The 57671-nt window shown below is 69.6% G+C and carries 50 protein-coding genes and 1 pseudogene (1 of these 51 running past the window's edge); 39 read left to right on the top strand and 12 right to left on the bottom strand.

Going from position 1 to position 57671, the window contains the following annotated elements; genetic code table 11:
- Together J7E96_RS15655 and J7E96_RS15650 are read left to right on the top strand one after the other, a co-directional pair.
- Positions 1-1112, top strand: the 3' portion of a protein-coding gene (locus tag J7E96_RS15655) for a TetR/AcrR family transcriptional regulator (RefSeq protein WP_215131838.1). The gene continues 52 nt to the left of window position 1, outside the view; the window shows 1112 of its 1164 coding nt (coding positions 53-1164); its start codon lies beyond the left edge, outside the window; the stop codon is at positions 1110-1112.
- A 160-nt stretch (positions 1113-1272) separates the two neighbouring features.
- On the top strand, positions 1273-2247 hold the full coding sequence (locus tag J7E96_RS15650; RefSeq protein WP_215131836.1) for a zinc-binding dehydrogenase: 975 nt from the start codon (positions 1273-1275) through the stop codon (positions 2245-2247).
- A gap of 28 nt (positions 2248-2275) precedes the next feature.
- Here J7E96_RS15650 and J7E96_RS15645 read toward each other — a convergent pair whose 3' ends face one another.
- The gene (locus J7E96_RS15645) at positions 2276-3631 is read right to left on the bottom strand and encodes a phosphoribosyltransferase family protein (RefSeq protein ID WP_215131834.1); all 1356 of its coding nucleotides are present in this window, start codon (positions 3629-3631) and stop codon (positions 2276-2278) included.
- Positions 3632-3922: 291 nt separating this feature from the next.
- Here J7E96_RS15645 and J7E96_RS15640 point away from each other — a divergent pair, with 291 nt between their 5' ends.
- Both J7E96_RS15640 and J7E96_RS15635 read left to right on the top strand, forming a co-directional pair.
- Positions 3923-4444, top strand: a complete 522-nt coding sequence (locus tag J7E96_RS15640) for an ATP-binding protein (RefSeq protein ID WP_215131832.1) — start codon at positions 3923-3925, stop codon at positions 4442-4444.
- Between the two features lie 157 nt (positions 4445-4601).
- On the top strand, positions 4602-5567 hold the full coding sequence (locus J7E96_RS15635) for a pirin family protein (protein ID WP_215131830.1): 966 nt from the start codon (positions 4602-4604) through the stop codon (positions 5565-5567).
- Between the two features lie 333 nt (positions 5568-5900).
- On the opposite strand, the gene J7E96_RS15630 is transcribed toward J7E96_RS15635, so the two are convergent.
- A complete protein-coding gene (locus J7E96_RS15630; protein ID WP_215131828.1) occupies positions 5901-7088 on the bottom strand; it encodes a CdaR family transcriptional regulator in 1188 nt (395 codons plus the stop codon).
- Between the two features lie 87 nt (positions 7089-7175).
- Positions 7176-7358 carry a hypothetical protein gene (locus J7E96_RS15625; protein ID WP_215131826.1) on the bottom strand — a complete coding sequence of 61 codons (183 nt, stop codon included), beginning with the start codon at positions 7356-7358 and terminating at the stop codon, positions 7176-7178.
- A gap of 239 nt (positions 7359-7597) precedes the next feature.
- On the opposite strand from J7E96_RS15625, the gene J7E96_RS15620 reads away from it, so the two are divergent.
- The 9 genes and pseudogenes from J7E96_RS15620 to J7E96_RS37390 form a co-directional block, all read left to right on the top strand.
- A complete protein-coding gene (locus tag J7E96_RS15620; RefSeq protein WP_215131824.1) occupies positions 7598-8551 on the top strand; it encodes a DUF3068 domain-containing protein in 954 nt (317 codons plus the stop codon).
- A gap of 299 nt (positions 8552-8850) precedes the next feature.
- A complete protein-coding gene (locus J7E96_RS15615; protein WP_215131822.1) occupies positions 8851-10056 on the top strand; it encodes a glycosyltransferase family 4 protein in 1206 nt (401 codons plus the stop codon).
- 78 nt (positions 10057-10134) lie between these two features.
- Complete coding sequence (locus J7E96_RS15610; RefSeq protein WP_215131820.1) at positions 10135-10812, top strand: bifunctional 2-polyprenyl-6-hydroxyphenol methylase/3-demethylubiquinol 3-O-methyltransferase UbiG; 678 nt, start codon at positions 10135-10137, stop codon at positions 10810-10812.
- Positions 10813-10834: 22 nt separating this feature from the next.
- Complete coding sequence (locus J7E96_RS15605) at positions 10835-15145, top strand: alpha-(1->3)-arabinofuranosyltransferase family protein (RefSeq protein ID WP_215131818.1); 4311 nt, start codon at positions 10835-10837, stop codon at positions 15143-15145.
- Positions 15142-16782, top strand: a complete 1641-nt coding sequence (locus J7E96_RS15600) for a condensation protein (protein ID WP_215131816.1) — start codon at positions 15142-15144, stop codon at positions 16780-16782. Before J7E96_RS15605 ends, J7E96_RS15600 begins: the two co-directional genes overlap by 4 nt.
- Before the next feature lie 26 nt (positions 16783-16808).
- Positions 16809-17570, top strand: a complete 762-nt coding sequence (locus J7E96_RS15595) for a bifunctional 2-polyprenyl-6-hydroxyphenol methylase/3-demethylubiquinol 3-O-methyltransferase UbiG (RefSeq protein ID WP_251069967.1) — start codon at positions 16809-16811, stop codon at positions 17568-17570.
- Between the two features lie 3 nt (positions 17571-17573).
- The gene (locus tag J7E96_RS15590) at positions 17574-18479 is read left to right on the top strand and encodes a DMT family transporter (protein WP_215131812.1); all 906 of its coding nucleotides are present in this window, start codon (positions 17574-17576) and stop codon (positions 18477-18479) included.
- The gene (locus tag J7E96_RS15585; RefSeq protein ID WP_215131810.1) at positions 18476-18691 is read left to right on the top strand and encodes a Trm112 family protein; all 216 of its coding nucleotides are present in this window, start codon (positions 18476-18478) and stop codon (positions 18689-18691) included. The genes J7E96_RS15590 and J7E96_RS15585 overlap by 4 nt, the downstream gene beginning before the upstream one ends.
- Before the next feature lie 308 nt (positions 18692-18999).
- Positions 19000-19167 (top strand): annotated as a pseudogene (locus J7E96_RS37390) (pirin family protein); the annotation flags it as partial.
- Positions 19168-19213: 46 nt separating this feature from the next.
- On the opposite strand, the gene J7E96_RS15580 reads toward J7E96_RS37390, so the two are convergent.
- From J7E96_RS15580 to J7E96_RS15570, 3 genes are all read right to left on the bottom strand, one after another.
- Entirely contained in the window at positions 19214-20818 is a 1605-nt protein-coding gene (locus tag J7E96_RS15580; protein WP_251069955.1) for a carboxylesterase/lipase family protein, read from the bottom strand.
- An 18-nt stretch (positions 20819-20836) separates the two neighbouring features.
- Positions 20837-21742: a 5'/3'-nucleotidase SurE gene (surE, locus tag J7E96_RS15575; protein WP_215131806.1), complete on the bottom strand. Its 906-nt coding sequence runs from the start codon at positions 21740-21742 to the stop codon at positions 20837-20839.
- A gap of 122 nt (positions 21743-21864) precedes the next feature.
- Positions 21865-23109, bottom strand: a complete 1245-nt coding sequence (locus J7E96_RS15570) for an MFS transporter (protein ID WP_215131804.1) — start codon at positions 23107-23109, stop codon at positions 21865-21867.
- Positions 23110-23597: 488 nt separating this feature from the next.
- Between J7E96_RS15570 and J7E96_RS38210 the strand changes: the two genes are divergently transcribed.
- The 4 genes from J7E96_RS38210 to J7E96_RS15550 all read left to right on the top strand — a co-directional run bounded on the left by J7E96_RS38210 (position 23598) and on the right by J7E96_RS15550 (position 29224).
- Positions 23598-24362 (top strand): phosphatase PAP2 family protein, encoded by a 765-nt coding sequence (locus tag J7E96_RS38210; protein WP_215131802.1) that lies wholly within the window; start codon positions 23598-23600, stop codon positions 24360-24362.
- Positions 24363-24464: 102 nt separating this feature from the next.
- Positions 24465-26009 carry a carboxylesterase/lipase family protein gene (locus tag J7E96_RS15560; RefSeq protein WP_215131800.1) on the top strand — a complete coding sequence of 515 codons (1545 nt, stop codon included), beginning with the start codon at positions 24465-24467 and terminating at the stop codon, positions 26007-26009.
- A 162-nt stretch (positions 26010-26171) separates the two neighbouring features.
- On the top strand, positions 26172-28037 hold the full coding sequence (locus J7E96_RS15555; protein WP_308295977.1) for a glycoside hydrolase family 3 N-terminal domain-containing protein: 1866 nt from the start codon (positions 26172-26174) through the stop codon (positions 28035-28037).
- A gap of 179 nt (positions 28038-28216) precedes the next feature.
- Entirely contained in the window at positions 28217-29224 is a 1008-nt protein-coding gene (locus J7E96_RS15550) for a LacI family DNA-binding transcriptional regulator (protein WP_215131798.1), read from the top strand.
- Here J7E96_RS15550 and J7E96_RS15545 read toward each other — a convergent pair.
- Positions 29221-29910, bottom strand: coding sequence for a phosphatase PAP2 family protein (locus J7E96_RS15545; RefSeq protein ID WP_215131796.1), 690 nt, complete (start codon positions 29908-29910; stop codon positions 29221-29223). The genes J7E96_RS15550 and J7E96_RS15545 overlap by 4 nt on opposite strands.
- A gap of 125 nt (positions 29911-30035) precedes the next feature.
- Positions 30036-30902, bottom strand: coding sequence for an alpha/beta hydrolase (locus tag J7E96_RS15540; RefSeq protein ID WP_308295976.1), 867 nt, complete (start codon positions 30900-30902; stop codon positions 30036-30038).
- A 294-nt stretch (positions 30903-31196) separates the two neighbouring features.
- On the opposite strand from J7E96_RS15540, the gene J7E96_RS15535 reads away from it, so the two are divergent.
- The 10 genes from J7E96_RS15535 (at position 31197) to J7E96_RS15490 (ending at position 43575) form a co-directional block, all read left to right on the top strand.
- Positions 31197-31637, top strand: a complete 441-nt coding sequence (locus tag J7E96_RS15535; protein WP_215131792.1) for an ATP-binding protein — start codon at positions 31197-31199, stop codon at positions 31635-31637.
- Between the two features lie 119 nt (positions 31638-31756).
- A complete protein-coding gene (locus J7E96_RS15530) occupies positions 31757-33838 on the top strand; it encodes a benzoate-CoA ligase family protein (RefSeq protein ID WP_215131790.1) in 2082 nt (693 codons plus the stop codon).
- A 92-nt stretch (positions 33839-33930) separates the two neighbouring features.
- A complete protein-coding gene (locus J7E96_RS15525) occupies positions 33931-36327 on the top strand; it encodes a bifunctional salicylyl-CoA 5-hydroxylase/oxidoreductase (RefSeq protein ID WP_215131788.1) in 2397 nt (798 codons plus the stop codon).
- Positions 36328-36339: 12 nt separating this feature from the next.
- Positions 36340-37386, top strand: coding sequence for a carbon-nitrogen hydrolase family protein (locus J7E96_RS15520; RefSeq protein ID WP_215131786.1), 1047 nt, complete (start codon positions 36340-36342; stop codon positions 37384-37386).
- Entirely contained in the window at positions 37383-38495 is a 1113-nt protein-coding gene (locus tag J7E96_RS15515) for a cupin domain-containing protein (protein WP_215131784.1), read from the top strand. The genes J7E96_RS15520 and J7E96_RS15515 overlap by 4 nt, the downstream gene beginning before the upstream one ends.
- Before the next feature lie 192 nt (positions 38496-38687).
- Positions 38688-39593, top strand: a complete 906-nt coding sequence (locus J7E96_RS15510; protein WP_215131782.1) for a fumarylacetoacetate hydrolase family protein — start codon at positions 38688-38690, stop codon at positions 39591-39593.
- 115 nt (positions 39594-39708) lie between these two features.
- Complete coding sequence (locus tag J7E96_RS15505) at positions 39709-40449, top strand: Asp/Glu racemase (RefSeq protein ID WP_215131928.1); 741 nt, start codon at positions 39709-39711, stop codon at positions 40447-40449.
- Positions 40450-40497: 48 nt separating this feature from the next.
- Positions 40498-41310 (top strand): PaaX family transcriptional regulator C-terminal domain-containing protein, encoded by an 813-nt coding sequence (locus J7E96_RS15500; protein ID WP_215131780.1) that lies wholly within the window; start codon positions 40498-40500, stop codon positions 41308-41310.
- Between the two features lie 193 nt (positions 41311-41503).
- Positions 41504-42358: an IclR family transcriptional regulator gene (locus tag J7E96_RS15495; RefSeq protein ID WP_308295975.1), complete on the top strand. Its 855-nt coding sequence runs from the start codon at positions 41504-41506 to the stop codon at positions 42356-42358.
- Between the two features lie 53 nt (positions 42359-42411).
- The gene (locus J7E96_RS15490; RefSeq protein ID WP_215131778.1) at positions 42412-43575 is read left to right on the top strand and encodes a hypothetical protein; all 1164 of its coding nucleotides are present in this window, start codon (positions 42412-42414) and stop codon (positions 43573-43575) included.
- A gap of 155 nt (positions 43576-43730) precedes the next feature.
- Here the strand turns inward: J7E96_RS15490 and J7E96_RS15485 are convergent, their stop codons facing one another.
- Positions 43731-44468, bottom strand: coding sequence for a TioE family transcriptional regulator (locus tag J7E96_RS15485; RefSeq protein ID WP_215131776.1), 738 nt, complete (start codon positions 44466-44468; stop codon positions 43731-43733).
- 68 nt (positions 44469-44536) lie between these two features.
- Here J7E96_RS15485 and J7E96_RS15480 point away from each other — a divergent pair, with 68 nt between their 5' ends.
- The gene (locus J7E96_RS15480; protein WP_215131774.1) at positions 44537-45742 is read left to right on the top strand and encodes an erythromycin esterase family protein; all 1206 of its coding nucleotides are present in this window, start codon (positions 44537-44539) and stop codon (positions 45740-45742) included.
- A gap of 92 nt (positions 45743-45834) precedes the next feature.
- On the opposite strand, the gene J7E96_RS15475 is transcribed toward J7E96_RS15480, so the two are convergent.
- The gene (locus tag J7E96_RS15475; protein ID WP_215131772.1) at positions 45835-46701 is read right to left on the bottom strand and encodes a class I SAM-dependent methyltransferase; all 867 of its coding nucleotides are present in this window, start codon (positions 46699-46701) and stop codon (positions 45835-45837) included.
- Between the two features lie 197 nt (positions 46702-46898).
- On the opposite strand from J7E96_RS15475, the gene htpX reads away from it, so the two are divergent.
- Both htpX and J7E96_RS15465 read left to right on the top strand, forming a co-directional pair.
- Positions 46899-47822: a zinc metalloprotease HtpX gene (htpX, locus tag J7E96_RS15470; protein WP_215131770.1), complete on the top strand. Its 924-nt coding sequence runs from the start codon at positions 46899-46901 to the stop codon at positions 47820-47822.
- 32 nt (positions 47823-47854) lie between these two features.
- A complete protein-coding gene (locus J7E96_RS15465) occupies positions 47855-48454 on the top strand; it encodes a hypothetical protein (RefSeq protein WP_215131769.1) in 600 nt (199 codons plus the stop codon).
- A gap of 54 nt (positions 48455-48508) precedes the next feature.
- On the opposite strand, the gene J7E96_RS15460 is transcribed toward J7E96_RS15465, so the two are convergent.
- Positions 48509-48994 carry an Lrp/AsnC family transcriptional regulator gene (locus J7E96_RS15460; RefSeq protein WP_215131767.1) on the bottom strand — a complete coding sequence of 162 codons (486 nt, stop codon included), beginning with the start codon at positions 48992-48994 and terminating at the stop codon, positions 48509-48511.
- 156 nt (positions 48995-49150) lie between these two features.
- On the opposite strand from J7E96_RS15460, the gene J7E96_RS15455 reads away from it, so the two are divergent.
- From J7E96_RS15455 to J7E96_RS15435, 5 genes are all read left to right on the top strand, one after another.
- On the top strand, positions 49151-50119 hold the full coding sequence (locus J7E96_RS15455) for a DMT family transporter (RefSeq protein ID WP_251069953.1): 969 nt from the start codon (positions 49151-49153) through the stop codon (positions 50117-50119).
- Positions 50112-51323, top strand: coding sequence for an amino acid aminotransferase (locus tag J7E96_RS15450; RefSeq protein WP_215131764.1), 1212 nt, complete (start codon positions 50112-50114; stop codon positions 51321-51323). Before J7E96_RS15455 ends, J7E96_RS15450 begins: the two co-directional genes overlap by 8 nt.
- Before the next feature lie 181 nt (positions 51324-51504).
- A complete protein-coding gene (locus J7E96_RS15445) occupies positions 51505-52065 on the top strand; it encodes an FABP family protein (RefSeq protein WP_215131762.1) in 561 nt (186 codons plus the stop codon).
- A 48-nt stretch (positions 52066-52113) separates the two neighbouring features.
- Positions 52114-52689 (top strand): hypothetical protein, encoded by a 576-nt coding sequence (locus tag J7E96_RS15440; protein WP_308295974.1) that lies wholly within the window; start codon positions 52114-52116, stop codon positions 52687-52689.
- A 65-nt stretch (positions 52690-52754) separates the two neighbouring features.
- Positions 52755-53696 (top strand): NAD-dependent epimerase/dehydratase family protein, encoded by a 942-nt coding sequence (locus J7E96_RS15435; protein ID WP_215131760.1) that lies wholly within the window; start codon positions 52755-52757, stop codon positions 53694-53696.
- Between the two features lie 117 nt (positions 53697-53813).
- Here the strand turns inward: J7E96_RS15435 and J7E96_RS15430 are convergent, their stop codons facing one another.
- On the bottom strand, positions 53814-54227 hold the full coding sequence (locus tag J7E96_RS15430; protein WP_215131758.1) for a DUF4190 domain-containing protein: 414 nt from the start codon (positions 54225-54227) through the stop codon (positions 53814-53816).
- A gap of 354 nt (positions 54228-54581) precedes the next feature.
- Here J7E96_RS15430 and J7E96_RS15425 point away from each other — a divergent pair, with 354 nt between their 5' ends.
- The 4 genes from J7E96_RS15425 (at position 54582) to J7E96_RS15410 (ending at position 57655) form a co-directional block, all read left to right on the top strand.
- The gene (locus J7E96_RS15425; RefSeq protein WP_215131756.1) at positions 54582-54785 is read left to right on the top strand and encodes a cold-shock protein; all 204 of its coding nucleotides are present in this window, start codon (positions 54582-54584) and stop codon (positions 54783-54785) included.
- 182 nt (positions 54786-54967) lie between these two features.
- Positions 54968-56158 (top strand): PP2C family protein-serine/threonine phosphatase, encoded by a 1191-nt coding sequence (locus J7E96_RS15420; RefSeq protein ID WP_215131754.1) that lies wholly within the window; start codon positions 54968-54970, stop codon positions 56156-56158.
- Positions 56159-56357: 199 nt separating this feature from the next.
- Positions 56358-57248, top strand: coding sequence for an STAS domain-containing protein (locus tag J7E96_RS15415; protein WP_215131752.1), 891 nt, complete (start codon positions 56358-56360; stop codon positions 57246-57248).
- Positions 57245-57655: an STAS domain-containing protein gene (locus tag J7E96_RS15410; protein ID WP_215131750.1), complete on the top strand. Its 411-nt coding sequence runs from the start codon at positions 57245-57247 to the stop codon at positions 57653-57655. Before J7E96_RS15415 ends, J7E96_RS15410 begins: the two co-directional genes overlap by 4 nt.
- Positions 57656-57671 lie beyond the last annotated feature (16 nt).

The raw sequence follows: 57671 nt of genomic DNA, 5'->3' as shown, positions 1-57671 counted from the left end.
TCGACGCGGCCAGGAGCGAGTTCACCGAGCGTGGTTTCCCGGGAGCCAAAGTGGACGCCATCGCCGAGCGCGCCGGGCTGACCCGTGGGGCCGTGTACTCCAACTTCCCCGGCAAGCGGGCGCTGTACTTCGCCGTACTGGCCGACCTCGCGGAGCGCGTACCCGAGCCTCCGCACCCCGAACCCGGCCACCCCGAACTTGGCTACACCGCACCCGAGGCACTCGGCGCACTCGCCCGCGCCTGGATCGCCGGGCTGCCACTCGTCGGCGCCGACACCGGCGATCGGTACGGGGACGGCGAGGCCCGGCTGGGCAGGCACCTGATGTCCGAGGTCCTCTCCGAGGAGCGGATGCGGCGGCCGTTCGCGCAGCTGATGAAGCTGGACGCGATCCTGCTCGGTCTGGCCCTGGAGGAACTGCGGCCCTCCGGCGCGCCACCGGCCCGCCTGGTACGCACGGCGGAGGCAGTCCTCACGACGCTCCACGGGGCGAGTCAGATGGCCGACGCCGCGCCGGGCTTCATCGAGCCCTTCAACGTCGTCAGCGCCTGCGAGCGGCTGGCGGGCCTCGATCTCCAGGACGCGTGGCCCCCGCCGCACCTCCCCTACATCCCCCAGGCACGCCCCGCCGACGAGCCGTGGTCCCCGCCGCCCGCGATGGACGCCGTACGCGGCGAGCCGGCGCGTACGGCGCGGGACGGCGTGGTCGCGATCCTCGGGCTGCACCGGCTGGAAGCCGCGGAGGAAGCGGTACGGGCCGCACCGCCCGGGGCCACGGTCACCGCCGTCCTGGTCACCGGCGAACCGGCCGAGCTGCTGCCGCTGGCAAGGCTGACCGTCGCCGGCCTCTGCGGCTGCCTGCGCCAGGCGTTCCCCCCGTCGGCGTGGCCGCGACTGCAGGTGGTGTACGACGCGTCGGGCGCCCTCGCGCAGGCGGCGGGCGTCTCGGCGGTCAGCGACGGCACCGAGGCGGCCGTCCGTATCCAAGGGGGCCGGATCGTCGCCCGCGCGGACGGCCGCGGCGCCTGCCACGCGGCCGCCACGGCGGTCGCGACCGGCGGAGCCACGCGGGCACACAACGCTCGCGCGGACGACGGGAGCCGCTATTCATGACGGAGTGGAAGGCCCTTCGCGGGCGTCACGCCAGGAAGTGGTCGCGAGCCGCCGGGAAGAACCGGCTGAACAGTCCTTGACCCCAAGCGCGGTTGATGTTCAAGAGTGATCCCTGAACCCGGCAGCCTGCGCGCCGGCGAACGGATCAGGAGCGTATGACATGCACGCGATACGGCTGCACGCTTTCGGCCCCGCCCAGAACCTGAGCTACGAGGAGGTCCCCAGCCCCGTTCCCGACGAGGGGCAGGTGCGGATCGATGTGCGGGTGAGTGGAGTTCACCTGATCGAGACCACTCTGCGCCGCGGCCTCCCCGTCGGCCCCCATGAGCCGCCGGCCCTCCCTGTCACTCCCGGCGCCGAGGTCGCCGGTGTCGTGGGGGCAGTCGGCCCGGGCGTGAGCGGGGACTGGCTCGGCCGCCGGGTCGTGGCTCAACTGGAGCTGGGCAGCGGGTACGCAGAGCAGGCCGTCGCCACCGTCGACTCACTGCACCGGATTCCCGACCACCTGGACGACGGCACCGCCGTAGCGATGATCACGACGGGCTCCACGGCCGTGGGCGTACTCGCGGTCGCGCAACTGACCTCACACGACGTGGTGTTGGTCATGGCGGCGGCCGGCGGTCTCGGCAGCCTCTTCGTGCAGGCGGCACGTCACGCCGGCGCCCTCGTAGTGGCCGTGGCCGGCGGACCCGCGAAGGTGGATCGGGTCCGTACGCTCGGCGCCGATGCCGCCGTGGACTACCGCGAAGCCGACTGGCCCGCACACGTCCGCAAGGCGCTGGACGGCCGGGACATGAGCGTGGTTTTCGACGGAGTGGGTGGGCGGCTCGGCCGCGCGGCGCTGGAACTGCTGGGCCCCGGCGGACGGTTCCTGCTGCACGGCTGGGCGGCGGGGGAGCCGACCGAGATCACGACGCGCGATCTGGTCGAGCGTCAGCTCACGGCGACCTGGGCGATCGGGCAGAATATGATCCCCGCCGGCGGCCCGAGCGAACTGGCGGCTCGCGCACTGGACGAGGCGGCGGCAGGCCGTCTCGTCCCGTTGATCACTCGTTTCCCGCTCCAGCGGGCCGCTGACGCGCACGCCGCCCTGGAAGCCCGCGAGACCGAGGGCAAAGTGGTCCTGACGGTATGACACCCATGCTATGACGCCGTATGAGCGGCTACTCGGGCCGCGACGCTCCGGGCGTCAGGTGCGCGGTGAACCAGTCCCGGGCGAGGTCGGCGACCTTCTCCAATGCCCCTGGTTCCTCGAAGAGGTGCGTGGCGCCCGGTACGACTTCGAGGCGGTTCTCGCAGCGCAGCTCCGCCTGGGCCTGCCGGTTGAGGTCGAGCACCAGGGTGTCGCGGCCGCCGACGATGAGCAGCGTGGGTGCTCGTACGTCGCCGAGTCGCGGCCGGGCGAGGTCGGGCCGGCCGCCGCGCGAGACGACGGCGCCGACGTCCGTTCCCCCGCCCTCTTCCCCGCCCGTCCTGGCGGAAGCACCGGCGGACGCGGCGGCCCGCAGCGCTGCCGCGGCTCCCGTGCTCGCCCCGAAGTAACCGATCGGGACGGACGTGCGGCGGCGCAGCCAGCGGGTGGCGTCCCCGAGTCTCCCGGCCAGGGTTTCGATGTCGAAGACGTTCGCCCGGTGGGCTTCCTCCGCGGGCGTGAGCAGGTCGAAGAGCAGCGTGCCCAGACCCGCACGGTTCAGGGCCGCGGCCACCGACCGGTTGCGCGGGCTGCGGCGGCTGCTGCCGGAGCCGTGGGCGAACATCACGACCGCCGTGGCGCCCTTGGGCATGGTGAGATCCCCGGCGAGCCGGACACCGCCGGCGTCCACCTCGACGGCCTCCTCGACGCCTTCCGCGTCGTTCTCCTCGGCCTCCCGCGCGGCGGGTTCCCGCGCAGCCATCTGCCCCAGCAGTGCGATGACTTCCTCGTCGGAGGTCTGCGCGAAGTCGTCGTACCACTCGCCGACCGCGCGGAACATTTGCGGAACGGACAGGCACACGACCTCGTCCACCTCGCTGCTCAGCCGGGCGACCGCGTCCGGCGCTGCCACCGGAACGGCAAGCACCACGCGAGCCGCACCCTGCGCCCGTACGACCTGGCACGCGGCCGCCGCCGTGGCCCCGGTCGCGATGCCGTCGTCGACCACGACGACGGTCCGCCCCTCAAGCGCCAGCCGCGGCCGGTCACCGCGGAACCGCCGCGCCCGCCGTTCCAGCTCCGCCTTCTCGGTACGCTCGACCGCCGCGACGTCGTCGGGCCCGACCCCTGTACGGCGGACGATGTCGTCGCTGATGACGCGTGCCCCGCCCTCGCCGATGGCGCCGAACCCCAGCTCACGGTGGTACGGGACGCCTAGTTTGCGTACGACGATCACATCGAGGGGAGCGCCGAGCGCCCGCGCCACTTCGAAGGCGACCGGGACACCGCCCCTGGGCAGGCCGAGCACGACGGGCTTTTCGCCCTCCAGGTGCCGCAGAGCCAGCGCAAGCCGCCGCCCCGCGTCGGCGCGATCGGTGAACAGCACAGTGGTTCACCCCCAAACCAGGGGAGACAGAAACCACGTCCGCACCCTCTTCGAAACAACCCCATTTGGCACTGTTTGGCAAGTTGGCGGACGTACGCCGGCCGGCGTAGTCGTGTACGGCGGCCGGGTGCGGCCGTGACACCTCGGTCTTGAGCCGCAGCGGTTGCGGTTGTCGCTTCCCGGAGCCAGGATGTCCTTGACCCAATGGTGACTATCGCTCACTCTTCGTGTTCGGGGGTCGTTGCTGCAACGAGGTGAAGCATGTGAGCCTCGCGGTAAGGAGCCACGGCCATGACACTTCCCAGCGGCCGGTATTACGCGGTCGAACTGCACGTATCGGCGGAGCGCGTCTCGCAGATCCGGCGCATCGTTGCCGCTCACCTGCGGCACTGGAATCTCGAGCTGCACATCCAGCCTGTGTGCAGGGGTGTCGAGGAACTGCTGACCAATGTCCACCGGCATGTCGGCGACGACAACTGGTGCGTGGTCGAACTGCGCTGGACCGGAAGGCACCTGACGGCTTCGGTGGCCGACAACGGCCCCCCGATGCCACGCCTGGCCTCCGCCGGTGGAGGCGGCCTCGCCGTTGTTGCCCGGCTGTGCGACAGCTGGGGAACCTGCGGCACCGCTGACGGCAAGGTCGTGTGGTTCACGCGACGCGTGGAGGACGCGCGCAACAGTCCGCTGATGCCGCGCCCGCCCGTTCCGGGCGTGGGCGACGCCAAGGGCCGACCGGCCCCGGCTCCGGCACCCGTCGCAGCTCCGTCCCCCGCCCCTGCCCCTCTCCCGGCCCCGGTCCCCGTACCCGCGTAGCCGGAGCCGGAGCAGGACCCGGAGTCGGGGAAGCGCGAGACCGGGCTGCGCTCCACGCCGGAGCGCAGCCCGGCCTCCGCCCGTCGTGCCACCCCGCTCAAGGTCATCGGCGCGGGGTACTGACGCCCCGCCCGCGCACAGGACTAGGTTGTGCGCCATGAGCAATCTCGAGCGCCAGGCCGTGCCCTCCGTCTGCGGCGGCCGAGGCTTCGTCGTAGCGGAGCCGGTACGTGAACTCCTGACCGCCCGCAAGGTCCAGCTCGGCGAGTCCACCCAGGTACGCAGGCTGCTGCCGAACCTGGGCCGCCGCATGATCGGCGCATGGTGTTTCGTCGACCACTACGGCCCGGACGGCATCGCCGACGAGCCCGGCATGCAGGTCCCGCCGCACCCCCACTTCGGGCTGCAGACGGTCAGCTGGCTGCACGACGGTGAAGTCCTGCACCGCGACAGCCTGGGCAGCCTCCAGACGATCCGGCCGCGCGAACTGGGCCTGATGACCTCCGGCCGGGCGATCAGCCACTCCGAGGAAAGCCCGGAACCGCACGGGCGCTTGCTGCACGGTGCTCAGCTGTGGGTCGCGCTGCCAGAGGGCCACCGCGACATCGAGCCGCACTTCCAGCACCACGCGGACCTCCCGGCCGTCACGGCGCCCGGCCTCACCGCCACCGTCATCCTCGGCTCACTCGACGGCGCCGCGTCGCCAGGTGCGACGTACACGCCGATTGTCGGCGCCGACCTGGCGCTCGCACGAGGCACCGAGACCCGGCTCCCGCTGGACCCCGACTTCGAGTACGCCGTCCTCTCCATGTCCGGCGAGGCGCACGTCGACGGCGTGCCCGTACTCCCCGGCTCGATGCTCTACCTGGGCTGCGGCCGCACCGAACTGCCCCTGCGCGCCGAGTCCGACGCCGGCTTGATGCTCCTCGGCGGCGAGCCCTTCGAGGAGGAGCTGGTCATGTGGTGGAACTTCGTGGGCCGCTCCCAGGAGGAAATCGAGGTGGCCCGCAAGGACTGGATGGAGGGCACCCGCTTCGGCGAGGTCCACGGCTACGCCGGCGCCCGCCTCCCCGCCCCCGAACTCCCGCCGGTGCCCCTGAAACCGCGCGGACGAGTACGTTGACCTAGGGTTATGGGAATTGGTCTCTTGGTCGCGAGGCGGAGGTTTCGTGCCCCGTGGCCTGTCATGCCGGGGGGCACTCGGGGTCTCGGAGTGATCGCCTGAGACGCAGGGCGGGAGTCGCAGGTGTTGGCACCCGTGACCAGGTCTCATCAGACTCTTGCTGACCCTTTGCTGACCTTACTGACGAGTAATCAGGTTGTGGGTTTCGTCGGGGGGGCGGATGTGGGCTCGAGTACTTGAGGGGGCGGCGCGCCGCCTGCAACTCAAGCGCAACGGCCGCGACGCGGAGTTCTTCGGCGGGCCGGGCCCGACAGCCCGTCAGGGTAACCCCGGTCAGTCAGGCGGCGGGACGAGATCACCGCGCAGCCGCCGGGCGCGCAGCACCAGCTCCATTTCGAAGCGGCGGTCCGGGTCGTCCATGTCCTCGCCCCACAACTCACGGAGCTGTCTCAGCCGGTAGCGCACGGTCTGCGGGTGGACTCCGAGCCGGTCGGCCACCTCCGGCGCGCCACCCCGCGTTTCCAGCCAGGCCAGCAGGGTCTCGGCGAGACGGTGGGCGTGCGCGGGGCCGCCGGTCTCGCCCAGGTGGGCCAGCCGCCGCCGCGCCAGATCGTCGATCAACTCCCCTGAGGGCAGCAGCACCAGGGCTTCGACGTGCTCGCCGCAGTGCAGGAGCCGCCCTTGCGGCAGCAAGCCCTGCTCGATCATCCCGACGGCGGCCTCGGCCCAGCGCAGCGACGTTGCGGCCTCCGCCAGGGGAACCGACGGGCCGATCGCGCCGGACCAATTGGCCGTCGCCCGGTGCAGCAACTCCGCGCGCCCGGGGGCGTCCGGGTCCGGCACCACCATGCGCGGCTGCTCGCCCTCCATATCGAGCAGCACCTCGTCGCCCACGGCGGGGGCGACGGCCTCCTGGGCGGGGCGGAGCAGCACGGCCACCGCCACCCTTTCGGGCAGTTTCCAGCCGACGCCGGCCGCGCGGTCGGCGAGGAGGGCGGACGGATCCGTGCGGTGCTCGGCGAGCAGGAGCTCGACGAGTTGTCGTTGCAGGCGCAGCCGCTCCCCGGCCTGGCGGGCGACAGCCTCGGCGTAGCCGCGTACCGACTGAGCCACCATGACGTCGAGGTACTCGAACGCGGACTCGGCGAGTTCGTACATTGCTGCGGGCGGGATGTCGACCTGCTGGCCGATCTCCGCCATACGCCGCCAGGAAAGGCGCACGCCCAGCCGGTAGATCCCCTGCAAGGAGTCCAGGCTGCGCCCCTGCGTGACTTCGCCGCGCCCGAAGTCCTGGAACATTTCGGGAAGGACGCGCGGCCGGTCCGATCCCGTGGTCATCTGCTCCACGAAGAGCTCCAGCGCGTTCCGGATCGCAACCAGGGCCTTCGGTTCTCCGGACTCGTCGGCGATGAACGCCAGACCCGGATATTCCCGTCGGATCGCGGCGAGGATGTCCTGTGCAAGCTCGGGGACCTGTTCCAGGGCGCGGTCGGCGAAACGCTGGATCCGTTCTCGTGGCACGTCGTGCCACGCTGACGACGCTTCCACAGCACCGCTCCTGGATGTCCGTCCGCATGCCGCTCGATCAGCCGGCCTGGTCTTTACAACCTAGCCCGCGCTGGGGCTCGGCGTGCTGGACGTCCCGTTGGCGGGAGGGTCGGGGAACGTGACGAGCGGCACATTCTGCTGCTCGGGTGTGGCGTTGAGAGCGGCGACGATTCCGAAGGCGGCGCCTGTGGCCAGGACGGCGGAGGCAACGCAGGTCAGGAAGGCGGCGAGAAGTCTGGGCATGAGAGTGATCGGCCTCTCTGTCGATGAGGTTGTCACCCAGCGCGCCGGCCCGGTCCGGCGCGGTCAGTATGCGAGTCGCATTGACAGGTGGTCAAGCGCCGCCTAATTTCGCCGGTCACAGCGCTGTTACTCCCGGGTACGCCACTCCTCGGCCCGGACAGGCTGGAAACCGTGCGTGCGACCCCTTCCCGCACAGTCCACGAATGCCCCGCACATTCCGCCCGCATTGGAGTACCCGTATGCGCCATTCAACGTCGCGTTTGTCCCTGATTCTGCTGGGTCTTGGTGTCTTTCTGCTGGTACTCACCCAGCTGCTCGTCTGGTACGTGGAGCCGCGTGCCAAGCGCACACCGACCGACGTGAACTCCACGACGGTCTTCAGCGGTGAGGGCAGCTATTTCGACACCGGATCCGTCTCCACGGTCGAGGGCCAGACCATAACGATCACCCGCCGGGTGCTGGGCGACGTCGCCGGCAGCGAGCGCAGCGGAAACGCGATCTGGGACGTGTCGACACAGATCGACACCCCGAAGACGCTGCCGCTGGCAGACCCGCGGAGATCCCTCCAGTGGACCACGGAACGCTGGGTCACCGACCGCCGGACCAACCTGCCGGTGCGCTGCTGCGAGGAGAAGCCCAGGTTCGAGGGCGAGGCCTACCTGAAGTTCCCGTTCGACGTCGAGAAGCGCGAGTACACCTGGTGGGACAGCACCCTGGGTGCCGCCGTGCCGCTGAAGTTCAAGGGCACCACCACGATCCGCGGCCACCGCGGCTACCTCTTCGCCGGCACCGTAGCGGCCACTGCCACCGGCACCCGTCAGGTGCCCGGCGCGCTGGTGGGCCGCCGACAGGGCCAGGTGCTCGCCGAGGAGTGGTACTCCAACGCGGGGATCGAGCTGACGGTGGACCAGCGCACGGGCCGGATCATGAACGCGGTGATCGCGCCGACCAAGACGCTGCGGGCCCCGGGCTCGAAGAAGGACGCGGTCACCCTGCTGTCCAGTAAGCGGCTTGAGTTCACCGACGCGACCCGGCGCGAGCAGGTGACGCTGGCCTCCGACGACGGCAGTCGGCTGAAGCTGCTCGGCGAGACCGTGCCGGTGGTGGGCGGGATCGCAGGCGGCCTGCTTGCGGCCGCCGGCGTCGTGATGCTGATCCGTGGCCGCCGTCAGACGGAACACTCAGATAAGTGATAAAAGCTGGCCGCCGATCAGACCAAACTTGTCACCCGCGTGCGTAGTGGAACGAATCACTCGAACGAACACTTGGGTTACCCCGCAGTAGAAACAAATCATTCCGGTTTGAGCCGACTCCCACTCCCAGGAGTCCGCCACCGGCCCGGTACTCGCTCACCCATCGAGCGCACCCGGTCGGCACCGTCGCCGCAATAACGGCAGTACCCGCACTCCGCACCAGCCCAGCGCTTCACCCCCGGAAGCCCGGCAATCCCTCACCCGCCTCTCCCCGCAGCCCGCCGAGTCGGAGCACCTCTATGCCCCAGCACGCGTCCGCTCTGGCCTCCGGCCAGGAGGACTCCCCCGCTCAAGCGCGCCCCGGCGGCCGAGTCACCGACTCGCTCGCCTTCGACCCCCACATCGCACCCGTCGCGGAACCTCTGCCGCGCCGGATCACCTTCCTCGCCCGACGCGACCTGGGCAACCAGGCCGCCGGCGGCTCGGAACTGCTCATCGACCGGATAGCCGGCGGTCTGACCGCCGACGGCCACGAGGTCACGCTCGTGTGTGGCGGCCCGGCCGCCGAACGCGACTACCGAGTGGTCTCCGCAGGCGGCGACGCGGGACACTTCCTGCGCGCCAGGAAGACCTTCGCCCGTGAGGTCGGCGAGTGCGACCTGCTGGTCGAGGTGTGCAACGGCATGCCGTACCTGGCGCCGCTGTGGCACCGCGGACCGACGTTGTGCCTGGTCAACCATGTGCACACCGACCTTTGGCAGATGCGTTATCCGGGCCCGGCGGCCCGGCTCGGCCGCAGGCTGGAGCACTGGGCGCTGGCAGGCACTCACCGCGACAACCTGATGGTGGCCGTCTCCGAGTCGACCGCCTCCGAGCTGCGCGGCATCGGCGTGGCCGCGGACCGCATCCGGATCGTCAACAACGGCGTCGAAGACCCCGGCCCGCTGCTGCCCGAAGCGAAGGAACCGCTGTTCCTGGCCGTCGGCCGGCTGGTCGAGTACAAGCGCATCGATCTGCTCCTGCGGCTGTGGGAGCGGGTCCGTCCGGTCACCGGCGGTCGGCTCGTCATCGTCGGTGACGGCCCCGAACGCGAGCGGCTGGAAGCCATGGCCGGCCCCGGTGTGACATTCGCCGGCCGGGTGTCGGAGGACGAGAAGCACCGGCTGATGTGCGAGGCGTGGCTGCTCTTGCACCCCTCCCTCGTCGAGGGCTGGGGGCTGGTCGTCACCGAGGCAGCCGCCCGGGCCACCCCCGCGGTCGGTTTCGACATACCGGGCCTGTGCGACTCCATCGAGGACGGGAAGACCGGGGTACTGGCCCGGGGCGAGAGTTCCTTCGCCGCCGCGTGGTGCGCGCTGTCCCTCAGTGCCCACCGGCGCGCAGCCATGGGACGTGCCGCCGCGCGTCGCGCCAAGCGCTTCCGCTGGAGATCCACGGTCCGTCAGTTCCAGGCTGTCGCCGCAGAAGCCGCTGCGCTCGCCTCCGCCCCGGGACGCGGGAGGTGAGCGGCCATTCCTGAGGTCACCGAAAGCGCGTACAAGGATCCGTCGCTGCGGCGATCGGCCACCCTCTTCCGGGCGTTCATGCGCGAACAGAGCGACCCCGAGCGGTGCTACACCCTGCTCGCCCGTGACTCGGTCGCGCAAGTGGCACGTCACATCGACCTGCCCGGCAAGATCGTCGTCGACATCGGCGGCGGCAGCGGCCACTTCACCGAGGAGTTCCGCCGCCGCGGCGCGCGGAGCTACCTGTTCGAACCCGACCTGCGGGAGCTGAGCGCCCGCGGCACGGTGACCGAGGACGCGGTGCTCGCCGACGGATACCTGCTGCCGCTCGTCGACGGCGCGGCGGACGTGTGCTTCTCGTCCAATGTGCTGGAGCACGTGGCGGACCCGCAGACCTTCATCAGCGAGATGGTGCGGGTCACCAGCCCCGGCGGACTGATCTATCTGTCGTTCACCAACTGGCTCTCCCCCTGGGGAGGTCACGAGACAGCGCCGTGGCACTACCTCGGGGCCGGCCGGGCCCGCGATCGCTACGAACGGCGCACCGGTCGCGAGGCCAAGCACACCCTCGGCGAAAACCTGTTTCCCGTCCACATCGGTCCCACCCTGCGGCACGTCCGCGGCCGTGACGACGTGCAGGTCGTCACGGCGCGGTCCCGTTACTGGCCATTCTTCGCGAGCACGATCACCCGGGTGCCGGGACTCCGCGAGATCGCCACCTGGAATCTGCTGCTGATTCTCAGGCGAAGCCCATGAGCAAGCGAAGCGAGGAACGGTCATGACCACTACGGTCCAGGCGCCCACCCGGGCGCCGCAGCCCGGCCCGACGCCGTCCGAGGCGTCCCGGGCGCCGCGGGGACGACGCCTGCTGTTCGGCTTCTGGGCCGTCGTGCTGGTGTGCTTCCTCGCGGTGTCACCGGGGAAGATGACGTTCGAGACCAAGCTCGGTGTCGCCCTCGACCCCTGGCGCTTCCTCGGCGACCTCGGTTCGCTGTGGAACGGCAACATGGGCCTCGGCGGCATAGCCAACCAGTACATCGGCTACGCCTTCCCCGCGCTCCCCTACTACGCGCTCACGGACCTGCTCCAGGTGCCGGTGTGGCTGGCCGAGCGGCTCTGGCTGTCGATCATCGTGACAGCCGCCTTCTGGGGTGCGCTCAGGCTCGCCGAACGGCTGCGCGTGGGCACGCCCGCGACCCGGTTGCTCGGTGCGGTGGTGTACGCGCTGTGGCCCACCTTCACCATCGTCATCGGCTCGACCTCCGCCGCGGCGCTGCCCGGTGCCCTGCTGCCCTGGGTGCTGCTGCCGCTGACCTCCGCGGCGCTGAGCCCCCGTACGGCCGCCGCGCGTTCGGCCATGCTGATCCCCTTCATGGGGGGTGTGAACGCCGCCTCGACGCTGGCCTCGCTGCTCCCCGTGGGTCTGTACCTGCTCAGCCGCCCGGCCGGCCGGCGCCGGCGCGCCCTGCTGGGCTGGTGGATACCGGGCGTCGTGCTGGCCACCGTGTGGTGGGTGGTGCCGCTGCTCCTGTTCGCCATCCACGGCGAGAACTTCATGCCGTACGTCGAGCAGGCCGACACCACCACCGCCACCATGTCCGCGACCGAGCTGCTGCGCGGCGCCGGCAACTGGGTGGCGTATCTCCACTTCGGTGAGGCGTGGTTGCCCGCCGGCTGGACCGTCGCGGCCTCCGCCATCACCGTCCTCGGTTCGGCGTTCGCCGCGGCCCTGGGACTGGCGGGCCTGGCCCGCCGGGACCTCCCGGAGCGCCGCTGGCTGCTGCTGACCGTCATGGGCGTCGTCCTGATCACGCTGGCGGGGTACGGCGGCGCCTTCGGCGGTCCGTTCCACGGTGTCGTGCAGGACTGGCTGAACGGGTCGCTGAAGCCCTTCCGCAACATCTACAAGTTCCAGCCGGGACTGGCCCTCGCGCTCGCCCTCGGACTGGCCCACCTGACGGCTGTGCTCTCCGTGAGCAGAAGTCCTCGCGCACTTCCCGGTCGCCGCTGGGCGCCCGCGGTGGCGGCAGTGCTGGTACTGCCCGGCCTGGCCCTGCCGTACCTCAACGGCTCGATCCTGCAGCCCGGCGCCTTCACCAAGCTGCCCACCCACTGGGAGAAGGCAGCCGGCTGGCTCAAGGACAACGCCCCGAACAGCCGGGCCATGGTCGTACCGGCGACGGCGCACGGCATCTACACCTGGGGTTCCCCCATCGACCAGCCGTTTGACGTGCTGGCCGAAACGCCCTGGGCACAGCGTGACTTCGTCCCCTTCGGTACACCCGGCTCACGCCGTGCGACGGACGCCGTCGAGCAGGCGCTGCTGTCCGGCACCGAGGTCCCGGGCCTTCAGGCGTACCTGGCACGGGCCGGCATGCACGAAGTGGTCGTGCGTAACGACCTCGACCCCGACCAGATCGGATATGTACCGCCGCAGACGGTGAAACGGACCCTGGAATCCTCCGGCTACAGGAAGGTCGCCGGGTTCGGCCCGCTCGTGACCGGCGGGCGCATCGCCGCCGACACCCCGCTCCAGGTGCAGGGGCTGTATCCGCGGCTCCAGTCCGTGGAGATCTATCAGCCCCAGGACCGCGACAGGCGTCCCGGCAGGGTCGGTGTGTCGGCCGCGGCCGACACGGCCGTGGTCAGTGGCGGACCCGAGGCGCTGCTCCAGCTGTCGGCCGATCCCTCGATGGCCGACCGGCCGGCCGTGCTGGCCGGGGACAGTTTGCCCAAGGGCGTCACCGCACCGGTGAAGGCCGTCGCGGACGGGCTGCGCCGAGCCGACACCCGGTTCGGACTGGTCAACAACAACACCTCGTACACGTACACCCCGGATGAGCGCAATCACTCCGGCAGCCTCCAGAACCCGGGCGAGAAGCCCAGGCAGATCCTGCCGTCGGAGGGCACCGGTCACCAGACGACGGCCCACCTGCGCGGTGCGACGTCCGTGACGGCCTCCAGCAGCGGTAACTGGCTGTTCCACCTGCCGCAGTACGACCCGGTGAACGCCTTCGACGGCAACCCGGACACCGCGTGGGCCGAGGGGAGCCCGGGCAAGCCGGCCGGTCAGTGGCTCAAGGTGGACTTCTCCGGGCCGACCGACGTCCCGGCCTCCATCCAGCTGACGCCCCTGCCGGGCGACAGCATGCGCGCCGCGCCCACGCGGGTGCGGATCGAGACCGACCGCGGTTCGGCCGACAGCCCGCTCCAGACGAACGGCCTGCCGCAGACCGTCGAGGCGCCCGCCGGCGAGGCCTCCTGGATGAAGATCACCGTCCTTGCCGCGCAGCAGGCGCGGCCGGGCCTGACCGGGGCCGGCTTCTCCGAGGTGTCGATCCCGGACGTGCAGGTGACGCGCATGCTGGCGCTGCCCGCCGACGCGAAGCGCACCGACGCGGCGGCGACCGTGTACTCCCTGCACCGCGGCACCGACGCGGGCGGCTTGTCGCCCGTATCGGCCGAGGTGGGACTGCACCGGCAGTTCAGCACCCGGGAAGCGGGCGAGTACAAGGTGTCGGCGCGAGCCGTCGCCGTGCCCGGAGGCCCGTTGGACGAACTGCTGGACCGTTCGGCCCCGGGTTCGAAGAACCGGCTGACGGCCTCCGCGGACTCCACCAGCCGCAACGGCATGTCGCTCAGCGCCCGCAACCTGGTCGACGGTGATCTGACGACCGCCTGGATCGCGGGCGACCGGCCGGTCGTCCACCTGAGCTGGCCCAAGAAGGAGAAGGTCGACGAGATCGTCCTGGCGCCGGCGGGCGGGGTGTCCACCCGGCCCGAGCAGGTGCTGATCAGCTCGCCGCACGGCGCCGCGACAGCTGATGTGGACGAGAACGGGCGGGTGCGCTTCCCGGAGATCGAGACGAACCGGCTCGACATCACCGTCAGCAGGGTCGCCCCGCTCACCGTCCACAATCCGGTGGCGGACGCGCAGTTGCAGCTGCCGGTCGGGCTCAGTGAGGTCCACGTACCCGCGCTGGCCGACCTGCGGGTGCCGCCTCCGAAGCCGTCCGCGCGCTTCTCGCTGCCGTGCGGTGAGGGCCCGGACCTTGCCGTCGGCGGTGTCCTGCACAAGACGAAGGCATCCGGAGCGGTACGGGACCTCACCGAGCGGCGTCCCGTCACCGTCGCACTCTGCGCAGGAGACGAAAAGGACGGCACCCTGAACCTTCCGGCCGGAAAACACGAGGTGGAGGCGGGTGATGCGGGTCCGCTGGCGATCACCGACGTCACGCTGACCCGGGGCACCCCGCAGAAGATCGCGGGAGCGGCGGAACGCGAGGCCGTCGTCACCCAGTGGACCGACGACAGGCGGACCGTGTCGGTGTCGGCCGGCTCCGGCGAGGCCACGTACCTGCAGACCTACGAGAACGCCAACGACGGCTGGAAGGCCACCCTGGACGGTACGGAGCTGGAGTCGGTGCGGCTCGACGGCTGGCAGCAGGCCTGGGTGGTCCCGGCCGGGGCGTCCGGCACCGTGAACCTGGAGTTCGAGCCCTCCGGGCCGTACCGGGCCGCCCTGATCGGCGGTGTGCTCGCGCTCGCCGCGCTGGCCGCACTGGCCTTCGTGGGCCGCAGGCGCAACGCCGGCGCCGCCGACGAGGAGCTGCCTGAACCGGCGGCACCCAGGATGCTGCTCGGGACGCTGGCGCTGACCGCCGTCGTCGCGGTGGCGGCGGGTCCGCTGGCCCTGGTGGTGCCCGTACTCGCCGTGGCGGCCCGGTTCCGGCCGGCCGTCCTGGTGCCGACCGCCGCGGTGGCGATGGCCGCAGCGGGCATCGTCGCGGCCGCCGGCGCCGGGGAGCCGGCCGCCGACGGACAAGGCGCGTTCAGCGCCTTCGCCCAGGTACTGGCACTGGTGGCCCTGTCCGCCGCCTTGGTGACGGCGGTAAGCCCGGCGACCGCCGGTCGGAAAAGCGACGGCGGCGGCGACGCGCCGGAAAGCGACGGCGACGGCGGCGCACCGGAAAGAGACGGCGGCGCGCCCGTAACCGGACCGGTGGTCACGGCCCGGCAGGGAAGCACGAGCGCCGGGGACCGGACTGAGCCGCTCCCTCGGCATCCAGGACGCGGTGACCCGTCATGACCTCGTCGTGGACCGCCGCCGGGAGGGGGGCCTCAACCTCTCCCGGCGGGGTCCGGATTCCCTTTCCGGCCACCGATGAGGTGTCGCGGCACTGCGTCAGTGACGACGAGCCGGAGACCGTACACATCGAAGTCCATCTGCCCGGACGGCTGGACCCGGCACGGTTGCGGACCGCGTTCCGGCGGGCATTGCTGATGCACCCCCGGGTGCTGATGCGGGAAGTGCCCGGCCGCCGGCACCGGCAGTCCTTCGTCTGGGAGCTGACCGGCGAACCGGACAGTGACCCGGTGAGCTTCGCGCGGCCGGGACCCGACGCGTTGGGCCGCGCCCGCGCGCGGGCCCTGACGGAATGCCCATCACTGGCCCTGTCGCCGCCGATGCGCCTGGAAGTCATCGAGGTGGACGGGGGAACGGCCGCCGGTGAGCTGCCGGAGGCGGGCGTGCCGGGGGCGACCCGGAGCGTGCTGCTGCTGACGATGCATCACACGGCCCTCGACGCAGGGTCCGGGCTGCGGGTGCTCGCCACGACCGCGGAGCAGTACGGCGGCTCGGCCGCTCTCCCCGTCGCCGGGCCGGTTCGGCCGGACCCCTCGAGGCCGGCCGCGACCGGCGGCACGGGCCGCGTGGTGTGCGCGCGGCCTGTGCGAATCGCGCCGGACTCCCGCCCCGAGCCGGTGCGCACCCGCGCCGCGGGCAACGGCATGCTGCAGGCGGAACTGCCCGTTCCGCCGCGTGTGGGTCGGTCCGGCGGGCTCGCGCCGTGGACCGTCAACGACCAACTGCTGGTCGCTGCGTCTCTGATGGTGGGCCGCTGGAACGTCTCGCAGGGCCGGCCGGCCGGTCCAGTGCGGATCACCATGCCCGTCGACGACCGTCCGCGCGGCAGAGAGATGCCGATGGGGAACGGAACCCGGCTCCTCGAGGTGGCCATGACCTCCGAGGACCCGCGCGACCCGGACCTGCTGCTCGGTGAGCGGCCGGATCCGGCGGCCGTGGCCCGGTTGCTACGCACCACCGCTCGGCGTACTCGCGCGCTCAAGTCGGTCCACGGTGCGCCGCTGGGGCCAGGGACGAGCCTGTTGACCGCGCCGTTTCTGCCGGTCGGGATCCGGGGCACGCTCACCCGTGGCGCGCGGCGAGCGGCGGCGCCCTGGACATCGACGTTGCTGGTCACCAATATCGGGCGCATTCCGTACGCGCTGGACTTCGGCGAAGCAGGCCGGGCGAACGCCGTGTGGTTCTCCGCACCGGCGCGGATGCCGCGCGGGCTGAGCGTGGCGGCGGCTTCCACCGGCGGGCGACTGCATGTGACGCTGCGCTGGTCGCGGGCGCTGCTCGGTGACGCGTCGGGCGCGTACCTGACCGGCTTGTTCGAGCAGGCGCTTTCGGCAACGTCACAGGTCACCCGGCCTGGATCGAACGCTGGGGGTTCTGGTCCGGAAGCCGACGTACCGGAGGCGGATGCCACCACTCCGGACGCCACCACTCCGGACGCCACGACTCCGCACGCAGAGGCGCCCGGAGCTCCGGGGAAGGCCCGCCGACCCGGCGGGCCGCACGACCGCAACGCGCGGTGTCCGGACCCGACACCGGGTGGAGCCCGCTCCGTCCGGCAGAACCATGCGAGGCCGTCATGACCCGCTCACCCCACTGCTCCGCCGCGATGAAATCGCCGGAGGCGGCGATACCTTCGCCGGCCAGGCCCGTTCCCGGGCTGCAGGATTTCTACGAGGACCCCACCGTCCCCGTCGCCTCCGGCGAGGCCCGTAGTCTGCGCCAGGCCCGGATGTTGGCCGATGCGCTCGGGCCCGCCGGGCCCGGCCGCCCGGCTGCGACCGTGCTCGACGTGGGCTGCGGCGACGGCTCGGCGGCCGCGACCGCCGCCCGCGAACTGAACGGGCACCACATCGTGGGAGTCGACTGGTCGCAGGGCGCGCTGCGCCGGGCGGCGCCGCGCCTGAGCCATGTCGTCCGCGGCGAGTTGACCGGCGGTGGGCTGCCGTTCGCCTCCGGCAGCGCCGACGCCGTGCTCTTCAGCGAGGTCGTCGAGCACCTCGTCGACCCCGACAGCGCACTCGACGAACTGCACCGGGTGCTGCGCCCCGGGGGACATCTGATGCTCTCCACGCCCAACCTCGCCGCCTGGTACAACCGCGGGCTGCTGCTCGCCGGAGTCCAGCCGGTGTTCTCCGAGGTGAGTCTGCGCCACATCCACGGCAGGCCGGGCAGCCAGGTGGTCGGCCATCTGCGCCTGTACACGGCACGCGCGCTGCGTGAGTTCGTGGCGGCGTGCGGGTTCGAGGTGGTGACGGTCGCCGGTGCGCCGTTCCACGGCGTGCCGCGCCCGCTCCGCCCGCTGGACCGCTTGGCCTGCCGGCTGCCGTCCCTCGCCTCCATCCTCCTGGTGCACGCGAGGAAGGTGTAGTCCGTGGTGTGGGGAGTGGTTGCCGCACTGGCGGCGAACGTCCTGTACAGCACCGGCTTCGTCCTGGAGAAGCGGGCTCTGGCCGGCATGCCGCCGCTGAGTGCCGCACAGCCGGGCCGGGCCCTGCTCCTGCTGGCCGGCAGGCCCTTGTGGATCTGCGGGGCGACGGTGCTCGCCCTGGGGTTCGCCGCCCAACTGGCCGTCTACCGCACACTGCCGATCGCCGCCGCCCAGGGTCTGTTCCTGTCCGGGCTGGTCCTCCTGCTGGTGCTCTCGTCGGTGGTGCTCGGTGAGCGCCCCTCCGGCCGTGAGCGGCGCGCGGTCGCCGTCATCGGGCTGGCACTGGTCATGGTGGTGTCCTCGCTGTACGGGAGCAGCGAGGAGATCAGCCACAGCGCGCCCGCGGGCATCCTGCTGGCACTGTGCCTGCCGACACTCGCGGCCGGACTGCTCCTGTACGCGGCCGCGGAACGGCGAGCCCGCCGACGTCACCGGCAGCCGACCACCGGAGTGGCCTACGCGGTGGCGGTCGGTCTGCTGTACGGGGTCAGCTCGCTCGCCATCAAGGGCATCTCCGGGCACCTGGGCACCTGGGACCTTCAAGGCTCCGTACCGGCCCTGCTCGCCTCCCCCTACCCGTACCTTCTGCTGTTGACAGGGAGCAGCGGACTGGTGCTCTCGCAGGCCGCCCTACAGCGCTGCCGGGCGTCACTGATCGTCCCGGTGTGCTCGACGGTGACCTGCGTGTTCACCATCGTCAGCGGCACGATCGCGTTCAGCGAGCCGCTGCCCGCGGACCCGCTGCGGCTGTTATTGCGCATCGGCGGCACCGCGTTGGCCCTTACCGTCCTGCTCACCCTGCCGCGACACGACGCGGCCACCCCCACATCCGAAGGAACCCTGCCATGAAGCCTGACAACCCGCTGCTGAAGATCCTCGCCTGCCCGCTCGACAAGGGTCCGCTGATCCTCGACGAGACCGGGGGAGCTCTCTACAACCCGCGCCTGCACCGCCGCTATCCGATCATCGACGGCATCCCGCAACTGCTCCCTTCCTCCGGCGAGCTGGTCGTCGAGCAGGAACACGACGCACTGCCAGCCGGACTGCCCGACTCCGCCTGAACGCAGAAGTGAGCGTCTGTATCCACACGCAGCGCCCGCGAGGGCGGAAGACAACCCAGAGCCGATCGGGGGTGTGGATCGTTCTGAGTCGATTTGATTGAGGAAGCTACTTTCGATGGCAACGCCCGTGAAGAGAACGGACTTCATGCGCTTCTCGCGCCTACACTCGTACCACAGCGGTCTCGCCAATTAGCTCCGCCTCAATGGTGAATGGAGCCACTGGAGTGCCCAGGCGGCGACCGATGCTGACTCTTTGCTGCCCCCTGGGGACGGTGTAGGACTCTGACCTGCATAAACGCCCGGTGCGCATTATGTGGTTGAACTTTGTGGGCCGTTCCCAGCAGGAAATCTAAGTGGGCCGCAAGGACTGGATGGAGGGCACTCGCTTCGGCGAGGTGAAGGGCTGCGACGGTGACCGCCTCCCCGCCCCCGAACTCCCGCCGGTGCCCCTGAAACCGCGCGGACGAGTACGTTGACCTGGGGTTATGGGAGACGGTCTCTTGGTCGCAGGCGCAGTTTTTTCTAACCGCGGGCGAGTGGCGAGGCCAAGGCCCCCCAGAACGAGCACTGGTGGTCTGCGGCGAAGGCAGTGGACGCCGCGTCGGCTGCGGGATTGAGTGTGAGTACTGTGTGCTCCTTGCCGGTGGGCATCCACGGGGTCTGGTCGCTCACCGAGGGAGCTCCGTAGCGCGCGAACGCGGCCCAGTAGCGCTTCATACGGTTCGCCAGCGTGACCTGCACCGGAGTCAACGGCCTGTCACCCATGGTGAAATCGTGCAGATAGGCCAGTTCGGCACTGTGGGCGTTCGACTCGTCGAGTCCGGGCACCTGAGCCCCGTACAGGGTGGGCGAGTCGGGATCGTCGAACTCGTAGGCGTACGTGGGTACCTGGCCGGCGAAAATCCGGGCCGACCGGTATGTGTGGCAGGCGAACGTCGAATCGGTGAGCACGGCCGAGAACGCGAGGTACGGCGAGGCGTAGTCGGAGAGCGGGTAGCGTTCCAGGACCTGGTCAGCCGCAGCTCCGTAACTCGACTTGATCCGGGCGGTGTACTCCTGGGCGGTCAGATACGGCTGGGTCACCGCGACGAACATCCTCCCCTCGGCCCTGGTGCTGCCGATCAGGACCGGCACCTTGTTCCAGTTCCCGGTCGCGATCGCCCGGGAGGGCTGGACAGGAAGCAGACGGTCGCCGACCGCGGGCCCGGACGTGGGGAGAGCGCGTGCGGCGCCCACGAGATCGGATCCGCGCGCGGCACGCAGGCATGCGGCGATTGCCACTGCATCGTGGCATCCTGCCTGTGCCGCGAAGGCGTGGCCCTCTCTCTGTGCCCGCGCTCGATCGGGCGCTTGCAGCAGCGTGCACGGTCCGCTCTGCAGGATGGCCCGGGCGAACAGGCCAGTCGTACGCGGCGAGGCGAGCATGGCGCACACCGAGCCGCTGCCGGCGGATTGCCCGGAGATGGTGATGTTGGCGGGATTCCCACCGAACGCCGTGATGTTCTCCCGTGTCCATTCGAGTGCCGCGATCTGGTCCATCAGCCCCCAGGACCCCGAGCGCAGCGCGTTGTCGTCGGTCAGCTCGGGCAGGCTCAGGTAACCGAGCTGTCCCAAGCGGTAGTTGATCGTGACGACAATGCTGTTCGTCGATTCGGCCATGGTGCGGCCGCCGAACTGTGTTCCGGTGCCTTGGCTGTACGCTCCGCCGTGCATCCAGAAGACAACCGGAAGCCGCGCCCCAGCACGGGCGTTCCGTGGGCGGTACACATCGAGGTAGAGGCAGTCCTCACTGACCGCCTCAGGGTCGCGGAGGCCGAAGGGCGAGAACTGCAGACATGCGGGCGCCTGGCGAGTGGCGTTGCGGACCTCGTCCCATCGCTCAGGCGCCTCTGGCGGGCGAAAACGCAAGTTCCCCACAGGGGGCGCCGCATAGGGGACACCAAGGAACTCCTGGGCCTGTCCCCGGTTCTGGCCCCGTAGAGCACCCTGACCGATCACGACCAGAGGAGCGGTCCGCGACCCGTCGGACGGGGCCGCGGAGGCCGGAGTCACCGGCACAAGCAGCGCCACGAGAGCCAGTAACCAGGCGGCGCCCGCGGATGGCCGCGCAAGCGAAAGCCTTCTCATTCTTCCTCCTGGACAGCGCTACGGGCGGAGCCCGGAAAGGAGAGTGCTGGTCATGGCGAAGTCGGCGGGTCCGGTGTTCCAGTTGGCGGACATCGGGCTGACGGCGATCTTGTCGGCGCTCACGGCCTCGACGTCCCCGCCCTTGGCCGCCGGCTGCGGGGCGAACTTCACATCCACCTTCCACGTGCCGTCGCCGGAGTCGATGAAGTCAGGCTTCAGGGGCGCCTGCGGGTCCTGGAACGTTGTGGCGACCCCGGCCGCGGTCCCGGTGCCGTCCGCGCCGACGACCGGATGGTTGATGTTCAGGCCGACACCCTTGGGCAGCAGCCGCCCGGACTTCGCGCGGGACTGCAGCTGGTCGATGAGCTTGACCGTGAAGTCGACCGTCGGGCGCATGGCGTTGACGGTGGCGACCGCGTCGGGAACGCCGAAGCCGCCGGTACTCAGCGCGATGGCGGGTACGCCGGACTCGAGGGCGGCGACAGCGCCGCCGACCGTACCGGAGTGATTCGCGAGGCCGGCGAGATTCGGGCCGAAGTTGGTGCCGGAGACCACCAAGTCCGGGGCTCGGTCTTCGAATACCTCGGAGAGGCCGAAGACCACTGAGTCGCCGGGTGTGCCGTCCACGGCCCATACCTTCGGCTCGGGGTGCTTGACCGTGATGGTGGGGCCGCTGAGTATCTTCGTCCCGGTGCCGCTCTGGTTGGTCAGTGGGGCGACGATGGTGACGTCATGTCCGGCAGCGCTCAGGCGCTGGAACGCCGCACGGATGCCAGGGGCGTTGTAGCCGTCGTCATTGGTGAGCAGGATGCGCAGCGGGCCCGTGGGCGCGCTCTGTGGCGCGGCGGTCGCCGGCGCGGTTCCGGCAAGGGCGGGCGTACACAGCAGCAGGGCGGCCAGCGGCAGAACTTGCTTGCGTCTCACGATGTACTCCTTCGAGAAGTGAGGGGGAGGTATGGGACCGGCGGGCGCTCGACCCTCGACGAGTGCCCGCCGGAGTTGAGGGGCCGGGCCGGCGCTCAACGAGGGCGCGGCCCGGGGATCGTTCAGCGCACGCTGCGGATCGGGAGGATCGCCAGCGCACCGAGCAGGGAGAGAGCTCCGCCCACCAGGAACAGCCCCGTGTAGCCGCCCAGGGCGGTGACGACCGCGGAGGCGACGAAGGGGGCGATGATCTGCGGCCCGGCATTGGCGATGTTGAGTACGCCCATGTCACGGGCGGCGTCCTCGGCGCTGGGCAGGACGAGCGTCACCACAGCGGTGTCGACGGCCATGAAGCAGCCGAAGGCCAGGCCGTTGAGCGCGCTGAAGACGAGCATCCCGGTCCAGGTGGGACTGACGACAGGGATCACCGTGACCAGACCGGCGAGTGCCGCCGAGGCGCCGACGAACACCTTGCGCCGGTCCAGGCGGTCCGAAAGCAGGCCGCCGGCCAGCGTGGAGACCGCCATGGCGACCATCGACACCGGGGTGAGGACCGCCATCGCTGCGGCCGGCTGCATACCGTCCGGGAGCGCGATGTGGTCGTCCAGGATGTAAAGCTGGTAACCGATCACGGAGAAGTAGCCGAGCACCATCAGGGCCCGGCCGATGAACGCCCACCGGAAGTCGTGATGGGACAGGGCCGACAGAAACGCGGCGAGCTGTGCGCGCCCGGGCACGGCCGGTGCGGGTGCCGAGCGGGGGACATCGCGGCAGAAGCTCGTCAGCAGGACGGCCGCACCGGCGACCAGCACGCCGAACACGAGATAGCCGGTTCTCAGCTGACCTGAGGTCTGGGAAGCGATGAGTACGCCGACGGTTCCGCCGATCGGGAGTGCCAGTCCCACCAGGGCCGATGCGGTTCCGCGCCGGGACGGGGGTATCCGGTCGGGCACGACAGCGGTGACCGCCGCCTGGTAGACGTTCATGGTCGCCTGGACGAGGCACCACCCGATGCCCACCAGCACCGCCGTCCGGGCGGTACTGAGGAACGCCAGGGCGGCGAGGGAGGCGAGGGCGCCGCCGAGAATCCACGGGTTGCGGCGGCCGGTCCGGTCGGACAGCGCGCCGGCGATCGGATTGAACGCGGTCGCGAAGACCGCGCTGATCCCGCCCACCAGGCCCAGAATGGCGACCTTGTTCGCCGGGTCGATGGCTGCGATCTGCAGAGGCAGCAGCACGGAGCCGACACCCATGTACACGGCCAGCATGGACGCGTTGGCCACCAGGAGCAGCATCATCAGTCCGCGCTGCCGGGGCACCTTTGGCGCCGCGTTTTCGCGCGGTTCGGTCAGTTCGTTCGTGGTCATGACGGCCGCCGATGTGTACACGCCGTACTACGGCTGATGGGGACGGACATGTCGACTCCTCGGGGGAGGGAGCAGAGAGGGGAGGGGCCGCTGTAGCGAGAGGCGCGCGGCGGAAGAAACCTGAACATCGCGGTTACACGTGTTAGTCGCGGTGCTCACTGTTTAGCACTAGCTCCCGGTGCTCCGCTAGGCCTGGCGCCGGGGAACTGAGGGCATGGGGCCCGGCGGGGCGGCCCGCATAGAAACGTGTGTAGGCGGCATCGAACGCGTGGACCAGGAGGTCTTGTCCTCCCGGCCGCTGTGTGGTCACTGCTTTGGCGCGGTTCAGCCTGGCCGAAAAATATATTGCCCTTGTGGCGGGGGTCGGAGCGGCGCAATACTCCGCGGTGCCGCCGCACTACTGCCCGTACCGGAGTCGGCGATGTGAGACCCACTAGCCACGTCCGCGCCATGTGCCGCCCGGCCGTCCGCGCGGATTTTCCCTTGCCATGCTCCCCGCGCTTGAAGCTCGGGTAAGTGACCGCGAAAGGCACCTCGTGCTGAACTCGTCCCCACAGACCGACCCGCCCCCAAGATCCGGCCGGCCTCCTGGGCACCCGGTTCCGGCCGCCCCGCCTCGAGGCGCGCTCGTCACCGGAACGGTGCTCCTGCTGGGAGTTCTGGCGATCGGCCTCATGCTGCGAGCTGGAGGGGCGCCGGCAATTCAGAATCTCGACGATCGCTGGGCTCGGTGGGCGCAGGGCCCACGAAGTGAGGCGGCCACGGACTTCACCGACATCCTCGATCGCCTGGGCGGCCCCTTGGGCCTGATCTTTCCCCTGGTGCTGGTGGGTTGCCTCTGTGTCTACGGCCGGTGGAGGTCGGGACTGTTCGTGTTTGTGGCCTGCGTGGTCGCGAACATGCTCGTCGTCCTGCCACTCAAGTCCCTTGTTGGCCGGCCGAGGCCGCCACACCCTCTGGTCCTGGTCAACGACGGGTCGTACCCCTCTGGCCAGGTGTTCACTGCTGTCGCTCTCGTGATGGTGGTCGCCGTGGTGCTCTTCCGCCCGGACGCACGACGCTGGTGGTGGGCGTTTGGGGGTGTGTACGTCGCCACCATGATGTGGAGCCGCGTTTGGCTGCACGCCCAGTGGCTCAGCGACACGGTCGCCGGAGCTGTGGCGGGCATCGGTACGTGCCTGCTGTTGTGGCGCGCCTTCGCGCCCCTGCTGGAACGCGAGGCGGTGCGTGCCGCCACGAACCGGCTGTGGTAGGTGCGCACTTGGATTTGCATGTCGATATATTGACGGTCGCCATAAATGCGGCATGCTTGTGCTTGGGTTGCTGCCTCCATGACGAGTGAGGAAGGGAAGTTCATGGCTATCTCTGAAGGTCAAGTTCCGCCTGTGGTCGACCTGAGGGCAGGACGGCTGCAGGGCGCCGTCGACCGCGGGGTCGCCGTCTTCAAAGGAGTGCCGTACGCCGCACCCCCCGTCGGAGCTCTCCGATGGCGCCCGGCGCAGCCGCACCCGGGTTGGAGCGGTACGCGGGACGCCACCGTCTGCGGTCCGAGCGCGCCGCAGATGTTCATGGAAGGCGGCGACCCGGTGATGGGTGGTCACGGTTCGCCGCCGTTCGACGACGACTGCCTGACTCTGAATGTCTGGACACCGGCCGCCGACGACGGCCGCCGTCCGGTGCTCGTCTGGATTCATGGGGGAGGCTTCGTGTCGGGCTCGGGGTCCCTGCCCAATTACTCGGGGGAGGCCTTCGCTCGCGACGGTGACCTCGTTGTCGTGAGCATCAACTACCGGCTCGGGCCACTCGGATACCTGTACTTCGATGGCGAGGAGGAGGGCTCCGAGCCCGGGAACTTCTGGCTCACTGACCAAATGGCCGCGCTGCGGTGGGTGCGAGACAACATCGAGCGCTTTGGTGGGGACCCCGCCACGATCACGGTGGCCGGCCAGTCCGGTGGCGCGATGTCAACCGCCGCACTGGCGGGCCACCCCGAATCCCAGGGCTTGTTCCAGCGCGTCATTCTTCAGAGCCCGCCCCTCGGGCTGCATATCCCGACCCCGGCCGAGTATCGGAAGCGAACGGACTCCTTTCTGGAGATCGCTGGCGCCAAGAACGCCACCGATCTCAGAGAGCTGCCCTGGCCGAAGCTGATCGAGGCGGCCGGCGGGCTGTTCGCGCGCACCATGCGATGGGGCTATTGGCCCACCCCATTCCTTCCCGTCCGCGATGGGGTGACGCTGCGCGAGCACCCCGCCGACACCCTGCTCCATGGTGCGGCCGCCGATCTCGACGTGATGATCGGCTGGACCCGGGAAGAGGCCAACTTCGGCTTCGCCCTGGACAAGGGGTACGGCGCGGCGACTCGGGACCAAGTGATCGCCAGGATCGCGGAGACCTTCGGTGAGGACGACGCCGCCGAGGTGTACGACGCCTACGCGCGAACCCGCCCCGGCTCCCGCCCGGTCGATGTGCTGATGGATCTGATTACCGACGAGCTGTTCCGGGTGCCCTGCGTGGAGCTGGCCGAGGCCCGGGCGGGGATGGGGAAGCCGGTGTGGGCGTACCAGTTCGACCTGCCCACGCCGGCGCACGGCGGCAGGCTCGCCGCGGCGCACTGCCTGGAACTGCCCTTCGTTTTCAGCAACTTCGACAGCTGGACGCACGCCCCGTTCCTTGAAGGGCTGGATCCCGCGGTCTGTGACGGGCTGGCCCACAGCATGCACGAGGCGTGGATCGCCTTCGTTCGCACCGGAGACCCCAACCACCAGGACCTGCCGAGCTGGGAGCGATACGACGCGGATTCGCGGCAGACCATGCGCTTCGACTCGGTGGTGACTGCCGTAGGAGATCTGGCCGGTCACTCGCGCCTTATGCACGGCAGGTTGCGCGAGCGACCGTAAAACTGTGCGCGCGGCATCTCGCGCGTACGCCAGCCCATGGACTTAGGCGGTTACACGTGTCATCTTGGGAGTGGTCGCCGCGTGGGGGCGGCGACCACCCCGCATCAACAAGCCGGCCCGCATCCCAAGGGTCGACGCGCCATGAAACGGAACAGGTACCCCATGTCACAGACCCCGGCAGTTCGGCCGCGCATGCTCACCGCCCCCGACGGCACGGTCTTTCGCGACCTGAACGGCAACGGCGTGATGGAGCCTTACGAGAACCCGCGCCTCCCGGTCGCCGAACGCGTAGCAGACCTGCTTCAGCGCATGACGCCGGAGGAGAAGGCGGGCCTGCTCTTCCAGACCATGGTGACCATCAACGCCGACGGGACACTGGTGGAGCCGGAACCCGGCGCTCCAGTCGACGACCCCATGCGTGCGTCCACCTCCGCCATGGTGACCGGCAAGCTCATGAACCACTTCAACCTGTTCGGCGCGGCAGCCCCGAGGCGGATGGCCGAGTGGAACAACCGGCTTCAGGACCTGGCCGCGACGACACGCCTGGGCATTCCGGTGACGATCTCCACCGATCCCCGCAACGGCTTCGTGGACAACCCGGCCGCCAGTGTGCACACCGAAGGCTTCTCGCTGTGGCCGGAACCTCCGGGCCTCGCCGCAATCGGTGATGAGGACCTCGTCCTCGAGCACGCCGATATCGTCCGTCGCGAGTACCTCGCGGTCGGCATCCGGCTGGCCCTTGGGCCTATGGCCGATCTCGCCACCGAACCCCGCTGGCCGCGCGTCCTGGGCACCTTCGGCTCGGACGCGGAGGTGGGCGCCCGCCTGGTCGCCGCGTACATCCGTGGTCTGCAGGGTGAGACTCTCGGCACCGGCAGCGTCGCCGCGATGACCAAGCACTTCCCCGGCGCCGGCCCCCAGATGAACGGCGAGGACGCCCACTTCGCGTACGGCCGCGAACAGGTCTACCCCGGCGACAACTTCGACTACCACCTGATCCCCTTCGAAGCCGCGTTCGCTGCCGGGACCTCGCAGATCATGCCGTACTACGCCATGCCGATCGGCACGCCCCACGAGGAGATCGGGTTCGGCTTCAACAAGGGCGTCATTACTGGCCTGCTGCGCGGAAAGTACGGCTTCGACGGCATCGTCTGCACCGACTGGGGTCTGGTGACCGACACGGAGATCTTCGGAGCGCCCTTCCCCGCCCGCGCCTGGGGAGCCGAGCACCTGGACCGCCTGACCCGCGTTGAACGCATCCTCGACGCCGGAGCCGACCAGCTGGGCGGCGAAGCGGCCCCCGATCTGGTCCTGGAGCTGTTGCGCACCGGACGGGTGACGGCCGAGAGGATCGACGCGTCAGTGGCACGCCTCCTGCGGGAGAAGTTCATCCTCGGCCTCTTCGAGGATCCGTACGGGGACCCCGACACAGCCGCCGAAGTCTGTGGAAGCGCGGAGTTCACCGAGGCGGGGCTTGCCGCTCAGAGCCGCTCCATCACTGTGCTGAAGGACCGGCCGGACAACGCTGCGGCGCCCCGGCTTCCTCTCGCCGGCGACGTCCGCGTCTACGTCGAGGGAGTCGACGCGGAGGTCGCCAGGCGGTACGCGACAGTCGTTGCGACGCCCGAAGAAGCCGACGTGGCGATCCTGCGTATCGCCGCCCCTTACGACAAGCGACGGACCACAGGGTTTGAGTCCTTCTTCCGGGCAGGCCGTCTCGACTTCACCCAGGAGGAACTCCGTCCACTGCTCGACGTCGCCGCCACTGTCCCCACAGTCGTGGACATCTTCCTCGACCGTCCCGCTGTCATACCGGAGATCGCCGAGCACGCGGCGGCGCTCGTGGCCAATTATGGCGCCTCGGACACCGCGCTGCTGAATGTCCTCTTCGGCCTCTCAGTGGCCGAAGGGCGCCTGCCGTTCGAACTGCCCCGCTCGATGCGGAGTGTCGAGTCCAGTCGCGAGGACGTACCCAACGACTCCGCGAACCCGCTCTTCCCCTATGGCCATGGCCTGCGGCTGGGCTGACCTCAGCCCCGACAGGGAGGGTGGTGGCTGCCGTCGTGGCAGGCGCCACCCTCCGCGCCGTTCGCGGTGAACATCAACTCAGCCTCGGCGTCGGCAGTGCTGACCGCCTACGCACGAGTAACGCGTGTAACCTGGGAAGGAAGCGGTCACTCGGGCCGAGGGGAGCGAAGAAGGACGTCATGGCCCAAGACACACCCGCCCAAGCCTCCATCACCAGCGCGGACGTAGCGCGTCTGGCCGGGGTGTCCCGCGCCACCGTGTCCTTCGTACTCAACGACACTCAGGGGCACCGGGTCAGCGAGAGCACCAGGGCGCGAGTGCTTTCCGCGGCCAAGGACCTCGGTTACGTGCCGCACGCGGCCGCCCGTTCTCTGCGCGCCGGGCGAAGCAACCTGGTCCTGATGCCCGCGTCGATCTCCGCGATCGGCCGCCTGGTCAGCGACTGGGTGGACGATCTGCACAGCGAACTCGACCGGCACGGATACACCACCGTCCTGCATGCCGGCCGCTTCCCCGACCCGGTCAGCGCCGCCCGTTCCTGGGCCGAACTGCGGCCCGCGGCGGTGCTCGCCCTGGACGGCGACGGGCTCACCGTCCAAGCGGCTGACCTCCTGCGCCGCGCCGGCGTCCGCGGACTCCTCGCCTTCGCGTCCCGCCCGATGGAAGGAATGCACACGGTGGCGTTCGACCACGCCGACATCGGCACGGCCGCCGCTGAACACCTCATCCGGCGCGGACGCAGCAGGATCGGAGTGGTCATGCCGCAGGAGCGTGGGCTCGACTCCTTCGCCCGACCGCGCCTGGCCGGTGCCCAGGGCGTCGCCGCCCAGCACATGGCCACCGTCACGCCGGTGGAACTCGCCTACACCCGCGAGTCCGCCGGGGCTTTGGCCAAGCGCTGGACGTCCTTGGACCTGGACTCGGTGTTCGCCTTCAACGACGAGTACGCAGCCCTCCTGATGCATGCCCTCCAAGCAGAGGGCATCACCATTCCGGACGACGTGGCCATCGTCGGCTCCGACGACCTTGTGCTGTCCGCCCTGCAGCAGCCGCCACTGACCACGGTTCGACTGCAACTTCCTTCGGCGGCGTTCATCGCGGACACCTTGCACGACTTGATCGAGAAGGGGACAGCGCCGCCGGTGCCCGGCATAGAGACCGTGCTGGTCCAGCGCCGGACTTCCTAGCCTTCCCGGGCCAGCTTGTGCCGGAACACCCACCACGACAGGAGAGCGGTGCCTGCGCCGGCCGCCGCACCTGCGACGGTGTCGCTGAGCCAGTGCGCATGCAGCCACGTACGGCTCCACATCATCGCCAAGGTGAACAGCACACCCCCGGTCCACCACGCGCGCCGGTGGGCCATGGGGATCAGCAGGGCGCCGATCATCACCACCAGCATGGCTGCCCCAGCAGCGTGCCCGGAGGGAAAGGAGCCGTGGTCGACGCGGACCATCGGGTTCTCCGGACGGGGACGGTCCACCAGGTACTTGAGGACTTGGACCACCAGCATGCCTCCGCCCAAGTACGTGGCGAGCAGATAGAAGACGGACCACCTGCGCTTTCGCATGATCAGGAAGATCAGGAGACCGACGGGCACGACGACCCCCAGCGGCCCGCCGAACCAGTCCAGGACGGCCGCCGTGGCGGCGTAGAGACCGTCGTGGGGGCCGCCCATCCAACCCAGCCAGCGCTCGTCCAGCCCCTGGAAGGGCGGCTGCGCCGCATCCGAGTGAACGATGATCCCCAGCAGTGCGGTGACGAGGATGCAGAAAATCCCCAGAGGAACCACGCCGGCTCGGGGCGGAGCGGGAGTGGACCGGCTGCGTGTGGCGGCCACCGGAGTATCAGGTGCGGCGACCGGTGTGTGGGACATGAGAGCCTCTCGCGGCCGCGAATACCCGCGGCCCAGATCTGGTGAACGGGGACTCGGAACACAAGTCGGAAGGCGGGGGCGCGGCAGCGTGGCGCGTCCCCCTCACGACGGGCGGGAGATGCCGGTCAGGCGCCGAGGTGGCGAGCCAGGAACGTGACACCCTCGGTGACGATCGGGGTGACATCCGGGGCGCCGATGAAGATGTGGTCGGCACCGTCCACGGGCTGGAGCGTGACATCGCCGTCCACCTCCCGGAGCGCCTTGGCCAGCACCTCACTCTGGCTGTACGGGACGAGAGCGTCCTGAGTGCCGTGAACCAGCAGGAACGGCGGGGGAGTTGACCCTTCCGCGTACGTGACAGGGCTGGCGACCCGCGCCAGCTCCGGCCGCTCCTCGGCAGTGCCGCCCAGCAGCGCCGCGTAGGGGTCCGGGAATTCGACGCCCGGCGGCATCGGCGGCATGGGATGCGAGAGCAGGGCGCCGATCTCGGAGACCCCGTACCAGTCCACGACCGCCTGGACCGCCGAATGCCCCTCGCGCACACCCTCGTTGCCTTCCAGGGCCTGGCCGCTCGGGCTTCCTGGTGTCACGAGCCCCGCGAGTGCGGCGAGATGACCACCCGCCGACTCACCCCAGACGCCGATGCGCTCCGGGTCGATGCCGAAATCGCCGGCGTACTTGCGGACATAGCGGATGGCAGCCTTCACATCGTGGAGCTGGGCCGGGAAGGGCGCTTCAAGGCTGTGCCGGTAGTCGATGCATACGAGAGCGAGCCCGGCTCCGAGGATCGAGCCGTGCAGCAAGGTGACGGGAACGGTTGGCGGCGGGTAGCGCCGGTCGCCGTCCAGCCACCCTCCACCGTGGATCCAGACGACTGCCGGAACGGGATCCTCACTCGCCGGTGCGTGGACGTCGAGCAAGCGGGGCCGGTAGCCGGGGGTCGTCGCGTAGGTGATCGCGTCGAAGCGGCGTACACCGTCCCCGGCTGTCACTGGGGGCTCTGGAGCCCGGTAGGGAGGCGGAGGCCACGCGTGGTCGAGGTCGACCGGAGCAGATTGCGTCATGGGGGCCCTTTCAAATCAGCAGACCTTGGCAAACATGGGCTTCATGCCATTTGTCCGAAATGCTTGCGCTTTTCCGTGGGGGATGCTTAGCATGTTACACGTGTAACAACAACCTGGCGACGTCTAGCGGCCCTGAAAGGACTCGACATAGCCCGTTCAGACTTCGGCCGTTGTTACACGAGCAAGCTCCGACCCGTACGCCCTCCTGCTCGGGAGCTCCTCATGCTCACTGCTGCTGTGGTTCGTGCCGGCCCGCCCTCGGGGCGGCACGCCTTCACTCACTGGTCGTTCAGTCCGACCGCCGCCACCGTCCCGCTGATCCGGGCTCGGGTTCGTGCCGTCCTTGAAGCGTGGCGGATCTCTGTCGATCTCTCCGACGCCTTGCTGCTGGCCGTCAGTGAGCTGGCGACCAACGTGGTCAGGCATGCCGCGTCGGTAACCGACAGGCTGCGCGTCACCGTGACCTGTGGGGGTGGGTGGCTCCGGGTCGACGTGGCCGACGGGGATCCGTCGCTGCCGCACGTCGGCCCGGCCAACCTGGAGGCCGAGGGTGGCCGCGGGCTGGCGATCGTCGGTTTTCTGGTCGCAGAGGCGGGCGGGGAAGTGTCTGTGGTTGCCGACCGGTTCGGCAAGACCGTTCGGGTGTGCCTGCCCGCGGGTTGAGGTGAGCCGGCCGCAGCATGCTGTCAACAAAATCGAATGTGCCGAAACATTGACGGCCGCAAGTTTGGCGCGATACTAACTTCACTCTCCCTGCTGCCCCGAGATTGAGGTGCCGCCCCATGGAGCTCTCCCCGTCCGCGCATGTCGATTCCTTCTGTCGCGATCGACTCCCGCCCTTCCCTCTGTGGCCCGAACTGCGCTTCGAACTACCGGAGTTGCACTACCCGGACCGGCTCAACGCGGCCCAGCACCTACTCGACGGCGCCGTCGAACGCTGGGGGCCCGACCGTGACTGCCTGCTGACTCCCACGGAGCGGTGGACTTACGGCGACCTGCTGATCCGGGCCAACCAGGTCGCCCAGGTGCTGACTCAGGACTTCGGGCTCCGCCCCGGCAACCGCGTCCTGCTGCGGGGCCCCAACAACCCCTGGCTGGTCGCTGCTTGGTTCGGTGTGCTCAAGGCCGGAGGTGTTGCTGTCACCACCATGCCGTTGCTGCGTGCGACGGAGCTCTCCGACCTCTGCGACATCGCCCGACCGGCGGTTGCCGTTTGCGACCACCGCTACCTCGACGAGCTTGCCGCTGCCGAAGCCCCTGGCCTCGCTGTACTCGCATACGGCGGCACCGGAGAAGCAGACCTCACCGCGCGCTGCGCGACCAAGGACGGGCGCTTCTCCAACGTCATAACGGCGGCCGACGATGTGGCCCTGATCGCCTTCACCTCTGGAACAACTGGCCGGCCGAAGGCGACCATGCACTTCCATCGTGACGTACTGGCCAACGCCGACACCTTTTCCCGCCACGTCCTCAAGCCGCGGCAGGACGACATATTCACCGGCACGCCTCCGCTCGCCTTCACCTTCGGCCTCGGCGGACTCGTGGTCTTTCCCCTGCACGTGGGCGCGTCGACCCTGCTGATTGAGCAGGCCACCCCGCGACAGCTCGCCGACTTGGTGGAAGAGCACGGTGTCACCGTGCTCTTCACCGCACCCACCGCCTACCGGGCAATCATGTCTGCCGGCGGGGCGGGCCGACTGGCCGGACTGCGCCGCTGCGTATCAGCCGGTGAGGCGCTGCCGGCGGCAGTGTGGGAGGAATTCCATGCCGCTACGGGGCTGCGCATCATCGACGGCATCGGTGCCACTGAGATGCTGCACGTGTTCATTTCCGCCGCTGACGACGACATACGGCCCGGTTCCACCGGGAAACCTGTCCCCGGATACCGGGCGCGTGTGGTGGACGAAGAAGGGCGGCCCGTCCCCGACGGACAACCCGGCCTTCTCGCGGTAACCGGACCCACCGGCTGCCGGTACATGGACGACCCGCGCCAGACGACGTACGTCAGAGGCGGCTGGAACATCACTGGCGACACCTACATCCGGGATGCCGACGGATACTTCTGGTACGTGGCCCGAAGCGACGACATGATCGTCTCCTCCGGGTACAACATCGCCGGGCCCGAGGTGGAGAAGGCGCTCGCCGCCCACCCCCACGTCGAAGAATGCGCCGTCGTCGGCGCGCCGGACAGCGAACGCGGGATGCTCGTCAAGGCGTACGTGGTCCTCCGGGCCGGCGTCGCCGCCGGCGAGGCCACCGCCACGGAACTGAAGAACCACGTCAAGCAGTCGATCGCGCCGTACAAGTACCCGCGCGCCATCGAGTTCGTCTCCGAACTGCCACGCACCAGCAACGGCAAGCTCCAGCGCGGCGAACTGCGCAGACGAGCGCACGCCGCTCCACCGACGGACAGCTGTGCGGCCGGATGCGCCGAAGTCCAGGAGCACAATCTGCCCAGCGTCGTTGTCGAGAGCCGCGTGGAGTGGCAGGACACCGACGCGGCCGGTCACTACCACCACTCCACAGTCGTGCGCTGGGCCGAAGCCGCCGAGGCAGCCCTGTTGCGGCGCCTGGGACTGACGCATCTCTTCGGCAGTACCCCCCGCGTCCACTTCGAGGCCGACTACCGGGCCCGTCTGTGGTTCGGCGAGAGGGTGCTCACTGAAATCCGGGTCACCAAGGTCGGAAACAGCTCCCTGCACTACGCCTTCACCATCAGAGGGGAAGGCGCGGAGGTTGCCGCCGCCGGGCGCATGGTGATCGCCCACTCCGCCGCCCGTGCCACAGGAACCACCCCCTGGCCGGATGACGTGCGGGAGGTCCTCACCAAGGCCGGTCCGCAAGCCCCCGAACTGTTCGCGTGACCGAGCCACAAACACTCGACGCATATGCCGCAGTCTTGACGGTCGTCGAAAGAGCGGCATATATTGCTGTTCGGAACCACAAGGAGGACGCAGTGCGCGTAGCAGTAATCGGAGGAGGGCCTGGAGGGCTGTACTTCGCGGCCCTGGCCAAGCAGCTCTCCCCGCGATGGGACATCACCGTCTGGGAACGCAACGCGCCTGACGACACATTCGGTTTCGGTGTCGTCTTCTCCGACGAGACACTCGACGGCATAGCGCAGGCCGACCCAGAGGTCTTTGACGCCATGTCAAAGGACTTCGCCCGGTGGAGCGACATCGACGTCCGTTACCAGGGGCAGGTGCTCACCTCGGGCGGTCACGGCTTCGCGGCCCTGGGCCGCAAGCGGCTGTTGCAGATCCTTCAGGAACGCTGTGCCGCACTGGACGTGGACGTTCGCTACCGCACCCAGGCGCCCCCGGTGGAGGAACTCTCCTCCCAGTACGACCTGGTCGTCGCCGGTGACGGCGTGCGGTCGGCCACCCGTGCCGCGTACGCCGACACCTTCGGCCCGGACCTCGACGAGCGGAACTGCCGCTACATGTGGCTGGGTACGGACAAGGTCTTCGAGGCCTTCAACTTCATCGTTGCCGAGCGGGACTTCGGCACCTTGCAGGTCCACGCCTACCCGTACGACGACACCCGCTCCACGTTCATCGTCGAGATCGACGAAGCCTCCTGGCGCCGTGCCGGCTTCGACAAGTTCGCCGCCCGTGACCACCCCGCCGGTACCAGCGACGAGGACAGTATCCAGCTGTGCGAGGAGATACTCGCCGAACACCTCGACGGCCACCGCCTCATCCCCAACAACTCCAAATGGATCCGCTTCACCACGGTCCGCAACAAGACCTGGCAACACGGCAACGTCGTACTGCTCGGGGACGCCGCCCACACCGCTCACTTCTCCATCGGCTCCGGCACCAAGCTCGCCATGGAGGACTCACTCGCTCTCGCCGCCTGTCTGCATGAGCACCCCGACGTCCCAACCGCGCTCGCCGCATACGAGGCCGAACGCAAGCCGGTCGTCGAATCCACCCAGCGCGCGGCGCAGGCGAGCCTCGAATGGTTCGAGAACGTCGGGCGCTACACCGGCCAGCAGCCGCACCAGTTCGCCTTCAACCTCCTCACGCGCAGCCGCCGTGTCACCTACGACAACCTGCGAGTCCGCGACGAGGAGTTCACCGCCGCAGTCGTCCGGAGCCATGTCGCAGATGACTCGTCGGGAGTCGCTCTTCCCGGAGACGCGAACGTCCCGCCGATGTTCCGCCCCTACTGCCTCGGAGGCCTGCGCCTGCGCAACCGCGTTGTCGTGCCTCCCACCGCCCTGTACACCGCGCGCGACGGCGTGCCCGGAGACTTCGAGCTCGTCCATCTGAGCACCCAGGCGCTGGGCGGATCCGGCCTGGTCTTCGCCGGCATGACGGCCGTCAGCCCCGACGCCCGGTCCACCACCGGCTGCCCGGGGCTGTACACCGACGAACAGGAAGCGGCCTGGCGGCGCATCACCGACTTCGTCCACCGCCAATCAGACACATGTCTGGGTATCCAGCTCACCCATGCCGGCCGCCGCGGCGCCACGCACACACCGCGCCCCGACGGCAGCTCCGTCCCCCTGGAGGCGGCGGAGGCCTGGCCACTGCTCGCCGCTTCACCGCTCGCCTGGGACGAGCGCAGCGCCGTACCGCGTGAAGCCACCCGGCACGACATGGACGTCATCACACGCGACTTCGTCGCCGCGGCGCAACGCGCCCACAACGCCGGCTTCGACGCCCTTGAACTACAGTACGGCCACGGCCACTTGATGTCCGGATTCATTTCGCCACTGACCAATCACCGCACCGACTCTTATGGCGGCAACCTGGCCGGACGACTGCGCTTCCCGCTGGAAGCGCTGCGCGCGGTGCGCGCTGTCTGGCCCGCGGGCAAAGCTCTCGTCGTTCGCATATCCGCCGCCGACTGGGCCGAGGGCGGCACCACCGAGGCGGACGCCGTCACCATCGCCCGCGCGCTCGCCGAGGCCGGCGCCGACGCGGTGGATGTTTCCACCGGAGAGGTCGTGGCCCATCAGCAGCCTCGATACGGTCGCAGCTATCAGACGCCGTACGCCGACCTGATCCGCAACGCCACCGGAGTTCCCACGATCGCCGTGGGTGCCATCTCGACGTATGACGACGTGAACTCGATCATTCTGGCCGGCCGGGCTGATCTGTGTGCTGTCGGCCGCGCCCAACTGCACGATCCCCTGTGGACCCTGCACGCTGCGGCCGCCCAGGGCTACGTCGGCCCGGCGGCTCCCTGGCCGCCTTCTTGGAAGGCCGGCAGCGGGCGCCCTCCCGGGGCGCGAACGGACCGTATCCCGCCCCGGCTCCAGCTGCTCCGGCAAGCCACCGCGCCCGTCCACCAGCGTTGGCTCGCGCCCATCGAAGCTGCCGCTGTTCCGACGGCCCGCTGATCAGGAGAACTGATGGAAAATCTGCCCCGCTTCACCGCTGCGGCAGTCCAGGCGGCGCCCGTCTATCTGGACCCCGCCGCGACCGTCGACAAGGCGATCGGCCTCATCGCTGAGGCCGCCGCTGCCGGCGCCGAACTTGTGGTGTTTCCCGAGGTCTTCGTCCCCGGTTATCCGTACTGGAACTGGACCATGAACCCGGTGCAGGGGTCCCCGTGGTTCGAGCGTCTCTACCGCGCGTCCATCGACGTACCCGGCCCGCACGTGGACGCACTGCGCGCGGCGGCTCGCCAGTACGGCGTTGTCCTTGTGATCGGTGTCAATGAGCGCGGTCCGCACAGTCTGGGCGTCCTCTACAACACTCTCCTGACGATCGGGCCCGACGGCGAACTGTTGGGCGTGCACCGCAAGTTGGTGCCAACCTGGGCCGAGAAGCTGACCTGGACCGGGGGAGACGGAAGTTCCCTGCGGGTCCACTCCACCCCTGTCGGGCCGCTGGGCGCGCTCGCCTGCGGTGAGAACACCAACACCCTCGCCCGGTTCACCCTGCTGGCACAGGGCGAACTGGTGCATGCCTCCTGCTACATCGCCCTGCCGGTCGCCCCTGCCGACTACGACATGGCGGACGCCATCGCCGTGCGTACCGCGGCTCACAGCTTCGAGGGCAAGGTCTTCTCCGTTGTGGCCTGTTCGACGATCTCTCCGGAGATCGTCGACACCATCGCAGGTGATGACGAGGAGGTACGTCGGACCCTCGCCCGTCCCCGCAGCGCACTGTCCGGCATCTTCGGGCCCGATGGCAGGCCGGTCACCGAACCGCTGATCGACGACGAGGGCATCGTCTACGCCGAGATCGACCTGTCCAAGTGCATCCAGCCCAAGCAGATGCACGACATCGTCGGCCACTACAACCGCTTCGACATCTTCCAGCTCCACGTCGACAACACACCCCGCACACCGGTCACCTTCACGACCGACCCCGCGCAGCAGGCCGCACACCCCATCGCCGCCCCGCTCTCGACCGAGAGCACCAGCACGAGCACCACCAAGGAGGACGCATGACCACCGAGTACGACGACGACCAGCTCGGCCGCGCCCGGGTGGCCGACACTCCCGAACTCACCGCGTACTACGCCGAACTCGCCGGACGCGAGGCCGGTGCTCTGTGGACCGTCGCCAACGACATCGAACCATGGTTCCCGCAGCCGAAGTCCGTGCCGGTCCTGTGGCGGTACGACGAACTGCAGCCCCTCGTCCACAAGGCGCTCGACCTGGTGAAGGCCGACGACGCGGGCCGGCGAGTGGTCATGCTGGTCAACCCGGGCCGCAAGGACGTCAGCGCAGCAGTCGGGCTCCTCTATACGGGCCTGCAGATCATGGGCCCCGGCGAAGCCATGACCGCCCACCGGCACCAGGCGGCTGCCCTGCGCTTCGTCCATGAGGGCACCGGCGCCTGGACCATCGTCGACGGCCAAAAGCTCAGGGTGAGCCCGGGCGACTTCGCCATCACCCCCAACGGCACCTGGCACGAACACGGCAACGAGTCCGACGACGCTCCCGTCATCTGGCAGGACGGCCTCGACATCCCGCTGGTCAACGCACTGGACGCGGGCTTCTACGAGGTCCACCCGGAGCTGTACCAGAAGCCCGGCAAAGTGATCAACTCCTCCGTCCTCACCTACGGCGCGAACCTCCTGCCGTACGGCGCGGACAAGTGGACCAAGCCCTACTCGCCGTTGCTCGCCTACCCGTGGGAGCCGACGTACGAGTCGCTGCGCAACCTGGCCAGGGCCTCCGAGGGCTCTCCGTACGACGGCGTGATCGCGGAGTACACCAACCCCGTCACCGGCGGCTCGGTCATGCCCACGATGAGCGCCCACATGCAGTTGCTGCGCCCCGGCCAGGCGACCCAGGCCCATCGCCACACCGGATCGGTCATCTACACCGTGGCCAAGGGCCACGGCGTCTCAGTGATCGCCGGACAACGCTTCACCTGGAAGAAGGGCGACATCTTCTGTGTCCCCTCCTGGGCCTGGCACGAGCACCACAACCTCGACCAGGGCGACGACGCCTGTCTGTTCTCCTTCAACGACTTCCCCGTGATGCGCGCACTCGGTTTCTACCGAGAAGAGGCCTACACCGACAACGGGGGCCACCAGCGCACCGCCTAGACCCGCGCCGCCGTTACCACCGCCCGCCGGCCCTGACACCGGTTTGTGGAACGGCAGCGCGACCGGGGACGGGCCTTCCGCCCCGCATCGTCCCCGGTACCGGGGCGGTGGTGCAGAGACCTGACCTCTTCACCACCGCCCCATCCTCCAGCCCGTACCCCTGCCTTATCGCGTATCCCGCAAGGAGCTCCCATGCGCCTGGTCACCTACACCCACAACGACGCCTCCGCCCGCCTGGGCGCACAGATCGACGACCGTGTGATCGACCTGGCCGCGCTGGCCGCCTGTCACGGCGAGCAACTTCCACTGGACCTGCTGTCCTTCGTCCAGGCCGGCGACACCGCCCGAGAGACCGCACAGCGCCTGCTGGCCGGCGACCCGGCTGAATGGCCGTCCGATGCCGTCCACGCGATCGACGACGTCACCCTGAGCGCTCCTCTGCGCCCAGGGAAGATCATTGGTGTTGGGCTGAACTACGTCGAGCACGTCGAGGAGTCCAGCCGCAGCCTGGACACCCACAAGGAACTGCCGCCGCGTCCGGTGCTGTTCAGCAAGCCCGCAACCGCCGTCACCGGCCCCGGACAGCCGATCCGCCACAATGCCAACCTGACGAACCAGCTCGACTGGGAATGCGAACTGGCTGTCGTCATCGGCCGGACCGCCTTCGGCGTCAGCGAGGACGACGCCTTCGACTGCATCTTCGGCTACAGCATCATCAACGACATCAGCGCTCGCGACCAGCGCCGCTCCGGCCAGTGGTTCTTCTCCAAGGGCCAGGACTCCTTCGCACCCCTCGGACCGGCCGTGGTCACCGCCGACGACATACCCGACCCGATGGAACTCGACCTCGAACTGCGCGTCAACGGTGTCACCAAGCAGAAGTCGAACACCCGCCACATGCTCTTCCCCATCGCCCGGCTCATCGCCGACATCACCTCCGGCGTCACCCTTGAGCCCGGAGACATCATCGCCACCGGCTCCCCGTCGGGCGTCGGCGCCGGCATGGTCCCCCCTGAGTTCCTCACCCCCGGCGACACCGTCGAAGCCACCGTCGAAGGCATAGGCACCCTGACCAACCCCGTCACCGACGCACGCTGACACCAAGCACCACCCCGCCGCCCACCCCTCACAAAGCCAACTGAGCAACAGGAGCGCCCCTGTGTCCCCCCGCACCTACCGGATCGGCCAGATCGTGCCGAGTTCCAACGTCACGATGGAAACCGAAGTGCCCGCCATCCTGCGCGCAAGAGAAACCATTGCGCCGGAACGCTTCACGTTTCACTCCAGCCGGATGCGCATGACCCATGTCACGCCAGAACAGCTCAAGTCCATGGACGCGGACTCGGACCGCTGCGCCGTCGAACTCTCCGACGCACACGTGGATGTCCTCGGCTACGCGTGCCTGGTGGCCATCATGAGCATGGGCCTGGGCTACCACCGCACATCCGAGGAGCGCCTCCACACCCGCACCGCGGAAAACGGAGCCCCCGCGCCGGTCGTCACCAGCGCCGGCGCCCTCGTCAACGGTCTGCACACCCTCGGTGCGAAGAAGATCGCCCTGCTCGCGCCCTACATGCTGCCCCTCACCAAGACCGTCGTGGACTACCTCACCCACGAAGGCATCGAAGTCCTCGACTACGAGGCGCTCGAAATCCCCAACAACCTCGACGTCGCCGCCCACGACCCCTCCAAGCTGCCGGGCCTCGCCCGCGCGCTGGACTACGCCGACGCCGATGCCGTCGTCCTCTCCGCATGCGTGCAGATGCCCTCACTGGGGGCCATCGAGGAGGCGGAACAGCTTCTGGGCAAGCCGGTGGTGTCCGCCGCGGTCTGCACGGCCCACCAGATGATGCGCGCGCTCGACCTTCCCGCGATCGCCCCAGGAGCCGGCCACCTTCTCGCGGGCGCCTACGCCGAGGCTCCCCTCCCGCAGCGGACCGCTCCCATGGCGTGACGTCGGGTGACGGTAGGATCGCCACCGCATACGACGGAAGGCGATCATGTGGAAAGCTCCAGGCCAAGCTCTCTGATCAACACGGTCTACGGAGCGTTCCTCCGCCGGCTCGGCGGGTGGATCTCGATCGCCGACCTCATCGTGCTGCTCGCCGAGCTGGACGTGGACAGCCAAGCCGTACGCTCAGCCATCTCCAGGCTGAAGAAGCGCGGCGTACTGGAACCGGAACGCCGCTCCGCCACCGGCTACCGGCTCAGCCCAGCCATGCACACCGTTTTCGACGAGGGTGACCGGCGCATCTTCGGCAGCCTTGAGCCGGCCGAGCTGAGAGACGGCTGGGTCATGGCGGTCTTCTCCGTACCAGAGTCCGAACGAGCGCACCGTTACCAACTGCGCACCCGTCTCACCTGGCTGGGGTTCGGCAACCTCGCCCCCGGCGTCTGGCTGGCACCTGGCCGCCTCCTGAAGGATGCCCGCAGCACACTCACGCGGCTTGGCCTGAGTGACTACGTGCACCTCTTCACCTCGGATTACGCCGCCTTCAGCGACCTGCGCACATCGGTCACCTCCTGGTGGGACTTCCCCGCCATCCAGGCGCAGTACGCGTCGTTCACCGACACCTACGGTCCGGTCGCGGAACGTCTGGGCACGAAAGAGGACGTAGACAGCGGCGAAGCGTTCCGTCACTACGTACCCATGCTGACCCAGTGGCGCAGACTCCCTTACCTCGACCCCGGCCTTCCGGCCGAACTGCTCCCGCAGGACTGGAACGCTGTCGCCGCACGTCAGGTGTTCCAACAGCTGCACGCCGTGCTCGCCTCTCCCAGCCTGGATCATGTACGGAAAGTGACCGCTCTATAGATCGTCACCGTAGAAAACACGCGCCCCCTCGGCGACCGCGCCGACAGCCTGCCGCTTCGTCGGCCGTGCCGCCGGTGCGGGTCTCGACGCAGCTTCTGCCTTGCTGCACACTGACCGGCACGGTGGAGAAAGCGGCCGTCCAGTGATCCGCCCCGGGCTGGGGCACAGCTAACGGGAAGCAGCGGGAGCGCCGGTGGAACACTCCCTCGTAAAGGAATCCGAGGAGGGCGAGCGCGGAGCGTCGCCGGTGGCCCCGGCGGAGCGCCCTGCGCCGCGTCGCCGTGGCTCCGAGTCCGGCACCGGGCCGGTGCTGGGGCGCGCGCTGCAGATCCTCGGTGCGTTCAGCGCGGACTGTCCGGAGATGACGTTGAGCGAGCTGTCCCGGCGGGCCGGGCTGCCCGTGTCGACCGTGCACCGGATGCTGGGTGAGCTGATGGCCTGGGGGGCGCTGGAGCGCGGCGACAAGGGGTGCTACCGCGTCGGCCTGCGGCTGTGGGAGGTCGGCTCGTTGGCGCCGCGCGGTCAGGGGCTGCGGGAGCGGGCGCTGCCGTTCCTGGAGGACCTGTCCCAGATCACCCGCGAGAACGTCCAGCTCGCGGTGCGCGAGGTTACCGAGCTCGTCTTCGTCGAGCGCATCGCGGGCTCCGGCGCGGTCCCTGTACTCACACGCGTGGGCGGGCGTTTCGCCCTCACGGCCACCGGGGTTGGGCTGGTGCTGCTCGCTCATGCCCCCGCGGAGGTGCAGGACCAGGTGCTCGCCGGCCCGTTCAAGCGTTTTACGCCGTGTACGGTCACCGATCCGCGTGCGCTGCGGCGCATGCTGGCCGATGCGCGGACCAACGGCTACGTGGTCAGTGACCGCCAGGTCACGATGGACGCCGTGTCGGTCGCCGCTCCCGTGCACGGCAGCGACGGTGCGGTGATCGCCGCGGTCTCGCTGGTGGTACGCCATGGCAGTGCCTCCCCGCATGCGCTGGCCCGGCTGGTGTGTACCAGCGCCCGGGCGATCTCCCGCGCCATGGTCGCGCCGCGGATCAGCGCCCCGTAATCTCCAACTCGACCAGGGGATAGGCGGGATGGCGATCAAGGCGGGGGATACACATGACATACCGGCGCGCGGCTTTACCGGCACTGGCCGGCGGGCTGCTGCTCACGGTGCTTCTGTGGTGGGCGGGGGCGAGCGCGCACGCGCTGCACCTGCCCAGCACCGCCGACGTGATCGGCGGCCGGGCCGCCGCCGAGCTCGAACACTGGCTCACGCCCTGGTCGTACGACCCTCCGGCCTCGGTTCAGCTCGGCGCCGAGGTGTCCGGCGGGATCGGGGACACGGCCCAGACCGACAGCACCCGCTACCTCGCGCTGTACGAAACCGCGCTGCAGATCCGGTTCGCCGCGGTCTTCGCCTTCTTCGTGCCCGGTGCCCTGCTCCTGGTCCGCAGGCTGCCGCCGGTGCACGGCCGCATGCCGGCCGCGCTGCTCGCGGTGTGGGCCTGGGGCCTGGTGGCCGGGACCTTGGCGGTCACCGTCTCCACGCCGTGGCTGATCGCCGCGCGGGGGCGCGGCAGTTACCGCTTCCTGCCGCAGCTGGCGAGCGCGATCTCCTCCGGGCGGCAGGTCCTGGTGGCGACCGCGCTGGTCGCCGCGGCGGTGACGGTGCTCGCAGCGCGGGTCACCGCCAAGGGCGCCGGTCCGCTGCCTCAGGAAGTCGTCCCGGCGCGCGCTGCGCGTCTGGCCGCCACCGCCGGGACCGCGGTGATCGCACTGTCCCTGGTGGTCCTCTCGTACCAGCCGGTCGCCGCCGCCCTCCAGACGGTCTCCCCGGCCGGCGGGCTGTTCGCCGAACCGGGCGAACTCCTGCGCCTGTGGCTGCTGCTCGGCGCCTGGGCGGGTCCGGCGGGGACGCCACTCGGTGACTGGCTCCTGTATCGCGCCGCCGACGTGCTGCTGCTCGCGGTGGTGTGGTGGGCGCTGCGGCGGTTGCCGGGACTGCTCACCCGAGCCACTGTCCCGGCCATGGCGGCCGGCGCGGTCTGCGCGACCGTCCTCGGGCTGCTGGCGAGCCAGATGCTGCGGATGGCGATGGACGAAGCGGGCCTGCGCTGGGGGCTGCTGCACCTGTCCGCCGGCATAGGTGGCGGCGTTCCGGCCGCCCTGACCTGCGGCCTGGTGGCGGGAGTCGCGGCCGCCGTGACGCTGCGGGTGGCGGTGGGCCCAGCGGCGACCGCCGACGCCACGGCCTCCGTTCAAGAACCCGCCCGGCCCTAGTACTCCAGGGCTACTTTGAGCCTCGCCCCTCGCACGCGGTTCGGGGCGGGGCAACCGTGGCCGTGCTGCCATGTGCCTTGCCGGCAGCGGTGGCGCTGCCCGCCAACCGCACGTACGTCGCCCCGGACTTGGCGGAAGCCGCTCCCGCTCCCGCGCTATCCGGCGCGATCGCGGAGGTAGGCGTCCAGTTCGGCGGCCCCGGCCAACATCGCGCGCCCGCGGGCGGACAGCCGGCCGCGCCAGTCGCGCAGGGCGGCCTCCAGCGGCTCCAGCCCACCGGCCGCACGCACCTGGGCGATCAGCGGGGCGATCTGCTCCAGCAGGTAGCCGCCACGCCTGAGCTGGTGGGCCAGCCGAACGTCCCGCACATCGGCCTCGTCGTAGACGCGGTACCCGGTCCGCGGGTCGCGGCGGGGGCGCACCAGCCCGGCGCGCTCCCATTTGCGCAGCGTGGCGGACCGGATCCCGAGCTTCCCTGCCAGCGGCCCGATGAACGTGCCGCCGGGCGGCCCGGACACCGCGTCCGGCCCGGACTCCGAGGTGGGTTCCAGGTCGCGCAGAGCGCTCTCCACGGCTTGGAGTGTCCGCCGGTCCTCAAGGAGCTGGGCGTGGCTCTCGTCGATGAGACGGAACGCCTCGTCGACCACGCCCTGGTTCACCGCCCGCATGATCGCCGTCGCCGTCCGGTGGCCGTGGCCGGACACCAGGGCGAGGAACGCGCGCAGGGCCCGCGCATGCAGCGCGGTGTAGGTGCGGTAGCCGTGAGGTGTGCGCCCGGCAGCCGGGAGGATGCCGGCCTCCTCGTAGTTCCTGATGGCCTGCGTGGACAGACCGTGCCCGCGCGCCAGGTCAATCGGCCTGAGCCGCTCACCGTTTTGAAGGTTCTTCCCCATGAGCCTGCCTATATCGCGGGAAAATTACGGAAAGCTTCAACCGAAGGTTCAACGATACCGTTGAAGCCATGGCTACTGACATCCAGGACACCGCCCATGCCGTAGAGGCCGCCGCCGTCATGAAACTGCTCCCGGCCCGGCCCCGGCTGCTCGCCCTGGGCGAGCCCACCCACGGCGAGGACACGCTGCTCCACCTGCGCAACGAGCTCTTCCGGCAGCTCGTCGAGCAGGAGGGCTACCGGACCATCGCGATCGAGAGCGACTGCGTCATGGGCCTGGTCGTGGACGATTACGTCACCTCGGGCACGGGCACCCTCGACGAGGTCATGGAGCGTGGCTTCAGCCACGGGCTCGGCGCGTCCGCGGCCAACCGCGAACTCGTGCGCTGGATGCGCGCGTACAACGACAGGCAGGCAGCGTCCGAGCGGCTGCGCTTCGCCGGTTTCGACGGCCCGCTGGAGATCACCGGAGCCGCGAGCCCACGGCAGGCCCTCACCGCACTCCACGGCTACCTCTCGGCCCGGGTGGACGCGGACCTGCTCCCCTGCACCGCGGAAGCGCTCGACCGCCTGCTCGGCGCCGACGACCGGTGGACCAATCCCGCCGCGATGAGGGACCCGGCCCAGTCCACGGGGCAGTCGGCCGAGGCCAGGGAGCTGCGGCTGCTCGCCGACGATCTGGTGGCGCTGCTCGACGCGCAGACGCCGCACCTGATCACTGCGACCTCGCGAGATGACTGGGACCGGGCGCGGCTGTACGGGCGTACCGCCATCGGCCTGCTGCGTTACCACTTCTGGATGGCCGACACCTCACCGGCCCGCATGACGCGGCTGATCGGGCTGCGGGACTCGATGATGGCCGACAACCTCCTCGCCGTCGCCGAGCGGAACCCGACCCTGGTCCACGCCCACAACAGCCATCTCCAGCGCGACAAGAGCACGATGCGGATGTGGGACCAGCCACTGCTGGAGTGGTGGAGCGCCGGCGCACTCGTGAACGCCCGCCTGGGGAAGGAGTACGCCTTCCTGGCCACGGCCCTCGGCACAATCCGGCACCAGGGAGTCGGCGCCCCGCCACCGGACACCGTCGAAGGACTCCTGTACGCGCTCCCGGAGGACCGCTACGTCGTCGACGCCCCCCGGCTGGCCGCCGCCCTCGGCGACGCGCGACCCGCCGCCCGCGTGTCGCCCTGGTTCGGCTACTCCCCGCTGGACCCGGCCCACTTGGCAGCAAGCGACGGGATGGTGTTCGTCAAGAACGTCCCGGAGAGCTAGTGCCGTGACCGGAGCCGCCCGGCCGTTGCCGTCAGGGCCCCGGCACCAGGCGGTGACGCCCTCGAGTCGGATTATGCCGCTCCGGCCTCCGCTCACCCCCGCCGCGACAGACCGGCAGTGATGAGCCAGGCGGCCGATTCGTAGAGCACACCGCTCGGCGTCTCGTGGGCATCGAGGCTCGCGCGCAGATCCGTCAGGGCGCGGTGGCGGCCGCTGTAGTCGAGGCCGTCGAGCATCCAGCCGAGGAGTCCGGAGACGAACGCGTACGCACGGTCGGCGTCCGGCCCGAAGTGCATGGGGGCGGACAGGTCCTCGAAGCGCGGCTCGGCGAAGCCCGCAGCGGTGAGCCGGGCCCGTACTTCCTCCGGGTCGGCCATGGAGAACGGACCCGGCGCACCGGGCTCAGGTGCGGGCAGGGGCCGGCCCGCGGCCATGGCCGTGGTGAAGGCCCTGAACCATTCGTTGCGGGACGGGGCCTGCCACACCAGCAGCACCAGGCGGCCACCGGGGCGCAGAGCCCGCGCGATGTTGCGGAACGCCTTCACCGGCTCGGCGAAGAACATCGACCCGGTGCGACTGATCGCCACATCGAACTTCCCCTCGGGGAACGGATATGTCTGGGCATCGGCCTGCGAGAAGCGGACGTTGCCGAGCCCTTCCCCGGCAGCCTTACGCCGTGCCACTCGCAGCATTTCGGCCGACAGATCGACGCCGAGCACCGATCCGTCGACCGCCAGGCGTGCGGCGGCACGGGCCGATTCGCCGGTTCCACAGCCGATGTCGAGCACTCGCTCACCGGCGCCGATGGCGGTGGCCGCAAGGAAACGTGGCTGGTAGCCGCTCACCGCCCGGTCGAAGTGATCGGCGTGTGCGGCCCAGTAGGCCCCCTGCTCGCCGTCCCAGGCGCGCGCCTGCTCGACGTTCGACGGATCGGCCTGCGAGGTCTCGCCGCTCACCATGACCACCTACTTATATTCCCAAAGGGGCTATTTCATCCCGTTTTACGCCTTGGGGGTTCCGGTCGCCTACCGTCTGCACGATCACCGCGGAAGGCCGGGCTGGAGCGAGGCCGACGGCTCACCCCGGATTTATGGACCATAGGGGCACAATCGAGGCAGGGGGACGGCGACGGCGCTCCGCCTGGAGGGTGATTGACATGCCTGGGACCCGGTCTCATTCCCGCTATGTGCCGGATCGGGGGCTCACCACACGCATGGTGACGACGATGTTCCTCATCGGGCTGCTGTACGTCGTCTTCATCGGCGTCCTGCTGGCCGTCCTGCGGGGGTCGTGGCCCGTCATCCTGCTGATCGCGGGCGGTCTGTTCATCGCGCAGTTCTGGTTCAGCGACCGGATCGCGGCCTTCAGCATGGGTGCCCGCGAGGTCACCCCCGAGCAGGCGCCCGAACTGCATGGCGCCATTGACCGCATCTGCGCCCTCGCCGACATGCCCAAGCCCCGCGTGGCGATCGCCGACAGCGACGTACCGAACGCCTTCGCCACCGGGCGCAGCCAGAAAACCGCCCTGGTCTGCGCCACCACCGGCCTTCTCCGTCGCCTGGAGCCGGAGGAACTGGAGGGCGTACTCGCGCACGAGCTGTCGCATGTCGCCCACCGTGATGTCGCGGTGATGACCATCGCGTCGTTCCTCGGCGTCCTCGCGGGCGTGATGACCCGGGTCGCGCTCTGGGGCGGCTTCAGCCGGGCGGGCCACGGCCGCGACGGAAACGGCGCCGCCCTGGCGATACTCCTGATCCCCCTGGTCAGCGCCGTCGTCTACGCGATCAGCTTCCTGCTCACCCGGCTGCTCTCCCGCTACCGCGAGCTGTCCGCCGACCGCGCCGCCGCGCTGCTGACCGGCCGCCCGTCGGCGCTCGCCGCCGCGCTCACCAAGGTGACCGGGCAGATGGCGAACATCCCGACTCGGGACCTGCGGAAGGCGGAGCCGTTCAACGCCTTCTGGTTCGCACCCGCGTTCTCCTCCGAGCAGAGCCTGGGCAGGCTCTTCTCCTCGCACCCGACGCTGGAGCAGCGCCTGGAGCAGCTCGGCAGGATCGCGAGGCAGCTGGGCCGCCCGTAACGCCGCCCGCAACCCTGAGAGAGGATCTTCCTGTGGGACTTCTCGACACCATCCTCGGCCGCAGCAAGCCCGTACGTCCCGACCTCGACCAGCTCTTCGGCCTGCCCGCCGCCGCCATCACCCTCCAGGCGGCTGCCGGATTCACCCCGACCGGCATCGGCTCGGTGTGCTTCGCCAGCGTGGAGGGCGGCGCCTTCGCCGCCCTCCAGCAGGACGTACGGGAGCTGCTCGACGCCGATACGGGCCGCGGCGGCATACCGGTCGAGTTCAGCCAGGACGCGTACGGCTACACCTGGCTGCTCGTTCGCCACCCCGCCGATGACACGGCCGCACTGGTCAACGACCTGCACGCGGTCAACACCCTCCTCCAGGACGCCGGATTCGGCCCGCAGCTGCTCTGCTCCCTGATCGGCTTCCGGGAAGCCGCCGGGGACCGCGCCCTCGCGCTGATCTACCTCTACAAGCGCGGCACCTTCTATCCCTTCGCGCCGCTCCCCGGGAGGACCGAGAAGCGCGACAACGCCCTGGAACTCCAGGTCAGGGCGCTGCTCGCGGACGATCTGCGGGTCGAGCCGGACCTGGCCCGCTGGTTCCCGGTGTGGGGTGCGCCGGGGCTCGCAGGGGCGGACTGACGGGGCCCGCGCGTCCTTGGAGTCGCAGGCGGGCTCAGGCGGGCTCAGGCCGTTTCAGGCCGGCCAGGGGGAGGGTCGTGGCGGTGCGGGGCGGGGGTAGATCCGGGACTGCTTGACGCTGCCGAAGGCGAAGCTGGACTGGATCGAGGCGATGCCGGGAATGGCGTGGATCTGGTCGCGGACGAGGCGCTCGTACGCTTCGAGGCTCTCGGTCACGATGCGGAGCAGATAGTCACTGTCACCGGTCATGAGGTAGCAGTCCTGGATGTGCTCGATCCGGCCGATGTGCTCCTCGAACGTGCTGACCATGTCGGACGTGTGCCGTTCGAGGCGGATGTTCACGAAGACGGTGATCGGAAGGCCGAACGTCAGCTGGTCCACGATCGCGGTGTAGCCCCGGATGAGACCTGCCTCCTCCAGCCTCCGGACCCGGCGCAGGCACGGCGACGGCGACAGCCGGACGCGGTCGGCCAGCTCCTGGTTGGAGAGCCGTCCGTCGGCCTGCAATTCGCGGATGATCTGTAGGTCGACGGCGTCCATGGGGCACTCCTTGGCAGATTCTGCCCCCAGGCTAGGAATCCGGGGTGGAAATAGCAATCGGCTGCTCCGCCTCCTGCCATAGCGTTGCGGACGGCCTGACAGACCCGGCGGAGACCGGTCGCGCGCCACCCACCACGCCCGGCCGGAGGAATCCCGTTGAGTACGACCAAGCTCGCCCCCGCGGCCCCGCCCGCCCCCGCGAGCCCCAAGCGCGGCCCGCGTCGCCCGGGTGAGGTCGCGGGGATGGTGGCGCTGCTGCTGACGGTGGCGATCTGGGCCGGGTTCGCGCTCAGCGCGCGGGCGCTCAGTACGTCGACGCTCGAACCGGCGGATGCCGCGCTGCTGCGGTTCGGTGTGCCCCTGCTGGTCCTGGCGCCCGCGCTGTGGCGCCGGCGCAGGCGCTTCGCCGCCGTCGGCCGATGGACGGCGCTCAAGATCGTCGGCGGCGCCGGGGTGCCGTTCTTCCTGGCCGCGATGTACGGCGGCTCGCTGACCTCGACCGCCTTCGTGGGGGCGATCGTGCCCGGCATGGTCCCGCTGTTCGTATCCGTACTCATGATGACGAACGGGCGCGGTGTCCCGAAGCGGATGCAGGCGGCCGGGCTCTGCCTGATCGCCATGGGCGTTGTCGCCCTCGTCTCGCCGTACGTCGTCGCGGTCGACGGGGACGTCCTGTTCGGGTCCGGGATGCTGCTCCTGGCCAGCGGGCTGTGGGCGCTCTACACCGTCGGGCTGCGCGAGGTGGACCTCGATCCCGTCGGGTCGATCGGGCTGCTGTGCGGGCCGTCGTTCGTGGTGGTGGCCCTGCTCGTCCTGACCGGCGTACTCCCCACGAACCTCGGCGCGGCCACCTGGCCCGACCTCACGTTCTTCCTGCTCGTGCAGGGTCTGGGCGTCGGGCTCTGCGCCGGCCTGCTGTACGCCTTCGCCATCCGGCGCTTGGGCGCCGAGCGCAGCGCCGTCGTCGGCAGCCTCAGCCCTGTCGTCGCGACTCTGCTGGCCATCCCCCTCCTGGACGAGCCGCTGACTGTGGCCGTGCTCGTCGGCGTACCCCTCATCACCCTCGGCGTCGTCCTCGCCAACATCCGTACCCGTCATCGTCCCAAGGTGCTTCCCGATGCTTGAGCTGCTCAGCCCCCCGCCCACCGACCCGCTGTTCGCCCTGGTCGCCGAACTCGGCGCCGTCGCCCGCCCCGAGCGGCTGGACCTCCTGGTCGGCGTCTACCGGGACCAGACCGGGACCACGCCGGTGATGGCCGCCGTCCGCGAGGCCGAACTGCGGCTGGCGGAGCGGGGCGCGTCCAAGGAGTACCGGGGCCTGTCGGGCAACCAGGCGTTCAACCGCGCGATGACCTCCACCGTGCTGGGCTCCGAGGACCTGATATCCCGGGCGACGGCGATACAGACCGTCGCCGGTACCGGGGCGCTGAACCTGCTCGCCGAGTTCGTCCACCGGACCGCTCCCGGCGCGACCGTCTGGATCAGCGACCCGTCGTACGTCAATCACCGGCCGATCCTGGAATCCGCCGGCCTGACCGTACGCACGTACCGCTACCTCGACGCCGACGGCCGGCCCGACCAGGCCGGCCTGCTGCGCGACCTGAGCGAGGCCCGGCGCAACGACGTCGTCCTCATCCAGGGCTGCTGTCACAACCCCACCGGTGTCGACCTGACCCCCGAAGCGTGGGACACGCTGGCCGGCCTCGCCGCCCACCACGGCTGGGTGCCCTTCGTCGACCTCGCGTACCACGGACTCGGCGACGGCCTGGAGGCGGACCTGGAGCCCACCCGGACGATGGCCTCGCGGGTCGAGGAGATGCTCATCGCCGTGAGCTGCTCGAAGAACTTCGGCCTCTACAGCGAACGGACCGGCTGCGCGATCGTCCTCGGCCCTTCCCAGCGGGCGCTGCGCCATGTGGAGTCGACCCTGCAGAACGTCGCCCGGGTGCTCTACTCGATGCCGCCCGAGCACGGCGCCGCGATCGTCACGACCATCCTGGACGACCCGGGTCTGTACGCCACCTGGCGAACCGAACTCGACGCCATGCGCACCCGCATCAACGCCAATCGGGCCGACCTCGTCGCCCACCTCGGCTCCCTCGGGTGCGACCGGCCGGCGGAGATCCTCGCGCAGCAGAAGGGCATGTTCTCGATGCTGCCGCTGACTCCGGACCAAATGCTGCGCCTGCGCGAGGACTTCGCGGTCTACGGCACGGGATCGGGCCGTATCAACATCGCCGGCATATCCGCGCACCGCATCCCGTACCTCGCGAACAGCATCGCCGCGGTCGCCACGGTCGGTGCGGTCGGCGCGGTTACGGCGGGGTGATCCGACGGATGCCGACCGCCGCTACGCCCTGCCCGTTGCCTGCTCCCGCCGGGCGGCTGGTGCCACGCACGCTCCTCGGTGCGCGATGCTCGGTGCGCGATGCGGCTGCCAGGTGAGGTGCTGGTGATCGGTACGCCTAGGCTGCCACCCGGCACCGGCCTCGATTCCAGGAGCGCACATCATGTCCGACCCCGTCCAGAAGCACCCGTATCCCGACGCCCTTCGACCGGACGAATCACCCGCGCCGCACGCACTGCTCGCGCCGGTGATCGGGTTCCTCGGCACCTGGGCCGGCCGGGGCTGCGGCAGGTACCCGACGCTCGCGGAGGAGTTCACGTACGCGCAGGAGGTCACCTTCAGTCACGACGGGCGGCCCTTCCTCCACTACGAGGCGCGCGCCTGGCTGCTCGACGCGGACGGCACCCCGCTGCGGCCGTCGGCTCGGGAGAGCGGCTGGTGGCGGCTGCAGCCCGATGGGCGTGTGGAGGCGTTGATCACCCAGCCCACCGGCATCGCGGAGATCTCGGTCGGCCGTGCGGGCGACGGCGCGGTCGACCTCGCCACGCATCAGGTGGCTCTCGCTCCCACCGCCAAGGAGGTCAATGCCACCCGCCGCCGCTACACCCTGACGGACGAGGACACGCTCAGCTTCGTCCACGACCTCGCGGCCGTCGGCCAGCCCCTGCAACACCACCTTTCGGCACAGCTCCGACTTCGACGCGGGAGCGAAACCAGGCCGTAGAAAATCGGCTTATGCGCGTGCAACCATACGGTTGTCACGCATGTCTTCATGAGTGACAACACTGTCCCCGTACCAGGAGAACTGGGGGACGTCATGCAGAACCGCCAGCGCCTCGCGGCACTCGCCGCCGGCATACTTCTCACCGCCGGGGTCGGCGCCACGACTCCCGCCGTCGCTTCGCCCCGGTCCGGGACATCGCAGCAGACCCCCGCAACGGCCCTCGTCGTCAATGCCCGATGGGGCGGACACTGTGCCTTCGACCGTCTCGTCATCGATGTCCGGGGCACTGTGCCCCCGGTCTCCGTGAAGCCGGTGAAGGAACTGCGGTACGACGGCTCCGGGAAAAAGGTCCCGCTGCCCGGTAAGTACTACCTGGAGATCAAGCTCAGCCCGGCCGCCGCTCACAACGAAGCGGGCCGCTCGGTCTACAAGGGGCCCAAGCTGGTCAAGACTGGGCTGCCCACACTCAAGGGTGTCGCCCTGACCGGCGACTTCGAGGGAGTGGTCACCTTTGGGGCCGCTTTCAACACCAAGCCCGCCTACAACACCTTCAAGCTCCACTCGCCGGAACGCTTCGTTCTCGATATCCGCCACCCGTCCGGGTCTCAATGCCGCACGGGCTGACCCGAAGCGCGGCGGGGACGTATTGGGGCCGCAGCATCAGCGTACGCTCGCGCTAGTGTGCGAGCGTGAGTCTTCATGTCGTCATAGGTTTCGGGCCCGCCGGGGCGGCCACTGCTCGGCTGCTGGCCGAAAAGGGGCATTCAGTACGCGTCGTTACCAAGTCGGGCCGGAGCCCGGAGCCCGGCATCGAGCACGTGGCGGTGGACGCGACGGACAGCAAGCGCCTGATCGACGTCGCGCAGGGCGCGGTCGCGATCTACGGCTGTGCCGCACCGCCCTACCATCGCTGGGCGAGTGAATGGCCGCCGCTGGCCTCGTCGGTCTGTGCGGCGGCCGAGGCGACCGGGGCCGTCCTGGTCATGCTGGGCAACCTCTACGGTTACGGCCCCGTCGATGGTCCCATGACCGAGGAACTTCCGCTCGCGGCGACCGGCCCCAAGGGGCGGGTGCGCGCCGCAGTTTGGGAGCGGGCACGGGACCTCCATGAGCAGGGTCGTATCAAGGCGGTCGAGGTGCGGGCCTCGGACTTCTTCGGGCCCGGTGTCACCGACGGCGGGCACCTGGCCGCGCGGGTCATGCCACGACTGCTGCGCGGCAAGCCGGTCTCCAGGCTCGGGGACCCGGACGTCCCGCACAGCTGGAGCTACCTCCCCGATGTGGCCAGGGCCCTGGCCGAGGTCGCGGGCGAGGAACGCGCCTGGGGACGGGCCTGGCACGTTCCGACGGAGCCGGCTCTGTCCACCCGGGAGATGGTCGACCGCCTTGCCGCTCAGTCGGAAACGGGGCCGGTCGTGGTGCGCAGGCTGCCGTCGGCCGTGCTGGGTGTCGCGTCGGTGTTCTCCCCGCTGATCCGCGAACTCAAGGAGATCCGCTATCAGTTCGTACGTCCATTCGTAGTTGATTCGAGCGCGTACGAAGCCGAGTTCGCGGTACGAGCCACCCCCGTCGACGAGCAGGTCGAGGCGACGGTGGACTGGTGGCGCGAGCGACTGGCCACCGCCGGGTGACACCTGGCTGGATCAACCGTGGGTGTGAACGCGGGGGAGACGTGCATGAGCAGTCCGAGAAGCTGACCGTGGTGGTGCGCTGACCGAACGGTCATGCCGTGCGGCGAACCGTCCGACTCAGTCGTCGATGTCCTTGTTGAAGTCCTTCGCGCAGGTGTCACGTTCACTCTGGGTGTCGGCTTGCTGGACGCAGTCGTCGAAGTCCTTGAACTCGTCGGAGTTGAGGATCGACGCGCCGATCGCGATGATGACGACGGACGCGATCAGTCCCAGCGCGCCGAGCACCGCGCCGATGACCGACATTTTGCCGTGCGGCGCCCGGCCGCCACGTGCCTTGCGTGCGCCGACAATGCCGACGATCACTGCCAGCAGGCCCAGCACAATGCCGCCGAAGACGGTCCAGAAGAGGAGGATCGCCGCGATGCCGAGAACAAGCGCGGCGATAGCCGGCCCGTTGCTTCGCTTCATGCCGGTGTCCGGGCTGGTCTGCGCGTAGCCGTCAGGGGTCTGGGGGTGGTTGGAGGAGGACACGCCATCACACTCATCTCTGCTTCCGTGCCAACGAGTTGTCGTACGTGGCCTTGTGCCCCCATGTCAGCGACGAATGCACCCGTTGTTTCCCGGCGCGAGCGGTGATGCGCGAACGTGTTCGATGACCGAAGGCAAGGGTGGTGCCGGTCATTCTCCGGCGTGTCTGGCTGGAAGAAGCTGTGGTTGTTGCTCAGAGTGCGATGTAGCGTTTTTTTCAGCTGTCGTGGTTCCGAAGTAGGTCTTGCCGTGCGTCACCGCACGGGAGGTTTTGCTGTACAGCGTCTCTGAGGACCAAGGCGATCACCTCCGGCCCCGCGCGCTGCGGGTGCCGAACTACCAGTCCTTGGAGGACGCATGGCCAGCGGTACGGTGAAGTGGTTCAACGCGGAAAAGGGCTTCGGCTTCATCCAGCAGGAGGGCGGCGGACCGGATGTGTTCGCCCACTACTCCAACATCAATGCCCAGGGCTTCCGTGAGCTGCAGGAAGGCCAGCAGGTCACCTTCGACATCACACAGGGCCAGAAGGGACCGCAGGCGGAGAACATCACGCTTGCCTGAGCCCTGAAGAGCGGTACCGCGCCTCCCAGCCCCAGGCTGGGAGGCGCGGTGCGCGTATGGGCGCGCGCGTGGCCGCTCGCATGGCGCGTCGGTGTCACGGTAGAGTGGAAATTTGCTGTGTGGCAATAGTTTGGCACGGCTCCGGCAATTTGCCGCTCCACTCTGACTACTTTCTCAACGAAATGGCCCTCACCGTGACGAACTTCCTGGCCGTTGAGCGTGCTGTGCGCACTGCCGCACCTCATGCGATCTTCGACACGGTGCGCGCCGCACTGGTCGAGTTCTACGAGGCCGTCGAGGTCGATCTGCTGATGGCCGACTACAGCCTGACCGTCCTGCAGCCGGTGACCGCCCTTCCGCATACCGCGAAGCCGCTGCCGGTCCATGCCAGCCCGGAAGGCCGCGCTTTCGGCAGTCAGGAGCCGTTCGGGCAGTACGTGGCTCATGACGGTTCCGTGGATCTGCATCTGCCTGTCACCGTCCGTGGGGACAGGCTCGGGATCTTGACCGTGCGATTGCCCAAGCAGAGATGCACTCCCGAGACTGTTCAGGAGCTGACAGAACTCGCCGAGTTGCTCGGGCATGAAATCGTCGTTGCCGAGCGCGATACGGACGTGTTCCTTCAGGCCCGGCGCGCCAGCCGGCTCACTTTGGCGGCGGAGATGCAGTGGCAGTTGCTGCCTGCCCGGGCCTGCACGCGCCCGGAGTACGCCATCGGGGCCCAGCTGGAACCCGCCTACGACATCCACGGCGACAACTTCGACTGGTCCACCACGGCTGAGACCCTCACGCTCAGCATCACCAACGGAATGGGCGAGGGAATCCAGGCGTCGCTCCTGACCAACCTGGCCGTCAACGCTCTGCGCAATGCTCGCAGGGCGGGCATCGACATCGCCGATCAAGCGGCCCTGGCCGACCAGGCGATCTATGCGCAGTACCGCGGAGCCGAGTACGTCTCGACCCTTCTGCTGTCCTTCGAGCCGGCGACCGGGCGCGGGCGAGTAGTTGACGCCGGATCGCCTCAGTTGTGGCGTCAACGCGACAAGGTCGTGGAGCACGTCGACTTCGAGGCCCAGCTCCCCTTGGGCATGTTCGAGGAGACTCTCTACGCGGCTCAGGAATTCCAGGCGCTGCCCGGCGACCGCTTGATCTTCGTCAGCGATGGCGTCTATGCGGCGGTCTCCGGCGCCGGCGAGCGTTACGGGGAGCGTGCGCTGGCGCGTGCCATCCAGGCTGTCAGCCTTCTGCCGGCTGCTGCCGTGCCGCGCGCGCTCCTGCAGGAACTGGCGTCGTACCGCGATGCCGACGCCGATGACGATGCTCTGGTCGTGTGCCTGGACTGGTTCGGGCGCACCGCCGCGGCTTCGGACTGAGCCCCGGTCCGCGCCCCTGCTTCGAAGCCGTTACGGGCAGTGCCGGTGACGCGGCTCATCTCCGGCGTGGCTTCCGGCTTCCCTTGGTCGTGTGCCACGTGCTTATATTTGCCATACGGCAACAATCGAACGGAGCAGGAATCCCCCCGGCCGGCCGCAGGGCCGGGCGTTGCCGACGGGGTCGCGAAGGGGAGTTTGAGTGAGCAGCGATGAGGCGGTGGCCCGAAAGCGCGTCGCCGGCGTCATGCAGGGACGCGTCGATGAGATCGCCGACCGGTGGGTGCAGTTGCAGGTGCGGCACGCCGCTGTGAGTGCGGGTACTCGCGAGAGTGAGCTGCGCGAGGAGGCCGACGCTCTGGTCGCCGCCTTGGCTGCCGGTCTCGACAGCGCTCTGCCGGTTGACCGCATCGCGAACTCCCATGCCGACCTCAATCGCGCGGTCACCGAACTCTCGTTGCGCAGAGCCAGGAGCGGTGAGTCCCCGACGGCGACGGCGCTGGCGGTCCTCGCGCTCAAGGAGGCGCTGCTGGAGGCCGTGCGGGAGAGCACCCAGGACGGCGGAGAGCTGTTCTCCGCGGCGTTGCTGATCAACCGGCTCCTGGACGCGGCCGGGGCCTTGTCCTTCGACACCTACGTCGAAGGCCGCGAGGAGATCATCCACCGGCAGAGCAGGCAGCTGCTGGAGCTTTCCACTCCCGTCGTCCGCCTCTGGAAACAGGTCCTCGGCGTCCCGCTCATCGGGACGCTCGACACCGCCCGCACGCAGGTGGTGATGGAAAACCTGCTCCAGGCCATCCAGGACCAAGAAGCAACAGTCGCCATCATCGACATCACCGGCGTACCGACCGTGGACACCGCTGTGGCGCAGCATCTGATGCAGACCGTCAACGCGGTGCGTCTGATGGGGGCGGACTGCATCATCAGCGGCATCCGGCCGCCGATCGCGCAGACCATTGCCCAGCTGGGCATCGACCTGTCCACCATCATGACGCGGGCCACCCCCGCGGACGCCCTGTCCGAGGCCATCAAGCTCACCGTCGGCTCCCTGCCCGCCTCCAACGGGCCGTCCGACGGGCCGGCGTCGCGATGAGGGGGCGTGCTTCCACCGGTGTGCCCATCCTGCGTCTGGGTGACGTCCTGATCACCGGGCTGCTCGACGAACTCGACGACAAGGCCGCCATGGCCTTCACCGACGAGCTCACCGAGCGCATCTCGGCCGACTGTGTACGAGGGGTCCTGATCGACATCTCCCGCCTCGAGATCGTCGACTCCTTTGTGGCACGCACCCTGATGGAACTCACCACCATGGCCAGACTCCTGGGAGCACGCGTGATCGTGGCCGGAATACGACCCCCTGTGGCGATCACTCTGGTCGAACTGGGCATTGAACTCATTGGTGTGGAAACCGCCCTGAACGCAGAGCAGGGCATGGCCGCCTTGGGCTGGTATCAAAGTCCGCAGCCCCCGGAAGGGGCCCGACGTGACACAACTCGCTAAGCCTTGATCCACCGGC

The organism is Streptomyces sp. ISL-96 (genome assembly GCF_018614035.1).
Taxonomy (GTDB): domain Bacteria; phylum Actinomycetota; class Actinomycetes; order Streptomycetales; family Streptomycetaceae; genus Streptomyces.
This window is presented reverse-complemented; position numbering and strand designations above follow the sequence as displayed.

Excerpts from the sequence above, each read along its gene's own strand:
- J7E96_RS15650 (WP_215131836.1), top strand. The coding sequence starts at position 1,273 with ATGCACGCGATACGGCTGCACGCTTTCGGCCCCGCCCAGAACCTGAGC.
- J7E96_RS15640 (WP_215131832.1), top strand. The coding sequence starts at position 3,923 with ATGACACTTCCCAGCGGCCGGTATTACGCGGTCGAACTGCACGTATCG.
- J7E96_RS15635 (WP_215131830.1), top strand. The coding sequence starts at position 4,602 with ATGAGCAATCTCGAGCGCCAGGCCGTGCCCTCCGTCTGCGGCGGCCGA.
- J7E96_RS15625 (WP_215131826.1), bottom strand. The coding sequence starts at position 7,358 with ATGCCCAGACTTCTCGCCGCCTTCCTGACCTGCGTTGCCTCCGCCGTC.
- J7E96_RS15620 (WP_215131824.1), top strand. The coding sequence starts at position 7,598 with ATGCGCCATTCAACGTCGCGTTTGTCCCTGATTCTGCTGGGTCTTGGT.
- J7E96_RS15615 (WP_215131822.1), top strand. The coding sequence starts at position 8,851 with ATGCCCCAGCACGCGTCCGCTCTGGCCTCCGGCCAGGAGGACTCCCCC.
- J7E96_RS15610 (WP_215131820.1), top strand. The coding sequence starts at position 10,135 with ATGCGCGAACAGAGCGACCCCGAGCGGTGCTACACCCTGCTCGCCCGT.
- J7E96_RS15605 (WP_215131818.1), top strand. The coding sequence starts at position 10,835 with ATGACCACTACGGTCCAGGCGCCCACCCGGGCGCCGCAGCCCGGCCCG.
- J7E96_RS15600 (WP_215131816.1), top strand. The coding sequence starts at position 15,142 with ATGACCTCGTCGTGGACCGCCGCCGGGAGGGGGGCCTCAACCTCTCCC.
- J7E96_RS15595 (WP_251069967.1), top strand. The coding sequence starts at position 16,809 with ATGAAATCGCCGGAGGCGGCGATACCTTCGCCGGCCAGGCCCGTTCCC.
- J7E96_RS15585 (WP_215131810.1), top strand. The coding sequence starts at position 18,476 with ATGAAGCCTGACAACCCGCTGCTGAAGATCCTCGCCTGCCCGCTCGAC.
- J7E96_RS15580 (WP_251069955.1), bottom strand. The coding sequence starts at position 20,818 with ATGAGAAGGCTTTCGCTTGCGCGGCCATCCGCGGGCGCCGCCTGGTTA.
- J7E96_RS15570 (WP_215131804.1), bottom strand. The coding sequence starts at position 23,109 with ATGACCACGAACGAACTGACCGAACCGCGCGAAAACGCGGCGCCAAAG.
- J7E96_RS38210 (WP_215131802.1), top strand. The coding sequence starts at position 23,598 with ATGCTCCCCGCGCTTGAAGCTCGGGTAAGTGACCGCGAAAGGCACCTC.
- J7E96_RS15560 (WP_215131800.1), top strand. The coding sequence starts at position 24,465 with ATGGCTATCTCTGAAGGTCAAGTTCCGCCTGTGGTCGACCTGAGGGCA.
- J7E96_RS15555 (WP_308295977.1), top strand. The coding sequence starts at position 26,172 with ATGTCACAGACCCCGGCAGTTCGGCCGCGCATGCTCACCGCCCCCGAC.
- J7E96_RS15550 (WP_215131798.1), top strand. The coding sequence starts at position 28,217 with ATGGCCCAAGACACACCCGCCCAAGCCTCCATCACCAGCGCGGACGTA.
- J7E96_RS15545 (WP_215131796.1), bottom strand. The coding sequence starts at position 29,910 with ATGTCCCACACACCGGTCGCCGCACCTGATACTCCGGTGGCCGCCACA.
- J7E96_RS15535 (WP_215131792.1), top strand. The coding sequence starts at position 31,197 with ATGCTCACTGCTGCTGTGGTTCGTGCCGGCCCGCCCTCGGGGCGGCAC.
- J7E96_RS15530 (WP_215131790.1), top strand. The coding sequence starts at position 31,757 with ATGGAGCTCTCCCCGTCCGCGCATGTCGATTCCTTCTGTCGCGATCGA.
- J7E96_RS15520 (WP_215131786.1), top strand. The coding sequence starts at position 36,340 with ATGGAAAATCTGCCCCGCTTCACCGCTGCGGCAGTCCAGGCGGCGCCC.
- J7E96_RS15515 (WP_215131784.1), top strand. The coding sequence starts at position 37,383 with ATGACCACCGAGTACGACGACGACCAGCTCGGCCGCGCCCGGGTGGCC.
- J7E96_RS15510 (WP_215131782.1), top strand. The coding sequence starts at position 38,688 with ATGCGCCTGGTCACCTACACCCACAACGACGCCTCCGCCCGCCTGGGC.
- J7E96_RS15505 (WP_215131928.1), top strand. The coding sequence starts at position 39,709 with ATGGAAACCGAAGTGCCCGCCATCCTGCGCGCAAGAGAAACCATTGCG.
- J7E96_RS15490 (WP_215131778.1), top strand. The coding sequence starts at position 42,412 with ATGACATACCGGCGCGCGGCTTTACCGGCACTGGCCGGCGGGCTGCTG.
- J7E96_RS15485 (WP_215131776.1), bottom strand. The coding sequence starts at position 44,468 with ATGGGGAAGAACCTTCAAAACGGTGAGCGGCTCAGGCCGATTGACCTG.
- J7E96_RS15480 (WP_215131774.1), top strand. The coding sequence starts at position 44,537 with ATGGCTACTGACATCCAGGACACCGCCCATGCCGTAGAGGCCGCCGCC.
- J7E96_RS15475 (WP_215131772.1), bottom strand. The coding sequence starts at position 46,701 with ATGGTGAGCGGCGAGACCTCGCAGGCCGATCCGTCGAACGTCGAGCAG.
- htpX (WP_215131770.1), top strand. The coding sequence starts at position 46,899 with ATGCCTGGGACCCGGTCTCATTCCCGCTATGTGCCGGATCGGGGGCTC.
- J7E96_RS15460 (WP_215131767.1), bottom strand. The coding sequence starts at position 48,994 with ATGGACGCCGTCGACCTACAGATCATCCGCGAATTGCAGGCCGACGGA.
- J7E96_RS15450 (WP_215131764.1), top strand. The coding sequence starts at position 50,112 with ATGCTTGAGCTGCTCAGCCCCCCGCCCACCGACCCGCTGTTCGCCCTG.
- J7E96_RS15445 (WP_215131762.1), top strand. The coding sequence starts at position 51,505 with ATGTCCGACCCCGTCCAGAAGCACCCGTATCCCGACGCCCTTCGACCG.
- J7E96_RS15440 (WP_308295974.1), top strand. The coding sequence starts at position 52,114 with ATGAGTGACAACACTGTCCCCGTACCAGGAGAACTGGGGGACGTCATG.
- J7E96_RS15425 (WP_215131756.1), top strand. The coding sequence starts at position 54,582 with ATGGCCAGCGGTACGGTGAAGTGGTTCAACGCGGAAAAGGGCTTCGGC.
- J7E96_RS15420 (WP_215131754.1), top strand. The coding sequence starts at position 54,968 with ATGGCCCTCACCGTGACGAACTTCCTGGCCGTTGAGCGTGCTGTGCGC.
- J7E96_RS15410 (WP_215131750.1), top strand. The coding sequence starts at position 57,245 with ATGAGGGGGCGTGCTTCCACCGGTGTGCCCATCCTGCGTCTGGGTGAC.